Origin of the sequence: Streptomyces liliiviolaceus, assembly GCF_018070025.1 — a bacterium.
In the GTDB taxonomy this organism is placed as follows: domain Bacteria; phylum Actinomycetota; class Actinomycetes; order Streptomycetales; family Streptomycetaceae; genus Streptomyces; species Streptomyces liliiviolaceus.
Genome location: NZ_JAGPYQ010000001.1, coordinates 3379205 through 3436875 on the forward strand (window position 1 = coordinate 3379205; position 57671 = coordinate 3436875).

At 69.5% G+C, this 57671-nt stretch carries 48 protein-coding genes, 1 pseudogene and 2 CRISPR repeat arrays (1 of these 51 cut by a window edge); of the genes and pseudogenes, 12 read left to right on the plus strand and 37 right to left on the minus strand.

Annotated features, from left to right (window positions below):
* Positions 1-415 precede the first annotated feature (415 nt).
* The 9 genes from cas2e to J8N05_RS14805 all read right to left on the minus strand — a co-directional run bounded on the left by cas2e (position 416) and on the right by J8N05_RS14805 (position 14173).
* Positions 416-766: a type I-E CRISPR-associated endoribonuclease Cas2e gene (cas2e, locus tag J8N05_RS14765; protein ID WP_210883140.1), complete on the minus strand. Its 351-nt coding sequence runs from the start codon at positions 764-766 to the stop codon at positions 416-418.
* Positions 763-1722 carry a type I-E CRISPR-associated endonuclease Cas1e gene (gene cas1e / locus J8N05_RS14770; protein ID WP_210883141.1) on the minus strand — a complete coding sequence of 320 codons (960 nt, stop codon included), beginning with the start codon at positions 1720-1722 and terminating at the stop codon, positions 763-765. The genes cas2e and cas1e overlap by 4 nt, the downstream gene beginning before the upstream one ends.
* 4 nt (positions 1723-1726) lie before the next feature.
* Positions 1727-2488, minus strand: a complete 762-nt coding sequence (gene cas6e, locus J8N05_RS14775; protein WP_210883142.1) for a type I-E CRISPR-associated protein Cas6/Cse3/CasE — start codon at positions 2486-2488, stop codon at positions 1727-1729.
* Positions 2488-3240, minus strand: coding sequence for a type I-E CRISPR-associated protein Cas5/CasD (gene cas5e, locus J8N05_RS14780; protein WP_210883143.1), 753 nt, complete (start codon positions 3238-3240; stop codon positions 2488-2490). Before cas5e ends, cas6e begins: the two co-directional genes overlap by 1 nt.
* A complete protein-coding gene (cas7e, locus tag J8N05_RS14785) occupies positions 3237-4436 on the minus strand; it encodes a type I-E CRISPR-associated protein Cas7/Cse4/CasC (RefSeq protein ID WP_210883144.1) in 1200 nt (399 codons plus the stop codon). Before cas7e ends, cas5e begins: the two co-directional genes overlap by 4 nt.
* Positions 4433-5137, minus strand: a complete 705-nt coding sequence (casB, locus tag J8N05_RS14790) for a type I-E CRISPR-associated protein Cse2/CasB (RefSeq protein ID WP_210883145.1) — start codon at positions 5135-5137, stop codon at positions 4433-4435. The genes cas7e and casB overlap by 4 nt, the downstream gene beginning before the upstream one ends.
* Positions 5134-6867: a type I-E CRISPR-associated protein Cse1/CasA gene (casA, locus tag J8N05_RS14795; RefSeq protein WP_407699908.1), complete on the minus strand. Its 1734-nt coding sequence runs from the start codon at positions 6865-6867 to the stop codon at positions 5134-5136. The genes casB and casA overlap by 4 nt, the downstream gene beginning before the upstream one ends.
* On the minus strand, positions 6860-9781 hold the full coding sequence (gene cas3, locus J8N05_RS14800; RefSeq protein ID WP_210883146.1) for a CRISPR-associated helicase Cas3': 2922 nt from the start codon (positions 9779-9781) through the stop codon (positions 6860-6862). Before cas3 ends, casA begins: the two co-directional genes overlap by 8 nt.
* 251 nt (positions 9782-10032) lie before the next feature.
* Positions 10033-11648: a CRISPR direct-repeat array (repeat unit 29 nt; unit sequence CTGCTCCCCGCGCACGCGGGGATGGACCC).
* Positions 11649-12928: 1280 nt separating this feature from the next.
* Complete coding sequence (locus tag J8N05_RS14805) at positions 12929-14173, minus strand: tyrosine-type recombinase/integrase (protein WP_247706281.1); 1245 nt, start codon at positions 14171-14173, stop codon at positions 12929-12931.
* A gap of 190 nt (positions 14174-14363) precedes the next feature.
* Here J8N05_RS14805 and J8N05_RS14810 point away from each other — a divergent pair, with 190 nt between their 5' ends.
* A complete protein-coding gene (locus tag J8N05_RS14810) occupies positions 14364-14630 on the plus strand; it encodes a helix-turn-helix domain-containing protein (RefSeq protein ID WP_210883147.1) in 267 nt (88 codons plus the stop codon).
* An 87-nt stretch (positions 14631-14717) separates the two neighbouring features.
* Here the strand turns inward: J8N05_RS14810 and J8N05_RS14815 are convergent, their stop codons facing one another.
* The 12 genes and pseudogenes from J8N05_RS14815 to J8N05_RS14870 all read right to left on the minus strand — a co-directional run bounded on the left by J8N05_RS14815 (position 14718) and on the right by J8N05_RS14870 (position 29606).
* Positions 14718-17414, minus strand: a complete 2697-nt coding sequence (locus J8N05_RS14815; protein ID WP_210883148.1) for an HD domain-containing protein — start codon at positions 17412-17414, stop codon at positions 14718-14720.
* A gap of 9 nt (positions 17415-17423) precedes the next feature.
* Positions 17424-17906 (minus strand): hypothetical protein, encoded by a 483-nt coding sequence (locus tag J8N05_RS14820; RefSeq protein ID WP_210883149.1) that lies wholly within the window; start codon positions 17904-17906, stop codon positions 17424-17426.
* Between the two features lie 1592 nt (positions 17907-19498).
* A CRISPR array of direct repeats spans positions 19499-20686; the repeat unit is 29 nt; unit sequence CTGCTCCCCGCGCACGCGGGGATGGACCC.
* 384 nt (positions 20687-21070) lie between these two features.
* On the minus strand, positions 21071-21382 hold the full coding sequence (locus tag J8N05_RS14825; protein ID WP_210883151.1) for a hypothetical protein: 312 nt from the start codon (positions 21380-21382) through the stop codon (positions 21071-21073).
* 132 nt (positions 21383-21514) lie between these two features.
* Positions 21515-21691, minus strand: a complete 177-nt coding sequence (locus tag J8N05_RS14830) for a hypothetical protein (protein WP_210883153.1) — start codon at positions 21689-21691, stop codon at positions 21515-21517.
* Between the two features lie 641 nt (positions 21692-22332).
* The gene (locus J8N05_RS14835) at positions 22333-23130 is read right to left on the minus strand and encodes a ParA family protein (protein WP_247706282.1); all 798 of its coding nucleotides are present in this window, start codon (positions 23128-23130) and stop codon (positions 22333-22335) included.
* Positions 23131-23227: 97 nt separating this feature from the next.
* On the minus strand, positions 23228-23803 hold the full coding sequence (locus tag J8N05_RS14840) for a helix-turn-helix domain-containing protein (protein WP_210883155.1): 576 nt from the start codon (positions 23801-23803) through the stop codon (positions 23228-23230).
* Complete coding sequence (locus J8N05_RS14845) at positions 23800-25302, minus strand: helix-turn-helix domain-containing protein (protein WP_247706283.1); 1503 nt, start codon at positions 25300-25302, stop codon at positions 23800-23802. Before J8N05_RS14845 ends, J8N05_RS14840 begins: the two co-directional genes overlap by 4 nt.
* 491 nt (positions 25303-25793) lie before the next feature.
* Positions 25794-26243 carry a spore-associated protein gene (locus J8N05_RS14850; protein WP_210883157.1) on the minus strand — a complete coding sequence of 150 codons (450 nt, stop codon included), beginning with the start codon at positions 26241-26243 and terminating at the stop codon, positions 25794-25796.
* A 169-nt stretch (positions 26244-26412) separates the two neighbouring features.
* Positions 26413-27117, minus strand: coding sequence for a restriction endonuclease (locus J8N05_RS14855; RefSeq protein WP_210883159.1), 705 nt, complete (start codon positions 27115-27117; stop codon positions 26413-26415).
* A 190-nt stretch (positions 27118-27307) separates the two neighbouring features.
* Positions 27308-27946, minus strand: a pseudogene (locus tag J8N05_RS14860) (polysaccharide deacetylase family protein); the annotation flags it as partial.
* 35 nt (positions 27947-27981) lie between these two features.
* The gene (locus J8N05_RS14865; RefSeq protein ID WP_210883162.1) at positions 27982-28653 is read right to left on the minus strand and encodes a glycoside hydrolase family 11 protein; all 672 of its coding nucleotides are present in this window, start codon (positions 28651-28653) and stop codon (positions 27982-27984) included.
* A gap of 260 nt (positions 28654-28913) precedes the next feature.
* The gene (locus J8N05_RS14870) at positions 28914-29606 is read right to left on the minus strand and encodes a TetR/AcrR family transcriptional regulator (RefSeq protein WP_210883164.1); all 693 of its coding nucleotides are present in this window, start codon (positions 29604-29606) and stop codon (positions 28914-28916) included.
* Between the two features lie 113 nt (positions 29607-29719).
* Here J8N05_RS14870 and J8N05_RS14875 point away from each other — a divergent pair, with 113 nt between their 5' ends.
* A complete protein-coding gene (locus J8N05_RS14875; RefSeq protein WP_210883166.1) occupies positions 29720-30535 on the plus strand; it encodes an SDR family NAD(P)-dependent oxidoreductase in 816 nt (271 codons plus the stop codon).
* Between the two features lie 56 nt (positions 30536-30591).
* On the opposite strand, the gene J8N05_RS14880 is transcribed toward J8N05_RS14875, so the two are convergent.
* Positions 30592-31263: an enoyl-CoA hydratase-related protein gene (locus J8N05_RS14880; protein ID WP_210883168.1), complete on the minus strand. Its 672-nt coding sequence runs from the start codon at positions 31261-31263 to the stop codon at positions 30592-30594.
* Positions 31264-31552: 289 nt separating this feature from the next.
* Here J8N05_RS14880 and J8N05_RS14885 point away from each other — a divergent pair, with 289 nt between their 5' ends.
* Both J8N05_RS14885 and J8N05_RS14890 read left to right on the plus strand, forming a co-directional pair.
* Positions 31553-32992: an extracellular catalytic domain type 1 short-chain-length polyhydroxyalkanoate depolymerase gene (locus tag J8N05_RS14885; protein ID WP_210883171.1), complete on the plus strand. Its 1440-nt coding sequence runs from the start codon at positions 31553-31555 to the stop codon at positions 32990-32992.
* 6 nt (positions 32993-32998) lie between these two features.
* Positions 32999-34360: an SGNH/GDSL hydrolase family protein gene (locus J8N05_RS14890; protein WP_210883173.1), complete on the plus strand. Its 1362-nt coding sequence runs from the start codon at positions 32999-33001 to the stop codon at positions 34358-34360.
* Positions 34361-34369: 9 nt separating this feature from the next.
* Here J8N05_RS14890 and J8N05_RS14895 read toward each other — a convergent pair whose 3' ends face one another.
* A complete protein-coding gene (locus J8N05_RS14895; protein WP_210883174.1) occupies positions 34370-34915 on the minus strand; it encodes a MarR family winged helix-turn-helix transcriptional regulator in 546 nt (181 codons plus the stop codon).
* Positions 34916-35016: 101 nt separating this feature from the next.
* On the opposite strand from J8N05_RS14895, the gene J8N05_RS14900 reads away from it, so the two are divergent.
* Complete coding sequence (locus J8N05_RS14900) at positions 35017-35550, plus strand: YceI family protein (protein WP_210883175.1); 534 nt, start codon at positions 35017-35019, stop codon at positions 35548-35550.
* Between the two features lie 155 nt (positions 35551-35705).
* On the opposite strand, the gene J8N05_RS14905 is transcribed toward J8N05_RS14900, so the two are convergent.
* The 5 genes from J8N05_RS14905 to J8N05_RS14925 form a co-directional block, all read right to left on the minus strand.
* Positions 35706-36059: a MazG-like family protein gene (locus J8N05_RS14905; RefSeq protein ID WP_210883176.1), complete on the minus strand. Its 354-nt coding sequence runs from the start codon at positions 36057-36059 to the stop codon at positions 35706-35708.
* A gap of 5 nt (positions 36060-36064) precedes the next feature.
* Positions 36065-36625 (minus strand): DoxX family protein, encoded by a 561-nt coding sequence (locus J8N05_RS14910; RefSeq protein WP_210883177.1) that lies wholly within the window; start codon positions 36623-36625, stop codon positions 36065-36067.
* A gap of 195 nt (positions 36626-36820) precedes the next feature.
* Positions 36821-37513 carry an ABC transporter ATP-binding protein gene (locus J8N05_RS14915; protein ID WP_210883178.1) on the minus strand — a complete coding sequence of 231 codons (693 nt, stop codon included), beginning with the start codon at positions 37511-37513 and terminating at the stop codon, positions 36821-36823.
* 60 nt (positions 37514-37573) lie between these two features.
* The gene (locus J8N05_RS14920; protein WP_210883180.1) at positions 37574-39064 is read right to left on the minus strand and encodes an ABC transporter permease; all 1491 of its coding nucleotides are present in this window, start codon (positions 39062-39064) and stop codon (positions 37574-37576) included.
* A gap of 253 nt (positions 39065-39317) precedes the next feature.
* Positions 39318-40139: an SDR family oxidoreductase gene (locus J8N05_RS14925; protein WP_210883182.1), complete on the minus strand. Its 822-nt coding sequence runs from the start codon at positions 40137-40139 to the stop codon at positions 39318-39320.
* 145 nt (positions 40140-40284) lie between these two features.
* Here J8N05_RS14925 and J8N05_RS14930 point away from each other — a divergent pair, with 145 nt between their 5' ends.
* A complete protein-coding gene (locus J8N05_RS14930) occupies positions 40285-41931 on the plus strand; it encodes an alkaline phosphatase D family protein (RefSeq protein WP_210883184.1) in 1647 nt (548 codons plus the stop codon).
* A 138-nt stretch (positions 41932-42069) separates the two neighbouring features.
* Here the strand turns inward: J8N05_RS14930 and J8N05_RS14935 are convergent, their stop codons facing one another.
* Entirely contained in the window at positions 42070-43071 is a 1002-nt protein-coding gene (locus J8N05_RS14935; RefSeq protein ID WP_210883186.1) for a Gfo/Idh/MocA family protein, read from the minus strand.
* A 123-nt stretch (positions 43072-43194) separates the two neighbouring features.
* Here J8N05_RS14935 and J8N05_RS14940 point away from each other — a divergent pair, with 123 nt between their 5' ends.
* The 4 genes from J8N05_RS14940 to J8N05_RS14955 all read left to right on the plus strand — a co-directional run bounded on the left by J8N05_RS14940 (position 43195) and on the right by J8N05_RS14955 (position 47615).
* Positions 43195-44562, plus strand: a complete 1368-nt coding sequence (locus J8N05_RS14940; RefSeq protein WP_210883187.1) for a Bcr/CflA family multidrug efflux MFS transporter — start codon at positions 43195-43197, stop codon at positions 44560-44562.
* The gene (locus tag J8N05_RS14945; protein WP_247706284.1) at positions 44490-45692 is read left to right on the plus strand and encodes a serine hydrolase domain-containing protein; all 1203 of its coding nucleotides are present in this window, start codon (positions 44490-44492) and stop codon (positions 45690-45692) included. Before J8N05_RS14940 ends, J8N05_RS14945 begins: the two co-directional genes overlap by 73 nt.
* 69 nt (positions 45693-45761) lie before the next feature.
* Complete coding sequence (locus J8N05_RS14950) at positions 45762-46754, plus strand: small ribosomal subunit Rsm22 family protein (RefSeq protein WP_210883188.1); 993 nt, start codon at positions 45762-45764, stop codon at positions 46752-46754.
* 246 nt (positions 46755-47000) lie between these two features.
* Complete coding sequence (locus J8N05_RS14955) at positions 47001-47615, plus strand: TetR/AcrR family transcriptional regulator (protein WP_210883189.1); 615 nt, start codon at positions 47001-47003, stop codon at positions 47613-47615.
* Here the strand turns inward: J8N05_RS14955 and J8N05_RS14960 are convergent.
* Complete coding sequence (locus J8N05_RS14960) at positions 47594-48487, minus strand: glycerophosphodiester phosphodiesterase (protein WP_210883190.1); 894 nt, start codon at positions 48485-48487, stop codon at positions 47594-47596. The genes J8N05_RS14955 and J8N05_RS14960 overlap by 22 nt on opposite strands.
* Before the next feature lie 169 nt (positions 48488-48656).
* Between J8N05_RS14960 and J8N05_RS14965 the strand changes: the two genes are divergently transcribed.
* Positions 48657-49388, plus strand: a complete 732-nt coding sequence (locus J8N05_RS14965; protein ID WP_210883191.1) for a bifunctional DNA primase/polymerase — start codon at positions 48657-48659, stop codon at positions 49386-49388.
* Positions 49389-49562: 174 nt separating this feature from the next.
* Here J8N05_RS14965 and J8N05_RS14970 read toward each other — a convergent pair whose 3' ends face one another.
* The 7 genes from J8N05_RS14970 to J8N05_RS15000 form a co-directional block, all read right to left on the minus strand.
* On the minus strand, positions 49563-50585 hold the full coding sequence (locus J8N05_RS14970) for a hypothetical protein (RefSeq protein WP_210883192.1): 1023 nt from the start codon (positions 50583-50585) through the stop codon (positions 49563-49565).
* Between the two features lie 152 nt (positions 50586-50737).
* Complete coding sequence (efeU, locus tag J8N05_RS14975; protein WP_210883194.1) at positions 50738-51586, minus strand: iron uptake transporter permease EfeU; 849 nt, start codon at positions 51584-51586, stop codon at positions 50738-50740.
* Between the two features lie 3 nt (positions 51587-51589).
* Complete coding sequence (efeB, locus tag J8N05_RS14980) at positions 51590-52909, minus strand: iron uptake transporter deferrochelatase/peroxidase subunit (RefSeq protein WP_210883195.1); 1320 nt, start codon at positions 52907-52909, stop codon at positions 51590-51592.
* Between the two features lie 11 nt (positions 52910-52920).
* Positions 52921-54081, minus strand: coding sequence for an iron uptake system protein EfeO (efeO, locus tag J8N05_RS14985; RefSeq protein WP_210883196.1), 1161 nt, complete (start codon positions 54079-54081; stop codon positions 52921-52923).
* A gap of 209 nt (positions 54082-54290) precedes the next feature.
* Complete coding sequence (locus tag J8N05_RS14990) at positions 54291-55127, minus strand: heme ABC transporter ATP-binding protein (protein ID WP_210883197.1); 837 nt, start codon at positions 55125-55127, stop codon at positions 54291-54293.
* Positions 55124-56392: a FecCD family ABC transporter permease gene (locus tag J8N05_RS14995; RefSeq protein WP_407699909.1), complete on the minus strand. Its 1269-nt coding sequence runs from the start codon at positions 56390-56392 to the stop codon at positions 55124-55126. The genes J8N05_RS14990 and J8N05_RS14995 overlap by 4 nt, the downstream gene beginning before the upstream one ends.
* The gene (locus tag J8N05_RS15000) at positions 56389-57372 is read right to left on the minus strand and encodes a heme/hemin ABC transporter substrate-binding protein (protein ID WP_210883198.1); all 984 of its coding nucleotides are present in this window, start codon (positions 57370-57372) and stop codon (positions 56389-56391) included. The genes J8N05_RS14995 and J8N05_RS15000 overlap by 4 nt, the downstream gene beginning before the upstream one ends.
* Before the next feature lie 253 nt (positions 57373-57625).
* Between J8N05_RS15000 and J8N05_RS15005 the strand changes: the two genes are divergently transcribed.
* A protein-coding gene (locus J8N05_RS15005; RefSeq protein WP_210883199.1) for an HtaA domain-containing protein crosses the window boundary here: on the plus strand, positions 57626-57671 show its start. It continues 1430 nt past the right edge of the window; the window shows 46 of its 1476 coding nt (coding positions 1-46); the start codon lies at positions 57626-57628; its stop codon lies beyond the right edge, outside the window.

Here is a 57671-nt window from a genome sequence, read left to right on the forward strand (position 1 = left end):
CCGTTTGGACCCAGGTGCGGATCAATCTGAGGTGATCTCGAAAATTCCAAACGGCGCTGACAGGGGTGATTGGGGGCCTTGAAGCCGTCATGTAAATCCTCCAGCGCGCCGCCCAACTCGCTGATCTCGGGGACCGGCTCGGCACGCCAATGGGAATCCTGGGCGCGTGCTTTCTCCATCTCGTGGTAGAGGCCTGACAGGTACTTGAGAGTCTCGGAACTCCCTTCTGTCGGACATGTGTCGCCATGCATCCCGTACATGTCGTCCGGCATCAACGGAGGCAGGCGGCTGCCGCGGGGTCCATCCCCGCGTGCGTGGGGAGCCGGCTTCGTGACCTGCGTGTTTACCGTAGGCCAGCTCGGTTTCTGAGCGCTTTCACGAATCCAGCAATTTTCTTAAAAGGTATTATTCTCATCTATTTTTTGCCGAATCGGCGGCGCTTCGATGCTTTGCTCCAGCCGGGTGGGGGTTCGCTGTTCTGGGGTGGGGTGTTGTTGTTCGGGCGTCGGATGAGGGTGAGGCCTTCGTGGTCGGTGGGGTGCCAGGCGTGGTCGTGGGTGCGGAAGGTGAAGCCCTGTTCGTTGTTGGTGGTGTGGGCGAGTAGGGCGCGGCCTTGGCCGGCGTATTGCTGGACTTCGTTCCACAGGGCGTCGCGGATTCTTGCTGACGGGTTGCCGATGAAGACGCCTGCGGAGATTTCCAGGAGCCAGCGGGTCAGGAATCCGCGGAGGCCGGGCGGGCAGTTGGTGAGGACGATGACGGTCACCAGATGACTGCTTCGTCGGCGTCACCGTAGTTCCGTCCGGCGGCGACTTCGTGGCCGCCATCGGTCTGGAGCGTGACGCGGTCTTCGTCGCTGTGCCTGCTGCGGCTCGTGTCGTTCGGTAGGAGGAGGTGTTTGATGTCGTTGACGCAGCGGTTCAGCAGCCCGGTGTCGTTGATGCGGTCCCGTAGGGCGCGGCGGGTGCGGGGGCCGACGTCCTCGTCCGCTTCGGCCGCGATGTCGAAGGCGAGGGGAATGCCGGTCTCGGTTTTGTAGAGGTCGGCGATATCCAGGACGAAGGAGAGCTCGTGGCCGGAGTGGACGAAGCCGAGTCCGGGGCTGCAGCCCAGGGAGGTGACGACGGCGTGGGCGATGCCGTACATGCACTGGGCGGCGGCGGTGATGGCCTGGTTGACGGGGTCGCCGCTGGTGAAGTCGCCGGGGGTGTACTTCCTGCCTGACCAGCGGACGCCGGTGCGGGCGGCCTGGGTGCGGTAGCAGTCTTTGACGCGGTCGCCTTCACGGCCGAGCAGCTGTTGGCGGGTCAGGCCGTCCGGATCTTCGTCGGGGAAGCGCAGCCGGTACATGGCGCGGGCGACGGCGAGGCGGCTGCGCATGTTGGCCCACCTGGTGGCCTGGGCTTCGAGGAGAGCGGCGGAGCGGCTGAGCGCTCTGCCGCCGGCGTAGTAGCGGACGCCGTGTTCGCCGACCCAGACGACGCCTGCGCCGGTTTCGCCGAGGACGCTCATGGCCTGGTGGGTGATGCGGGTGCCGGGGCCGAGGAGGAGGGTGCCGATGGTGGCGGAGGGGATGTGGGTGGTGCCGTCGGCGTCTTCGGCGGTGATGGCGTTGGCGTCCCGGTGGATGGTGCAGCGTTCCAGGTAGATGAAGGAGAGACGTTCTGCGGTGCGGGTGAGGTGGCGTGGGGTGAGTGCGGTGCGTTTGCCGACGGTTGTCACGGGTTCACTCGGTCGTGGGCAGCGGGGCGAGGGTCATCAGGCCGCAGCCGTAGGCCTTCGCCTTGCCGAGGCCCTGCGTGAGGGTGCGGCGCAGTGCCTCGGCGTCGGTGACTTCGAGGCGGCCGTCGAAGGTGGCGGTCACCACCGTCACGCGGTGCCGTTGCGGGCCGGCTTCGTCGGATTTGAAGAAGGCCAGGGAGCGTGGCTCACGGACGGTCAGCTCGTGCCGGTCACCGTGGTGGATGTGGCCCTGGTGTGTCGTGCCGCCGGGCAGGAGCCGGTTCTCGTCGCTCTTCTCCACGACTCGGAAGCCTGAGCGTTCTTGGCGGTCGAGGAGCCATGCCTTCTGGTGGACGGGGGTGCGGTGGGCGGTGCGCTTGGTCGGTTCGCCGTCTTTGCGGCGAATGTGGTGGACCGGGTTGGCGGTGAGCCGGAACGCCCAGGTGCCGCCTTTGGTGAGGCGTTCGAGGAACGGGGCGTAGGGGCGGGTCTGCCAGCCGGGTGTGTCGGGGTCGAGGGCGGCGGCCGGCCAGCCGGCCTGTTCGACGAGGTGAGTCAGGTCGGGCCGCTCGGGGCTGACGATGTACAGGAAGACTTCGGCGCGCGCGTTGTGGTCAAGGCGCCACAGCACTCTGGGCCCGTCGGTTGTGGTCGGCAGCAGGCCAGGGAAGGACGACATGGCCGCGGCGTGCAGCGACTGGGGTGAGGAGAGCAGCCGGCGGGCGCCCGGGCGCCCGGTGTTCACGCGGAAACGGGTCAGATACATCAGGCGGTCTCCTCCTCCAGTCCACCGAGCGGGTCATGGTGCGGCACGGTGTGCCCGGACGCGGGCAGGCGGGTGGCCCGTGCCAGTGGGTTGGGGACGTTCACGATCGTGCTGAGCACGGTGCGCAGGGTATGCCGGCGGTGTTCGGCGGCGAAGCTGAGCGGCTGGTCACGCAGTACGTCCTCGTCCCCGTCGCGTTCGGCGCTGGTGGCCTCCCGCAGGATCACCAGTGTCACCGTGGGCTGGTCGCGGTGGCGTTTTTGGTGCCAGGCGGACGCCTGCCAGGGCTCGTTGCGCAGCGCCTGGTCGAGACTGATGTCGGGGTGGACGCCAAGTTCGACCGGGAGGGAGGGCGGGCAGGAACGCCGGCCGAGGTAGGGCGGGTAGACCGGCGCGCGCAGGGCTGTGTGGAGTGCGGTGAGGAGCGTGTGGTCGCCTTCGAGGGCGGCGACGAAGACGGCATCGGCGAGGTAGAAGCGTTCGGAGAGCGGCATGGACTTGCCGGTGACCGCGTGGTGGGCGGTCTGGAAGTCCCGTATGCGCGTGCCTGGCTGGTCGATGCGGACGCCGAAGCGCAGGGCGCTCAACGGTGCGAGCCCGGCGTCGTCGCCGCGTTGGAGACCTTGAGCGGCGGCCAGCATGCCGATCACCCCGCTCTTGGTCGGGGCCGCCTCGGTGGTGCGGCGGATGAAGCGGGCGGAGGCCCCCCAGGCTTGCAGGGGGCCGGCCAGCCGCAGGGTGAGCACGCTCATGCGGACTGTTCCATGCGGTCGGCGACCGCTTCGCCGACCGACTTGACGAGCGCGGTAAGACTGCCGGCTTCCGTGCCGATTCCTGCGAGCTTCTTGGTGTTCGGGCCGACGCGCAGCACCCAGGTCAGGGTCGACTCCCCGTCGCCGTAAGCCCGTTCGATGTCGGGGATGTAGTTGGCCAGGCGCGCGGATGCCTCCCGCAGATGTCCGCTTCCCTGTTCGGCGGATACGGGCTCTTCGAAGGCCGCGACGAAACTGATGGGGCGGGTGGTGCGGAGCTTGATGACGACCGCGTCGGGGAGGGTGTGGTTGCCGAAGGTGTTGATCTTCCCGGTGGGCAGGGAGGCGACGAAGCCGTGCAGGAACGCTTCGACCGCTCGGCGTACCGGGGTGATGCGGGGTTCGTCCGCGCGCAGTCCTTCGCCGAGGTTGGCGGCGAGCTGGTGGACGCCGAGCGCGGCGTAGCGGTAGAGGGTGGCGGAGTTGAAGTCGACGGTGCCAATCATTCCGGCTCCGGGTTCCGCGTCGGTGTTGCGGTCGTCGACGGCCGTGTAGTAGTCGGATTCGTTGTCCACCCGGTGCACGCTGATCGCGTGGGCGACCTGGACGGCTGCATCGACGTTGATGTCGGCGGAGTCGGCGACCATGCGGCCGAACAGGGCGATGTCGACGGAGTGACGGGTGTCGGCGATCTGCTTGGCGCGGGCCTTGTTGTCCTTGTCCTTCAGGAACTTCTTGATGTCGGCGGCGCCTTCGACGGCGAGCGCGGCGAGACCGTCGAGCTGCCGGGCGCTGAGGAACATCAGGTACTTGGACTGGGGCGCTGATTCTTCCGCTCCGTCTTTCTCCTCGCCGGCCTTCCGCTTGGGTACCTCGATCTTGGAGCCCGTTGCCCCTTGGATCATCTCGGCGGCGAGCAGGAGAGCCTCAGCATCCTTCAGTGACGGTTCCAGCGCGGTGATGCGGGTGGCGAGGACTTCGGCGACCTTCTTCGTGCGTACTCCCAGCTCGCTAGGGTCCAGGAGGTGCTCGTCGCCGAAGTATGAGCGGGTGGCACGCTTCCACGCCTGGCTGGAGACACGGGCTCGGGGCACCCCGCCGTACACGGCGGACTTCGGCGCGCCTGTGTCGTCGCGGTTCAGGTTGCTGGGAGGGACGGTCTGCAGGGCGTGCACATCGAGGAAGATGCGGTTCACGAGGCGTCCTTGTCGGTGGTGTCGTCGGAGAGGCGCGAAGCGTCGGACCCGCTGTCATCGAGGTCGGGGTCGGGCTCGTTGTCGGGGGCGCGGTAGGCGTGGAACGAGCGGCCCCAGGCGCGGCGTACGGCGTCTTGGCCGCCGGGCTGCTGCCAGCGGTAGAGCTGCTCGGCGAGCAGCGCGTAGTCGAGCGCGATGTCGTTGCCGCGCAGCAGGAGGACGAGGTCGCGCAGCCGCTGGGCGAGGGAGGGGAGATCCGGTGCGGTGCCGGCGCGGACCAGGCGTTTGCGGACCGGCTCGGCGATCTCGTCCTTCGGCATCAGTGCCCGCACGGCTGCGCCCAGGCCCGTTGGCTTGTCCCGGCGGTCGCGCTGGTGCATTGCCGTTCTGCGGGACTGCTGGTGCAGGGCCCACAGGGTGAGGGCGACATGGATGGCGTCCTCCGCGCGGGTCAGTTCGTCCTCGTTCAGGGGACGGCTGCCGTTGTGTGGTTTGTCGTGGAGCGGGCCGGTGTCGGCCAGGCCCCACAGGTCCGGTACCTGTTCGTACTTCTTGCCCGCTCCGCGGCGCAGCCTGGCCAATGCCGCCACCGCATGGGCCTGGTCCTTGAGATAGCCCTGTTGAAGCGGGGCGATGATCTCGCCGGTGATCTGTCCGACCCGTTGCCGGATGGTCGGCACGGTGGCGGTGTCGGTGGTCATGCGGGCTCCTTCGCAGCAGAGGAGTCAGAGCCGGGCGCGGGGTCGGAACCGGCTTCCCGGTCGGAGAACGGATGACTCAGGGCTTTGTTGAGACGACTGCGGAACCACTGGTCGGCGAGCGCGGAGTTCAGCCACAGGGAGCCCTTCTTCGCTGCGACGGTCCGGCCTTCCCACGCGGCCGCGCCCGCCTGCGCCAACTGCTGCTCGCCCAGCTGTGCGATCAGGCGATGCGCGTCCCGCTGCCAGACCTTGCGCCGCTCGTACGGGTCGTCGGCTTGGGCGAGGTCCTGGAGCCAGGTGCGGTAGGGGCCGTCGAGTACGGCGAAACCGAGATCGCGAGTGGTACCTCGGAGGGGGTCCGAGTCGATGCCTGCGGCGCGGGCCAGGTCGGTTGCGAGGTCACCGAGGGCGGTGACGGCGCCTTCCGCGTCGGAGACCGCGTCGATGGCCTGCTGCGCGTACGCGCGGTCTTGCTGGTGGAGGAGCCTGACCGCCAGGGCGAGACGGTCGTCAGCGATCTCGTCGATCACGGACTGCTGGGTGCCGTAGAGAGGGCCGATGATACGAGCCCGGATGAGGAAGCCGCGCGGCAGCTCTCCCTCGGTCACCAGCCGGGCCACCCATTCGAGGACACCCGGCCGCAGCCCCTGCGCGGCCTCGGAACCCTGAGCGCTGTCCGTGCGGTTGACGATCAAAGCAGCAAGCCCTCGCCATGCGGACCGTGCGGGGTCGTGCTCGCGCGGCAGGTAGACCAGTGACTCACCGCGTTTCTTCTCCTGCGCGGGACTGCGCCGCCATGCGGTCATCGGCTCGTGGGTGTGCATGTTGTGCGCGGTGAGCGGGTCACCGTAACCGAGGACGACGCCATGCGCTCCGTCCGCGTCGAAGTGGAGCCGCAGCCTCCGCGTCTGCCAGGTGTACAAGTCCCGCACCCCTGAGGGGTGCCGCGCTCCGGCGGTGCCGGGACCTGATGGTTCTCTGCGCCAGGCGGGGCGGTCATCGGGGTCGGACCGCAGGCCGGTGGTGTCCGCGGCGATCAGGTTCAGCAGCAGGGTTTCCCGCAGGGTGCTGCCTTCGGCGAAGACCCCGCCGAGCGTGCCGGCCCAGCCGACCCCCAGCGGATACACCTTGCCGCCCTTGGCGCGGTCGTCGCCGTCGACGCCGGTCTTGATGCCGGAGGTGTCGTAGGCGTGTGTGTGGACGATCCAGCGGGCGGCCTCGGCGAAGCCGAGACGGTCGACGGCCGGCTGACGGGAGCTGAAGAAGGGCTCGCCGTTCGGGACGTCGGCGACGATCCGGTTGAGGGAGAAGACTTCGTCCCGCGCCGTGCGCAGGCCCGCGACCTGGAAGAACGGTGTCACCGGGTGCAGCAGGTCGAACCGGTCGCGGTGCTGGGCAAGGTATGCGGGAACGGGTGCGAAGCAATCGTCATCGGCCCACAGGTCCGACCAGTGCTCGATGTCCCGCGGCCCGTCGAGAGCATCATGGGCGATGGCGAGAAGCAGGCGCAGGAGGGCGAACTCCTGCGTGGGCAGGTCCCCGACGATTCGGCGCAGTCCGTCGGCCTGGGCGAAGACCTCGTGCAGGGAGAGCTCAGTTTGGGTGCCGTCCAGTTGCTGGACCGGTATCCACGGCCGGGTGGTCAGATCGAACGACACCCGGGACGGCGCCTCGGACACCAACTCGTCTTCTACCGTGCGCGCGGTGCTCGCCGTGCTTGCTTCAGTCACTGCTCACCTCAAGGCCGTCCCGTTGGCTGTAGTGGAGTGAGAAGCCTGCCAGGCGGGTCTGACAATCGGCGTCGAGCGTGAGAATCAGCTGGCCGGCGAGCCAGGGGCTGTCCTTCGCCTGCCAGGCAGGCACGTAGAGTTTTTCGAGTTCTGTGATCGCCCGGTCCATCACGTCGCCGTACGAGAACTGGATGGGCAGCCGCAGCCCGCACCCGGCAGCTGCCCGGGCTGCCTTCGGCGACGGGACCCGGTCCAGGGGCAGTTCCAGCCCGCCCCTGCCCTTGTCCAGCCACGGCACCGTGGCCAACGACCCGTCCAAGTGGCGCTGTACGACGACGACTTCCAGGCTCTCCTTGCTGTCCCGGACCTGGGCCCTGCCCGCACGGGTGTCGTCCGCGTCACCCGCCCCGGCCGCGATCCAGCCGATGAGCGGCCGCCCTGGCCTTTGGACGTCGCCGAGGCGGAACACCTGGGCGCGCTCCGCCTGATCCGTGCGGTGCCGCTCCTGCTGCTCAAGCGCCTTCGTCATCGCCTCGGCCCAGCCCTCGGGGCCGATCAGCCCGCCCCCGTACGCTTCCTGCACCAGCGCGCTGATGTCGCGGGGCAGTTGCACCGGTCGGCGCGCACCCTCAAGGTGCGGCAGCAGCACGGCCGCCGAGCGCAGCAGCGCGTACGCCCCGTACACGGCGACCGAGCCCCGCACCGGCGTCGGCACCTCGCTACCCCAATCCACACCGGTCACCAGGCAGCGGGCCGCGCGCAATCCCTCGGGCCGGTGTTCCTGCTTCGCGCCCCGTTGGTGGCGGTGGAGGCGTCCCATGCGCTGGAGCAGCAGGTCGACCGGGCACAGGTCGGTGACGAGCAGGTCGAAGTCGACATCGAGGGACTGTTCAGCCACCTGGCTGGCGACCACGATGTGCTTGACCGGGCGACGGTCTCCCGCCTTCCCGGGCGGGCCGAAGCGGACCAGCAGGTCGGCATCCTTGGCCGCCCGGTCGACGTCGAGGAAGCACGAGTGCGCGACGGTCACCTGCTCGTCACCGAACCGCTCGCGCAGCACCCGGGCGGTGTCCAGGACCCGCCGGACGGTATTACGAACCACCAGGACACAGCCCCCGCCGTCGAGTTCGGCAGCCAGCCGGTCGGCCAGGACATCCAGATCGTCATCGAGAGGCTCGACGCGGACGGCACCACCTCGCGCGGAAGCCGCGGGGCGCTCCATCACGGGGGGCCGCCCGGCCGCAACGGCGGTCAGCAGGGGATAGGCGTCGGCCTGCGCCACTGCCTCGAACTCCGCGGCAACCGCGCCCGAGCTGGCCACGGTGACCGCTCCCGCGTATGCCTCCGCGAGCTGACGGCGCCGGGCCGCGGGCAGCGTCGCGGACAGCACCACCACCGGAACCCGGTAGGCACCCAGCCACGACAGCACCCGGTCCAGATAGACGCTCATGTACGTGTCGTACGCGTGCGCCTCGTCGATCACGACGACCTTGCCCGCGACCGCCAGATGGCGCAGCGCCAGGTGCCGGCTCTTCAGCCCGGCGAACAGCAGTTGATCGACGGTCCCCGCGACGAACGACGACAGCATCGCCTTCTTGCGACCCCGCAGCCACTCGTGCGCGACCAACTCCGCCGGCGCGGAACGCTTTTCGTGCCCCGGCCGCCACTCGGATATCTCGGCGTCCGTATCCACGGCGGTGATCTGCTGCCGGCTCTCCCGCATCAGACCGGCGTACTCGTCGTTGAGGGCAGCCTTGGAGTGCGCCAGCAGAACGGACAGCCGGGCGCCCTCCTCGAAGGGCAGCCGCTCCAGCCAGTCCAGCAGACGGGGAAACATCGCGTTGCCGGTAGCCATGGTCGGCAACGCGAGAAGCACACCGCCCGCGCCGGAGCGAGCCGCGAAAATCTCAGCAACGGCCAGCGCAGCCTCCGTCTTCCCCTCACCCATCGGCGCCTCGATCACCATCAGACCCGGCGCGGGCATCGAGCGGGCCAACCGGACCGCCGCCTCCTGCACAGGCCGGACCTCCGCCCCCGGCGGCAGATCGAAACGGGACGCGAAAACCTCCGCTACGTCCCCGGCCGGCTCGACGGGCCGCCAGGGCGGCGGCAGGCTCAGCCCCCGCCAGGCAGCGGCCATCCGCTCCTGGCCCGTACGGTGGATCTCCTGCGGAAAATACGGAAACAGCTCGGGATTGCTGGCAATCCAGTCGGCCACGATCACCAGAGCCGTCAGCAGCACCTGAACCGGCTGCGGCAACTTCACCGCCCCCCAGGCCTCCAGGCGCTCCCGTACGCCGTATTCGTCGGCGCACGCGTCGAGCAACTCGTCCTGCACCCGCTGCCACACCGCGCGGCTGGGGCCGGAGGTACGCAGCAGATGCGGGCGGTCATCCAGCTCCTTGATCTGCCCATGCTCCGGAGGCACCCCGTGATGGCCACCCGGCACGATGCCGAACTGCCCGGACTGCTTCCGCGTCCAGCCATAACGCTCTTCGAGCCACTCACCGAGCAGCACCTGCCCTGCCAGACTGTGCGGGGCCAGCTTGCGGTCGGCGCCGAACTGCCGCCGGGTGGGCATCTCCAGGCCCTCCCGACGCATCCGGTCGGCGAGCTGATCCACCTGACAGGCGAAAGCGGGAGTCGCCTTGCCGATGTCGTGAACGACCGCCAGCCACACCGCGAGAAGCCGGGCGTCCTCCTCCCCGCCGGGCAACGCCTCGGCCACCAGAGCCCGCACGTTCGAGGACACCCAGCGATCCCACAACAGCCCGGCCACGGAGCCGCTGTCCTCCATATGACACCACAGCGGCAACCAGCCCTCGGTATCCCGATCGTGCTTGGCCCACACGCCCCGCACCGGTCCCGACAACCGCCCGCTCAGCCCCGACCGGAGCTCCCCTCCACCCGTCATCCCTGATGCATACAGCCAAAGTGCAGGCCACAACCGGCATACGAGGAAAATCCATTGACCGAGGAAGCCATTCCTGCGCAATCAGCGTGCCCGCACACGACAAGCCGTACCATCCGCCGATGGCTCTTCCACCGGGTAGAGCCCGCTGCACACTAAGACCTCAACGGTCCTCCGTTATGACCTGTTTGTCCGAATCGATGAAACTGCTCGGAAACCGAGCGGAGCGACGGTAAAGTCCCAGGTCACGCAGCCTGCTCCCCGCGCACGCGGGGATGGACCCAGCTCCGGGTCCTGCATCGGCTCCAAGACGTTCTGCTCCCCGCGCACGCGGGGATGGACCCATCCGCCGCAGTAGGACGTGTTGTCCTACCTCACTGCTCCCCGCGCACGCGGGGATGGACCCATCCAGGGCGACGGCGGGAAGGACAAGCCGTCCTGCTCCCCGCGCACGCGGGGATGGACCCAACGAGCACGGCATCGCCGAAGCCAAAGCGATCTGCTCCCCGCGCACGCGGGGATGGACCCGCCCCGCTCGGCTCCTGGGCGCTCGGGGACCGCTGCTCCCCGCGCACGCGGGGATGGACCCTCGAATTCGATCAGACCGCAAGGAGCGCCGCACTGCTCCCCGCGCACGCGGGGATGGACCCCCCGCCAGGGCGACCAGGCACTTCGCGCACGTCTGCTCCCCGCGCACGCGGGGATGGACCCTCGGGCGCCGTGGCGTACGCGATGGGCCGGGACTGCTCCCCGCGCACGCGGGGATGGACCCAGTCGGGCCGGGTCTCCTGTGTGAGAGGAGACCTGCTCCCCGCGCACGCGGGGATGGACCCGGCACACGGGTGACCGGCGGGAGGCACAGCAGCTGCTCCCCGCGCACGCGGGGATGGACCCCGGTAGTCCTCGTGCGCGAACGCCTCGTCGATCTGCTCCCCGCGCACGCGGGGATGGACCCGCGCAGGTCCCCCACCCACCACGCCTCCTCGCCTGCTCCCCGCGCACGCGGGGATGGACCCGCACCGCCTTCACGGTGATCGCCTCAGCGAACCTGCTCCCCGCGCACGCGGGGATGGACCCGACGGCGACGACGTCGCCTACCCGGTATGGACCTGCTCCCCGCGCACGCGGGGATGGACCCTGCACCGCCCAGCCTCCGGCCAGGAACGGGTTCTGCTCCCCGCGCACGCGGGGATGGACCCGATTCGTTGCAGCTGTGTGCGGTGATCGCATGCTGCTCCCCGCGCACGCGGGGATGGACCCATCAGCCCCGTCCTCGATCACGAGACGGAGGTCTGCTCCCCGCGCACGCGGGGATGGACCGCACATGGGGATCGGGAAGGAACACGCCAAGTCCTGCTCCCCGCGCACGCGGGGATGGACCCATCTGGCCGGGCGCCACAAGCAGACCCGGTTCCTGCTCCCCGCGCACGCGGGGATGGACCCTGTGCTGCGTCGATCGCGGCGAAGTGGATGAACTGCTCCCCGCGCACGCGGGGATGGACCCCGGGCCGGGGTCATCGCGGCCACCGCTCCCGTCTGCTCCCCGCGTACGCGGGGATGGACCCGACGGGGCGGACGTCGTCCAGTTCCCCGAGGCCTGCTCCCCGCGCACGCGGGGATGGACCCATGACGGCGTCCGCGGCGAACACCAAGCAGTCCTGCTCCCCGTGCACGCGGGGATGGACCCTTCGCCTCGCGCCCGGGCGCGTGCTCGAAGTCCTGCTCCCCGTGCACGCGGGGATGGACCCGACACACCGCCAGCGGGGACCGCGGCGAAGAACTGCTGCCCGCGCACGCGGGGATGGACCCGGCGCGGTGCACGAGGGCTTGTGCATGTGCGACTGCTCCCTGCGCATGCGGGGATGGACCTGAGGCAGACATCACAGATTCTGACCAAGCCTTCCAGGGGCTGCGCAGCAAAGACATCCGCCCGCACCGCGTGGCCGGCCAACTCCGCATCACAGCGGGGGAGCTGAAGTACCTGCTCTTCGGGTTGATGATGACTTCCGTCGAAGGAGGCGGCGAGCGCTCCGGCAGCGACAGAGTCGACGGTGTCCTGAAGCTTGTCCGCCGAATACGTGCACTGAATTGCAGGCCGGCGCTCCTTCGCCGCCAGAAGGCTCCGCTCGCCAATCCTGCGACGCCTCACGCGGCGAAAACGCGAGCCCTCGGGTGATCGTGCCCGGGCGAACGCAAGCCCGATCAACGCAGTAGACGGCGGCGTGCCTGTACCGCCCCCGCGTTGCCAAATCCGGCCAGCACACGTGCTGAGAAGAGCCATGGGCTGGCGCCGTCCTCTGAAGGGAGGTCGCTGGGGGCACCTCGCGGCTCTCTGCCACATGCAGTCTCGTCGGATTATCCGGTCGCCACGGTTGGTCCGCGGGCGAGGACCCGCCGCGCTGCAGACCGAGGAGGAGTACAGGGGCATGGAGGTCGGGGACACGCCCCACGCAGGGTTGTGCCTCGACCTCCCTGGCGGATTCAGCGCAGAGCAATCCAGACCGTGAGACCAGAAGCCAGTACTGTGCTCACGGTCCGAATGAGCGCGACGGGAAAATGCTGGATCACCAGGTGCAGCCCGCCAACGCGGACATCCATGGCAGGTGGTGCGGACTGTTTCTTGGACATGGGCAGGTGCCCTTTCGCGGACGGGTCGAGGGTCCGGCCAAACCGTAGGCACAGATCACGCGATGGAGTCACGTAAGTGCTGCACCCGGGCTGTGGCTGCTCCGTAAGTCGCCTTACGGAGCAGACGGCGAACTCGTGGCGGCGGCCATCCGTCGGGGGCGAGGCAGATGTCGCGAGTGTCTGAGGCGAAGGAATATCGGTCACACACTGCGTCACCCCGAGCTGTCGTCCTGCCTACAGATTGCCTACCAGCCGATAACGCAGCGTCATGCCCGCGAAGGAGACTCGGGGGTTAACCCCATGTCCCCAGGGACGAGCCCTAGGGGAGGCAGTCCTGCCTGGGGATGACAACACGCGTAGACCGAACACGGAGTGGCCAGGTTCGCGCACTTCAGAGCAAGGGCTTGCCGCAAATGACGGCCGTATCCCGCCCCTCACATCCCACCATTCACATGCAAGATCCAACGGTCGGACATCTACCGGACGCGAGCGCAAAGGGCTTGGCCGGCCAGCTCTGCCAGTTCAGGCGAAAACGGAGCTGAACGCGGTGACTGTGACTTCCTCAGCGGCGACGGGAGGATGAGCGTAGGTGTCCCACGTCTCGGAGAACTCGGCGTGCCGGGAGAGAGCCTGCACGGTTTTCGGATCGTGCCTGCCACAGGCGCCGAGCGTGGTCGTGTAGAAGTGCTTCAAGTCCTGGAAGCGAGTGTCCGGGGGGAGTCCGGCTACCTCCAGGGCCTTCTTCCACTGACTGTGGAAGTCGCTGTTCAGGACGGGCCTGCCGAACCGGTTCGTCACCAGAAGGTCCTCGTCGGGCGGTTCGGTACATGCGCGTGCGGGGTGAGGCCGAACTGCGCCATGCGTCACTGGCTCTGGTCCGGTGAACTGCAGGACGTGGCGGTCCATTCGCTCCATGAGGAAGTGGTCCACTGGCAGAGTGGCGCGGCTGGCCTTGGTCTTGAGGGCAACGGCTTTGCCGTGCTGTCTCTGTTCCTGGATATGGAGCCGGCCCTCGTCCCGGTTGATGTGGCCGTGTCGCAGTCCGAGGGTTTCGCCCTGGCGCAGGCCCGCGCATGCGGCGAGCCAGATGAAGATTTCGTAGCGCGGCGCCACCAGCCGCATGGCTGCTGCGACTGCCGTGACTTGTGCCGGTGTGAGAGGGGCCCTGACGCGTGGAGTGATCTCGGGCAGGTCGATGCGCGCCACAATGTTGCGGGGGAGAGGAACGTCCTCGTCCAGCATGTAATGCACGAGGATTCGCCACGTCTTGAAGATCTGTACCACCGTGTACGCGGACCCGAGACTCGGCCGAGCGAGAAGGAAATCCACCAACGCTGCGGAATCCCGGCGACACAATGTCGCCGCGAGGCGCTGACCGGCGAACGGCAGGATGTGATTCCGCAGGTGACTGTCGTAGGTATTTGTCGTGTTGTCATTCTTGCTGCGCGTATGTCTTCGTTCAATAAACCGTCGGGCAAAAAAAGCAACCGGCAGATTCATCGGACCGGACTCCGGTGACGGATATTTCTCGGCGATCCTACGGGCGCAGTCCAAATGGTCCCGGCATTCCTCCCAGGAGGCGAACGAGTAACGGCGCGGCACGCCCGCGGAGTCCGTGTAGCGGGCTTGCCACTGGCGACCGCGGCCATGATCCGCAGACGGGTACGAAGGGCGCCGCTTCGTCCCGCAGTTGCACGGCGTTTCTCCGCGCTCCGGTTTCGGGTAGCTCTTGTGCCAGCGATCGAACGGCATGCTCAGGCCATCCATAGCGCTCAACTCCGCCTACTCGGGACCCCTCGGTGGCGCACGCCTGCATCTCCTGCGGCACTCGGAGGCGCCGTAGGGACGGATGATGGGGCGCCGCTCCGTTCCTGACTCGCGGATGCTGTCCGCTACTTTAAGTAGTTATGCACAGCTGTTCATGGTGTGCCTGAATGGGTGACGGTCGAGTCACCATGTGCCTCAACCCAAAACTCCGCCGGATCCCCGACTCCTCGCCATTGGTCTGCAAATCCGACGAATCCGAGAGGAGCTTGGCTACAGCCTGGAACATCTTGCAGACCGAAGCGGACTGAGCTTTCGCGGTCTCATCTACATCGAGCACGGCAAACGTAATCCCAGCGTGCTGACCCTTCTTGACATTGCGAAGGGACTTGCCGTGGAGCCGGGTCAACTCCTCAGTTCCGTGGGAGAAGATGAGAACGGCAAGCCCGAGACTCCGTGATGGGACACCGGAGTTCCTGCGGCGTGAAATTGGTTCTCGAACAACGGTGGCCGCACCGACAGTCGCACCGCTGCCCGTCGGCCATGCTTACTGTTGTCGTTCAGGGAGGGGGCGGGTCAGGAGGTAGCCCGAGACGGGGCCCAGATCCTCGTGCTCCAGGAAACGGGCGTCTGACCAGTCGCGTTGCTGGATGGGGGCGAGTAAGGACTCGATTGTGCACGACCACGCTTGGCATAGCGCTCGCAGGAAGAGTCCGTACAGGTCCCCCGACCAACGCCACCACTGCTTCTGCCAGGTGAGCGTGCGGTCATTGCGGGCCGACTCATAAGCGGGGTCGCGCGCCGCGACGTCTGGGAAGACGTCGGCCAAGGGCGGGGCAAGTACCGAGGTGAAGATGGCGAGCCAGTTGTCGGGCAGCCTGACTGTTTGCCCGGACACGAAGATGTAAGCCACTGGGGGGCGGCTCCGCAGGGCCAGAGGCGTACCGGCGGCCAAAAAGATCTCGGTTTTGCTTGCGGCCCAGTCGGCTATATCGTCTGGCGTCAGTACACCCTCTGATGTGAGGGCGAAGGCGATGTCGCCGGGGAGTTCATTGAACGCCTTCGTGAAGGTGTAGGCCAATTCAAGTTGCACCGGATCCCCGAACTCTCCGTTCTCACGCAGTCGCTGTTCCTGCCGTCGCATCCAGAGCCGGACCTGATCCTGGTCTGCGACGAGTTGCGCCTTGTCCCGGGAGGCGCGACTGGGTTGGCCGGCGAGATAGCCGGAGAAGGACACCGACGTGTCGGCGAGCAGGCCGTTCACTGTGACAGTGCCCTTGAAGGTGCGCCGTGTCGTGTGACGCAGGCTGTTCCAGAGCGTGGCGAGCCCGATCCGTTGTCCTTTGTCGTCCAGCAACTCGGTGGCTTGGCTGGTGAAGTCATCTCGTACCTGAAGACGCTGCTTTTCCTCCCCGGTGCGCCGGCTGACGGCTGAGGGCGGATAGAGACGGTCGAAGACTTCCTCCGGTGACCCCGCGGCCAGCGAGAACGGAGCGAGGATATCCGGGTCGTTGGAGCCGGGCTCCCAGGTGTGGATGGGCACTGAGTTCTCCAGGGCCAACCGACGGACGAGCTGGGTGAGCAGGTCATCGTCGGTCTTGTAGAGCAAACCCAGTACGTCGTTGGGACTCCTCTTGAGCGTGACACGGACAGTTGTCCCCTCCGGGACCCAGTCGTGCGAGGGCAGCGGTGTCAGGAGGGGGCGATGGGAGGGGCCCTCGAAGGAGAGGCGTCGGGCGTCCTGCGTGGAGGAGTCATAGCGGCGGGTGATCAGCTCGATGCGGTCACCTAGCAGGAAGACGGAGAAGAAGCCGATGCCGAACCGGCCGCTGGGCTGGAAACCGCCGTCGGCCAGCCCGGGGAGCTTATTGCGGATGTCGGCGGAGCTCCAACCGCTCCTGCCGAAGTCGAGGAGACCATGGATGAGGGTCTCCTCATCCATGCCCACGCCGTTATCGCGTATCTCGAAGCACCAAACGCCGTCAGCTTCGGTGAGTTTGACCTCAATGCGTCCGTCAGCGAAGCCGGGTTGCAAGGCGCGCCGGGCCTGGACCGCGTCCTGGGCGTTCTGCAGCAGTTCCCGGACGCCGACCTCGGGTTCGTCTCCGTACAGCTGTTCGCCACCCAGCCCCTTGACCAGTGCGGGAATGTCCGAGACCTTGATCGTCGCGTCGATGGGACGCCAGCCCTGTACGCGGAAGAGTTCGGCGAAGCGCTCGGGGGAGTCCACTCCGGCGACCGCACGAGCCGCGAATCGGTCCCGGCCGAGGTCGTGCAGGAGGGAGTCGACCGACCTCAATTCCCGGTCGACGCCGCGGAGATATTCGAGGGCCAGCCACCAAGAGGCGGCATCTCGCGGGGTAAACGGGCGCAACGAGGTGTACCGGACGCGGTCGCCCTCGCGACGTGGGCGACTGACGTGCTCCTGGAAGCGCCAGTGCTCGCGTGCCGTGCCCTGGGGATCACGTATGGAAAACAACAGAGTGGGAGCCCGGCGGCTGTCGACTTGGGTTGCGTCGGCCAGCCGGAGGACGCAGGCCAGCTTGAGTGGCTCGATGGTCCATTCACTTGGCTGCCAGGGCAACGAGCCAATTGTGTGGCGGAACTCGCCTGGCAGCCGGCTTACAGGCCACCAGTGACTGGCGGCGAGGTCGCCGATCAGGGGGCCATACACCTCGCGGAGTTGGACCTCTCCGATGAGGTGGATCTCGTTGCCGGTGCTGGAGGGCCAGGGCTGGTCCACCAGCCGCCGGGCCTGCTCCGCATGCGTTTGACGGATCGCGACTGCCCGGCACGCCTCGGCTATTTCCGCAGGCGGCGCGTCCAACTCGTGCTGCTCGGGCCAGCAGCCCCTCCGGTCGTAGTAGGCCACCGACACCAGATCGTGCCAGCGCTTGTCGCCCAGAGTCTCTTGCACGCTCGTCCCGTACGCTGCGGCTCCCATCGCCGCGTCGTGCAGGACAAAGGCGCAGGCCAGCACGTACGCCTCGGCGGGGTTGAGCGTCACCTCGCCCCCGCACACGAGATCGGCCGTTTCCCACAGGGCATCGACATGACTGATGTCGTGCACAGTGAAGTCGGGCATGCTGTGCTCGTTCTCCTTGAGGAGAACCGCGGCCATACGGCGCAGCTCGACATACGACGTACGGAGCCGTTCGCGCTGTTCGGCGTGGATGTCCCCGTCAGGACGTGCGGAGAGAGTTTCGCGCCACAGGGACGTGCTGGTGTAGCTGTGCTCGGGCACCGTGAACAGTCACCTCATAGCCGGCAGAAGGAGAAATGCGGCGAGCACCCACATGGCGATCACCGAGACGATGATGAAGAGCAGCACATAGGTCTCGTACCAGCGCAGGAAGTTGCCCGGACGCGGACGCTTACGGAATCCGGGACCGACCACCTCGTCGGTGATATCGCACTCCTCATTGCGGAAATCGAGCCAGGCCAGGGCTCCCACCAGGATGAGCGTGCTGGTGAAGGCGGCAACCACCGTGGCGAGGATCAGTAACCCGATGACCCCGCCTCGTGCGGTGGAGGCCGGCACGTCCCAGTTCCGGTAGCCGACGAAGAGAGCCAGTGCCGCACTGACAAGTGCCGTGGCCAGCGTTTGGTAGAGCGCCAAGAAGCGGTGCGCATTCTCGTTGACCGCGTTGATCTGCTGAAGGATGTACCGGTATCTTTCCAGCGCGAACTCGCGACGGACCGCGTCGGTCTCCGGCCCCGCTTCCCCCGATGCCATCCCGCCCCCGCCTGTGTGACCCCTCGTCAGAATAGATAACTTGCGTCTGCTTGGCATCCTGTGTGGCAGAGCTGACGAGGACCATGGCGGAGAGGCCACGAGATCCACGCCGGCGGCCGCAGACGCGAAGAGGCTCGGCAACGAGCCTGTAGCCGCCGGAGCAGCTCCCCTTGCGGCCTGGAATCGCGGCTTGAGACCGGCCGTTCTCCGGGCAAGCCGAGCGGCGACGCACTCGCAGCCGATACCATCCTCTGCCTGAATGCCCACACCCCTGCTGGTTGCCGTCTGCCGAGATGCCCTCCAGCTGGCTTGGCTCCGAAGTTTCGGTCGCAGCCAAACGAATGGTACGGACAGTGGAGCTGCTACAGGATCCTGGCGAACCGGCGGGCGAGAGTGCTTCTGTGGGGGCGGGGAACAGTTGCCGAGGACCAGAGGGATGGATCCATCCCCTGCATGCATGGGAACAGGACCGGCGGAACTTCTTGCGGGTCCGGTGAGCAGGTCTACTTCGACTGCCTCGGCAAACCGATCGGGGTTTCATCCCCGCAGGCGCGGGGAGTACGTGCAACTGACGCCCTGCCTGGGGCCATCCCCGCGCTATCGGGGAATGCGCGCATTCTCGAAATATCATCGAGTTATGGGAATCTGCATGGAGTCATGTTTTTCCTCTGTGTAAGCGGCCAATGGGTTAATCGCCCTCGTCCGGCCGGACGGTTAAGGACTGCCCCGACGCCCCCTCCACTTGCGAGTCCGGAATGCGCGGTAGGCGACGATGCCCCTGGAAGGTAGAGTCGGCTAGCCATGGCGGCGAATGCTGTACCTGTGCTCGCACGAACAGCCGTCAATGCCCAACAATCAGGTGTCTGGCCGGCAGGGAGCCTCTGTGTTTGATCGGCAAGGAAGTGAGTGCGTTCGGTGCTTTCCATGAATCAGATGATTACCTATAACTAACGCCCTGCCTGTTGAATATTTCAAATTGTTAGTCAATTGATTGCTTAGTCGGTAAATCTGAAAAATTCCGACCGAAGTGACACCTGTCGAGATAGATCACGGATGCTGCGGACGGCTCACCACTACATGGGCTGGGGTAGCCCTTGACCCGTGTCCCCGCGCTCGCGTTCTGGCGGGGCTATGCCCGCATGCGCCAAGAGCAGCCTGCGGGGGGCCGCCAGGCACCACATGAGCCGGGGTCCATCCCTGCGTGCATGGGGGGCGGAGTCTGAAGCGGGGTCGGCTCGCGCCCGAGGCGGGTCCATCCCCGTATTCGCGGGGAGTAGGGCGGTCTTGGCGGCGATGGGTTCGGTAGGGAGGGTGCATCCCCGCCCGCGTGGGGATCCGTCATCCCTGATGCATGCAGGCAAAGCGCAGGCCGCAACCGGCATATGAGGAAAAAGAATTGACCGAAGAGGCCATTCCTGCGCAATCGGCGTGGCCGCACACGACAAGCCGTATCATCCGCCGATGGCTCTGCCGCCGGCAGGGCTCGCTGCACCCTGCGACCTGAGTGAGCCTCCGTTATGTTCTTTTTGCCGGAATCGATGAAACTGCTCGGAAACCGAGCTGAACGACGTTAAAGTACCAGGTCACGCAGTCTGCTCCCCGCGCACGCGGGGATGGACCCAACTGGTCGGCGACGGCTTCATCGAGCAGGTGCTGCTCCCCGCGCACGCGGGGATGGACCCGCTGAACGCGTTGTTGCGTGAGCGTGCCGCTACTGCTCCCCGCGCACGCGGGGATGGACCCCCATGACCCAGCCCACACGACAGGCCGTCCTCCTGCTCCCCGCGCACGCGGGGATGGACCCCCGGAGATCCGAGCGCAGCTCCGGGCCCGGCGCTGCTCCCCGCGCACGCGGGGATGGACCCTACCGTGATGCATGTGCGAGTTACTGTGCAACCTGCTCCCCGCGCACGCGGGGATGGACCCTCGGCGTAGTCGTTCGTGCCGCCGTCGCGGTGCTGCTCCCCGCGCACGCGGGGATGGACCCGAGGTGCGCGGCTTTCTCGCGGCGCACACCGCCTGCTCCCCGCGCACGCGGGGATGGACCCGACAACACCGTCGACACCAGCCTGTGGCCCAACTGCTCCCCGCGCACGCGGGGATGGACCCTGCGCCCGGTACAGGCGGGCGTCTCGTACGACCTGCTCCCCGCGCACGCGGGGATGGACCCCACCGCCCATGAGTAACGCCCCCGCCCCCTACCTGCTCCCCGCGCACGCGGGGATGGACCCGCGACCGACACCGTCGACCCCGACGGGGCGGTCTGCTCCCCGCGCACGCGGGGATGGACCCCAGGGCGACGACGCCGTCACCCGCGGCGTGTGCTGCTCCCCGCGCACGCGGGGATGGACCCACCTGCGTGCGCCTGGTCACCACCCGCAACAACTGCTCCCCGCGCACGCGGGGATGGACCCATCGCCGCCGACGCGCTGGAGTCCGCGGAGTCCTGCTCCCCACGCACGCGGGGATGGACCCGCCTCGTCGACATCGGCGACCAGTTCGGCCGACTGCTCCCCGCGCACGCGGGGATGGACCCTTGCTCAGGGACGGCTTCAACGCGGCCAGGCGCTGCTCTCCGCGCATGCGGGGATGGACCCACCGACGAGGTCCTGAGCCGGGTGCCGGCGGACTGCTCCCTGCGCACGCAGGGATGGACCCGCGTCACCGCCCCGGCCGACCGCCGCCTTCAGCTGCTCCCCGCGCACGCGGGGATCGACCCAAGGCAGGCGGCGTGCAGACGAGCACCCTTAACTGCTCCCCGCACATGCAGAGATGCACCCGTGCCTGGGAAGTCGCGTACGAGCACCTCGCCTTGCCCCCCGCACATGTGGTGGCTGCGCCGTGCCTGCTCCTGGCGTACCGCCTACGCCCTCTGATCCCCTCGGCCGGACCTCGCCGAAGAACTGACGACCTGGGGAGTCCCTCCTCGCCTACACGATTCAGCCGCCTACTTCCAAGTGCGGGGTTCCATCACCTCTCGGCCCCTCGCGCCAAGTCGATGACCTCTGTGTATCTACTCACAAGCCCATGATGATCGTGCACCGACAGTAGAAGGCCGAAAAGACAATCACGCTCTGACAACAGGTCCTAGGAGCGAGAAGTGCTTCGGCGCCGACCGGGATGCGCTACTCCTGGAGGATCGGACCCTTGTGACAGTTGCTTGGTCATGGTGCCGTTGTTTCTGGTTGCGTGAGGTGGGGCGGGTAGCCCTTGGCCCGAAGGTAGGTGTCGAGGGCGAGGGCGACGATGTCGCCGTGGGGGATGCCGGAGTCGGCGTTGTAGCGGCGGATGCGTCGTTGGAGTTGCAGTGCGTCGGGTACGGCGTAGTTGAGTTGGCCTCGGTTGATGTGACGGCCGGTGAGGATCTCGTGCGTGTCTGGGTGGGGATCATTTGGGTATTCCGGGTGACTGTTTTGGGATTCCAGTAGGTCGGCGAGGTCGCGTAGTTGGCGGGAGTGGTGCGAGAGGTCGGGCATGGGATGCTCCGGTTCGGCCCACTAGTGGAATAGTGAGCCGCCTATTGGCCTAGTGGACTATTGGAATAGTCGGGCGACGGGTGGCCGTGAACGTGTGGTGTGTTCGCGGCCACCCGGGCGCCGCGTGGCGGGTCAGAACCCGCGGGTGGTGAGCCACTCGTCCAGGGCGACGGAGACGATGTCGCCGATGGGCAGGTGGTCGAGTTCGTTGTCCAGGGCGAAGCGTTTGATCCGCTTCTTCAGCTTCAACGCTGCGGGGACCGAGGAGTCCAGGCTCTCGCGGGTGATGATGCGCTGGTTGAGGACCACGGCGGCCTCGGGGATGTTTGTGGGTCGGCCGGGCCCGTGGGCCCAGGGTGTTCCCTCGCTTGCTGCTGGTTGTGCTCGCGCGTCCTGCTCATACGACAGGCCTCGAACGTCGTCCCGCACAGGAAACGTTGTGCTGGCCGCCGGGGGAAGCGCTGCTGAATGGACCGCGATCTCGGCAGCTTGTGCCGCCGCTGGGTCCGTCCGGGTGTGGTGGGACGCTCTGTTCCGCGGAGCGTGGTCGGCAGTCTGCGCTTGCTCCTGGCCCGCAACCGGAAGTCCGCCCGAACTCAGCCGTGCTTGCGAACTGCTGATGGCAGTGGCCGCCGGCTCGCGGGATACGGAGTTGTGCTCCGCGGCATGCGTGGGCGGCTGTGCGGCCGGTGTTGCGGAGGAGTGTCGTTCTGTAGACGCTGTGGTGGTGTGGCCTTCGGCTTGCGGGTTGTCAGAGATTGCGGAGGCCGAGGGGCGCACCTGTGACGTGTTGACCTGCGCGTCGTCTGCTGTTTGAGCGGCGGCTTGTTCCGCGGCGAACTGCTCGGGGGTGAGTTCGGCGGCCGGCGGGGGTGGAGACGGAGCCGTCTTCTTTGCCGTGGTGCCCAGGGCACGCCCTTTGGAGCGGGGCGGGGGCTTCATCCTGTCGGTCATGCTGCGTTGAGCTCCTTCATGAGTGCGGTGTACTCGCTGAGGTCGGTGGGGATTTCGCCGAAGGCCTCCATGTAGTGGACCCAGGCGTGGATGACGGTGTCGGCGAGCGGGAACGGTTCGTCGCGGTCCGGGCCGATGCCTTCGCCCTTCTCGGGCTGGAGCAGCTTGTCCTTGGCGGTGCGGGGGAGGCTGGTGCGGTCGTCGGCTTTGACCATCACGACGTGGGCGGTGATGTCGCGGGTGTTGCGGGCTGCGGCGCGCTCGGCTTCGTCGAAGGTGGCGACGAGTTTGCGGCGTTCGATCTTGGTGGGGGCGACCGGCACGATCAGCCGGTTCGCCTCGGTGACGGCCTCGTGGAACAGCTTGGCGCTGCCGCCGCCGACGTCGATGACGATCGCTGCGAACTCGGCGCGCTTGTCGCGGATGTATTCGGCGATGTCATCGAACGGGTAGCGCTCGATGACCAGGTTGCTGGGGATCTCGAAGCCGGCGGACGCCGCGACTTTGAACCAGTCGTAGGCGGACTGGCTGGTCGCGTCCGCGTCGAGCAGCAGGGTGGGCAGGCCCAGCACGATGGCGTAGTAGAGGGCGATGAACCAGGCGGAGGTGGTCTTGCCGGTGCCGCCCTTGAGCATGCCGATGACGATGACGAAGGCGTCCCAGACATCGGCCGTGGTTTTGGCCAGGGTCTTGTGACGGGTGAGTTCATTCACGTGCGTGATCTCCTGAAATGGAAGAGGCGATGCATTGCGGTGCGGGTCGACGCCGTCGACGCGTGGCGGCTTGCGCGACATGGAGGTGCGCGTGCCGTACGCCTGTAGCCGGGTTGGTGCGCGCGTGCGCTGGTGTCCTGGCCAGCGCTGGCGGCGACAGCGGCGGAACTCGGGCTGCTCATGAGCGCCGCCTGCGGTGGGGAGTCGGGCCGTGTCGGTGCGGGGGCCGCATCCGGGTCTTGGCCAGGCGCAGGAGCCGGTAGACCGTGGTGACGGAGTAATGGCACTCCTCGGCCAGTTCCGGCACGGAAGCCCCGGCCTCGTACTTCACCCGCAGGGACACGGCGAGCTTCTTGCGGGCTGGAGCGTCCGCAGCCGAGCGCATCCGCAGCGTCTGCTGTGTGGTGCGCGGGGTGCCGCCAGCCTCGATCAGCAGACAGCGTGCGGCACGTCGTGTTCCGGCTCCGGCTGCGGCCAGGTCGGTGAGGGTTGCGCCGTGCTTGTCGTAGAGGGTGCGCAGCCGGGTAGCCAGATTCCGCCGGGCCTGTGGGTCCTCACGCAGGCGGCGGGTCTGCCACGAGGTGCGCATCACCGTCCGGGCTTGCCGCAGGCGGTTGAGGACCGTGCCGTAGGAGAGGCCGCTCGTGGCGACGAGGTCGGCGACCGTGGCCCCGGCTTCGTACTGCTTCCGCAGCGCTTGAGGAGTGGGCTCGTCTTCCTGGGCAGCGGCAGGTGGTTGGGGTTGTGGGTTCATGCGGCGGACTCCCATTCGCTGAGGGCTTGGGCATGGGCTGCTGCCAGCTCGTCGTAACTGCGCTGGTCGGCTGGGGTGATGAGGATGAGGCGCCCGTCGGTGGCCACCCGCCAGTCCGCGGCGGGGCGTCCGGTCGTCGGGTCGAGGACGGAACCGTCGGGGGAGCACCAATGGGCCGGGATCTCGTCAGCCCGCGGTGCCGGGACCAGGACCGTGCGGCCGTCGCGCACGATCACCACGGCTCTGCTGCAGTGCTCCGTGAGCCGTTCCAGCGCCTGGCGATAGACCGCGCGTTCAGCCATGTGTAGGGCTTTGCGCTGGGCAGCCGTGCCCGCGGTGCCGTAAGCGTGGGCGAGGGCGTCCCAGCCCTGCGCGGGGAGCCCTTTTGGCCTCGGTTCTGATGCGTCAGGGGGCAGCCCAATGCCTTGCAGGGCCTGCGGTGTCAGAGCCCACGTCTGACCGTCCTGTCGGACCAGGCCGTGTAGGGCGAGGCGTCGCAGAGTGCGATAGGCAGTGGCACGGGAAACTGAGGATGAGCCGACCAGCTCTTCGACAGTCTGTCCGGAATACAGGTGCAGGGCGCCGATGATCATCAGTGCGGAGCTGCCGAGGCCGTGAAGGGTGAAGGCGTCGTGGCCCATCAGACGGCCGATGACGGTGGAGTCGATGTCGGCCGCCGCACCTGTCTCAGGGGTGGGCCACTCCTCAAGTGCCAGGTCGGGGGGGAACTGAGTGGTCCGGACACGAGACGTCGAAGAGGACATGCCGTAGGCGCGGTTGTCGAAGTCGAGGTACCAGGTCGAGCCTTCGCGGCCGTGGCCGACCCGCAGCCGGCGTAGCCATCCCCGCGGCTTGAGGACCAGTTCGTAGACGGCCCGCAGGGTCGTGCGGGAGATCCCGGCTTCCTCCGCGGTCTGCCGCTCGCTGGCATGGTGCAGGGGACCGCCCGCGATCTCGGCGAAGTTCAGATGCGCCCGCAGCACCCGCAGCGCGGTCCGCCCCCGCGTGCCGCGCCAGGGCGTCGTCTCGATGCGGTCGCGCAGCGCGGCGAGGACCTCGTACGCGTGGTGACGGGACTCGACCCTGGTGCTGTCGTGGACGGCGGCCGAAGCGCTGGCCCACACCCGGCGGAGGTAGTCCAGGGCGCGCGGCTGTCCGGAGCGCAGTGCGAGGTGGCGCGCGTGCCGCCCGCCCTCGTGCTCGGGGTGCAACAGCAGCCGTGTCAGCTCGTCGACGGTTCCGCCGGCACGCGCCACATGACAGGCGATCGCCGCGGTGATCCGATGCCCGTGCTCCGCCGCACCCTGACGGTCGCTGCGCAGGGCCAGGGTCCGGCCGTCGGAGCCGGTTCTGCTGTAGCTGCCGGCTGCGTAGCGGCCGGTGAGATCTCCGAGCAGGATCAGGTCAGCGGCGGAGCGGGGCAGTCGGTGAAGGCCCAGCCATTCCTGCGGGTGGGGAAGTCGTCGGTGTAGGTCTGTCCGGTGGGTGGTGTGTGGCACAGTGGAGTCGTCTCGCAAAGACGAGGACGCCACCTGCGCCTGCGAAAACCGCAGGTGATGTCCGGGACCGACCTCCAATCGGTGCCAGAGAAGCCTCCAGGATTGCCTTCCTGGAGGCTTCTGTATGCCTGGCTCCGACCCTGGAGGCAGGCGTCCCCACCGCAGCTCGACCGAAAGCGATTCCCGAGGGCTGCCCGAGAAAAGCAGCGCCTGCTCAACACCGCCCGACCTGCACCAACTCGGTTCTTGTCAGGGGCGATTGCCTCTGACGGGCTCCGAGTGGCTCCGGTCGAATCGGGGTCGAATCAGAGCGGTTTTCTCTGACTGCCTTCGAATGTCTCTGCAACCCGACCTAGCAGGTCACAACCGATCCAGCCCGCGAAAGCGCAGGCCAGAAAGGTGCGTCAGAAAAACCCGGCGTACAGCCCGACTCGTCTGCCCGCAGCGCCCTCCCCGGGCGCCCGGGAACGGCGGGGCAGCGGGCCGGCGGGTCAGCGGGTCGACGTGACCCGGTTTTCCTTCAGGGTGCCGCAGTTCGAGCCCGTGATCTGTACGAATACGTTGTTGATGCTGCCGCCCCAGTCGATGCAGTGGCCCTTGCCGTACACGTACGCCGGGCCCGCGTACGACGTGTACGCGCCGTCGTCGCCGGCGCCTTCCTGGGTTTCGGGGACGTAGACGTACGCGGACATGTTCACCGCGGTGCCCGGGTTGTTGCGGATGGTCGCCACACAGTTCTGGCCGTTCGCGGCGTTGTACGTCAGATAGACGGTGCCCTGGGTGCCGATGGCCGCCGAATTCACGGTCTTGTAGGAGCTTCCGCAGACCTTCTGCGGTGTGGTGTTGGGCGCGGCCGAGGCGGGCGCCGCCAGCGCGGTCGTGGTCCCCACCGCCAGGGCGGCGAACGCGGCAGCGGTCAGGACGGAACGGTTGAATCTCATGCTTCCCCCTTGTGGTCCATGAAATGTGGTTCATGAACTGTTGTGCGAGTTCTGTTGTACGAGTTCTGTGGTGCGTGGGATTCAGTGTCCGTGCCTGTGTTGACGTGCCGCAAAGCTTTCAATGATGGTCGAATAGTCCGGGTGCGGGGAGGACCGAACAGTGGCTCGGTCATTTGCCGTACGCCTGCCGCCAGCGCGCCCGGTGGCGGAAGTCTCCCTGGCCCCGACCGTTCACGCCCCATAAGGAGGCGAGCGGGACTCCGTTGTTCCAGAGCCCCAGGTGGTCCCGGTGCACGGCGAGGATTCCGTGCTCGACCGCGAACTCCTCGGAAGGGCGGCTGAATCGCGTGGTCGCCACGAAGACGGCCAGATCTGCGCGGAAGTGCACCTTGGCGCCCAGCAGATCGCGCAGTTCGCGGCTCGCGATCGTGCTGCTCGGTGTGTACCGCTTGCACTGGATCACCATGGTCCGGCCGTCCGGGAGCCGCCCGAGGACATCGGCGCCGTTGTCGTGCGAACCGCCCACCCGGCGGACCTCCGTACACCCGTCGCGGCGGCACAGACCGGCGACCAGTTCCTCGAACTCCGTGCCGGTCATGGCGTCCACCTCCGCGAGGGTCCGGCGGCCGGCCTCCACCTCGTCGTTCCGACGCCAGCGGCGGTCCTGCGCGCGCACGATCCGGTCCGTGCGCCACAGCCACCAGCCCACCGTCGCGATGCAGACGAAGAGCACGGCCGCCATGACGTACGGCCACACGGTCGACCAGGACAATGCGAGGAGGCCCAGCAGTACCACGCCGCCGATCACGGCCGCCTTCACCCGTGTACGTACCCGTGCACGTGTCTGTGCTTTCTGCCGCTTGCGAGCAGTCATCCCCGTACCCTCCTGACGTTCCGCCGTCCTGCCGTCCAGCCGTTCTGCCGTTCCGTTGGGCAGTCTGGGCAGTGCGTCGGTGGGCCGGAAGAGCGCGAGTCGGCCATGGTCCGAGCGTCCTTCGCGCCTCACTCGCCGGTGACGGCCGACGCCGGGCCGGTCGTCACCGACGAGCTCCGGCGGTGGGTCAGGGAGCCACCGCCTGACCGGTCTGCGGGGAGATCCGGCCGGCGCACAGGCCCCGGGCGGTCAGGCTCTGGGCGATGCGCGGGATCGCGGCGAGCGTGTTGGCCGGCCAGTCGTGCATGAGGATGACCTGGCCGTTGCCGAGCCGTCCGACGGCCTGCACGATCGCGTCCGTGCTCGCGTTGTTCCAGTCCTGCGAGTCCACGTTCCAGATGATCTCGGTCAGCCCGTACTTGGCCTCGACCGCCCGGACCGTCGCGTTGGTCTCGCCGTACGGCGGCCGGAACAGTTTCGGCGTACCGCCGCCCGCGGCCGCGATCGCCTGCCGGGTCCGCGAGATCTCCGAGTCGATCTGCGCCTGGCCGAGCTGGGTCAGATGCGGGTGGGTGTAGCTGTGGTTGCCGACCCACATGCCCGCGCCGACCTGGGCCTGCACCCGGGACGGGTTGGCTGCGGCGTAGTTGCCCTGGTTGAACATCGTGGCCCGCAGCCCGTTCTGTGTGAGCGCGCCGAGCAGGGCCGGTGTGCTGCCGGACGGGCCGTCGTCGAAGGTCAGCCCGACGTATCCGTTGCAGGCGGCGGCGTGCACCGGAGCGGCGCCGACGGTGAGCGTGCCCGCCGCCGTCAGCGCGACCGCGGCCACCGCCGTCGTCCAGGGGCGCGGCCGGGCGCCGGTGCTCACGCCGCCACCGTGATGCTGGAGCTGCCGCTGCTCTGGTAACCCTCGGTCGCGAGGATCATGTAGTACTTGAAGGTGCCGAGGGGCATCCCGGCCCGTGCCCAGGCGTCGAAGTGGTTGCCGCTGGTGATGCTGCCGCCGGTCCTCTTCGACTGCCGGACGCTCCAGTACTGGTTGAAGGTCTTGGTGCCCTCGACGGACGGGGCGTTGTACCGCGTCGTCTGGTAGATGTCGTACGTCCCGCCGTCGCTGGTGACCGTGCCCTTGTACGTGCCCGTGGGCCGGTACGTGCCCCAGTTGTCGACGATGTAGTACTCGACCAGCGGGCTCGCCGTCCAGCCGTAGAGCGTCAGGTAGGCGTTGCCGGACGGGCTGAAGGAGCCCGAGTAGGTCACCGTCCTGCGGCTGCCGTTGCTCCAGCCCTTGCCGGCGACGAAGTTCCCGGTGTTCCTCCAGGTGGTGCCGTAACTGCCGCCGGAGCCCAGGTTCATGGAGACCGTGCCCTGCGCGTCCGTCCAGAACGAGTAGTAGTACCCGTTGTTCGTGCCGGTCTGGTTCGTGGTGACGACCGTGTCGGCGTGGGCCGTGCCGGGCAGCGTGAGCGCGGTCGCGGCGCCCAGCAGCAGGGCGCAGGCCTGCCTGCGGTTCGGCTGTGCGGGGGTGAGGTTCATGTGCGGGTTCCCTCCGTCTTCCACGGGGCGGGTTTGGTCGAACAGTGTTGACCTGGACCCGTCAAGCGTCAACATTTTCGCCCATGATTACGAAACATTCGTGTCACGTGGGGTGGCGCAGGAGGGCTAATCACCTGGTGGGGATGGCCGGTTGGAGGGCTTGCCGTATCGGCCGCGTGATATTCGTTCGGAGGAGATCAAATAGGAGAGGTCGGTTCTTCGAATGTTTCGGAGCGCTTACGTAGTGAAGCGCCGCGAAATCATTCGGCGGTCGGGGGCGCCCCGGGCCCTTCCGTCCCCCAACCCGCCGCCCTCGCCGTGCCGATGAGCAGCGGCCAGAGCGCGGCGGCCATCGTCTCGGGTGTGCCGGGGCAGTCGCGGCGGAGCCAGTCGACGACCGTGCCGAGCACCGCGCCCGCCACGAACGCGGCGGCCGGATCGTGCGGGACGTCCGCCGGGTCCTCCGCCCGCTCCTTCGCCGGGTCCGCGTCGGTGGGCGCGGGCGCCGGCAGGGGGCGTACGGGAGTGCCGGTCTCCTCGGCCGGGACGCGGCGGACGTACGCCGCGACCGTCATCCGGTGCAGCAGGTGGTTGATGACACGGGCGCTGCCTTCGTCGCCCAGCAGGGCCCGGTAGAGCGGGGCGTGTGCGGCGACGTGCGCGAACAGCTCCGGCAACAGCTCGACCGTGGGGCTGCCCTCGGCGTTGAGCGGCGGAACGACCGTCGGGCTGGCCGCCACCAGCTCGTCGAAGACCGCCGTGCACGCGGCGGCGGCCAGATCGTGCACGTCGGTGTAGTGCTCGTAGAACGTCGACCGGTTGACGCTCGCGCGCTTCGTGATGTCGGAGACCGAGATCTGGCTGAGGTCGCGCTCGGCGATGAGTTCCCGCAGGGCGGTCTCCAGGGCGGCGCGGGAGCGGCGGGTGCGGGGGTCCATGGAGCGCGCGGGCATGGGTGCGAGCCTATCCTTTCCAGCACGTGTCGGATAACCGACACGTGCTGGATAGTGGGGGATCGGCTGAGCACGGGCCACGCGCCTGTGCCGACCTCCGGGGAGGACCGGCGATGAGCTCCACCACCAGCGCCACCAGCACCAGCACCGTCACCACGAGCATCACCAGCACCACTGGACTGTCGGGCAAGTCCGTCGTCGTGACCGGGGCCGGTTCCGGGATCGGCCGCGCCGCCGCTCTGAGATTCGCGGCCGAGGGCGCCCGCGTCGTCCTCGCCGACCTCGACGCCGACCGTACGAAAGCGGTCGCCGAGGAGATCTCCGGGGCCGGGGGCGCCGCCGTCGCCGTGATCGGGGACCTCGGGGATCAGCAGGTCGTCGACCAGGTCGTCGCCACCGCCGTGGACGCCTTCGGGGGCATCGACGTGCTGGTCAACAACGCGGGCGTCATGGACAGGATGTCGGCCGCCGCCGACACCGCCGACGAGGAGTGGGAGCGCGTCCTGCGGATCAATCTGACCGCGCCCTTCCTGCTCAGCCGGGCCGCGCTGCCCCACCTGCTCGCGAGCGGCGACGCGGCCATCGTGTTCACCGCCTCCGAGGCGTCACTGCGGGGCAGCGCCGCCGGTACCGCGTACACGGTCTCCAAGCACGGCGTGGTCGGCCTCACCAAGTCCCTCGCCGTCATGTACCGCGCCAAGGGGGTGCGGACGAACGCGATCGCCCCGGGCGGCACGGTGACGGGCATCCAGGTCGACGTGGACGCGGAGGCGCACGGGCCGTCCGTGCTCATGGGCCACCTGGGCGCCATGGGCCGTACGGCGACCGCGGACGAACAGGCCGCCGCCATCGTCTTCCTGGCCTCCGGCGCCGCGAGCAACATCAACGGGGTCGTCCTCCCGGTGGACAACGGCTGGTCCGCTGTCTAGGCCCTGTCGTCACATTCCCGCCTGCCGGGCGACGCCTAGGACGGGTTCAAGTCGGGTCAGCCGAGAGGGTTGTCCCTGGTGCGCAGGACGTCCAGGACGGGCGCGTACATACGGGACTTGATGGTGCCGAGGGTCGGTCCGGCCCTGCCCGCCTGCGCCGCGGCCAGTTCCACCGCCTTCGCGCGTACGGAGTCCTCGGCCACCGCGTGGTCGACGAGCCCGGCGTCGAGGGCGTCGCCGCCTCCGTAGCGGCGGGCGGTGAGCATGGCCTCGTGCGCGGTACGCGGGTGTAGCCGGGACTGGATCAGCGCGGACATGCCCGGGGTGAAGGGGATGTTGATCTCGGCCTCGGGCAGACACCAGTAGCCGCGGTCGGCCCGCATCACGCGGAAGTCGTGGGCCAGGGAGAACATCGCGCCGGCCGCGAAGGTGTGCCCCTGCAGGGCGGCCACGGTGATCACGGGCAGGGACAGCGTCCGCGCGAACAGCTCCTGGACGCCGACGACATAGTCGTCCTGCTGATCGGCGTGCGCGAACAGCCAGTCCAGGTCGAGGCCGTTGGAGTAGAACTTGCCGGTGGCGGCGGTCACCAGGGCGCGCGGCCCCTCCGCCTTCTCGACCTCGTCCAGTGCGGAGTTGACGGAGGCGAGCCAGTCGGGATGGAAACGGTTCTCGCCGTCTCCGAGGTCGAGAACGAAGACGTTGTCCTGGCGGTCGAGCGTCGGCATGGTGACTCCTCGCGGTAGCTACTTGTGAGTAACTTAATGCGTCAACCTAATGCGCGACGTACGGCTCGTGCAATGGATACGGCCGAGCGCCCCGTCGAAATCATTCGTCCCCGCTGGCCGGTTTCGGTCTCCACCCCGTCCCCGTGGGAGCGCTTCCATGGCAGGCGACAGCGCAGTCATGCGCATGCCATGCGGCTGGCCCCGTCGCGTGGCACCGCTCCACCGCGCCATGCCCGCGTTTCCCGCCCGCCTCCCGCATTCCCCCAGCCGTGATCCGGAAGGGACGGACATGTCCGCCACTGGACGCACCACCGTGCACAGCAGCGCCGTACGCACCAGCGCCGTACGCACCAGCGCCCTGCACGGCGACACCGCGCGCGGACGCCCGCGTTCGGGGCCCGCAGTGCTTTTCGCGGCACTGGTGTCCCTGCTCGCGACGACGCTCCTCGGCGCACCCGGCGCCGCCGCCCGCGAGCCGGTGGAGAAGTCACCCGTCGAGAAGGCGTCCGTCACGACGACGTCCGTCACGACGAGGGCCGCCGCCGCACCCACCGCCGCCCTCACCGAGGTCACCGGCTTCGGCAGCAACCCCAGCAACCTGCAGATGTACCTCTACGTACCGGACAGCGTCACCGCGAACCCCGCCGTGGTGGTGGCCGTCCACTACTGCACGGGCTCCGGCCCGGCGATGTACTCCGGCACCGAGTACGCCTCGCTGGCCGACCAGTACGGGTTCATCGTCGTGTACCCGTCCGTCACCCGCGCCAGCAAGTGCTTCGACGTCTCCTCGCCCCAGGCGCTGACCCGCGGCGGGGGCAGCGACCCGGTCGGCATCAAGTCGATGGTCGACTGGGTGACGCGCACCTACTCCGCCGACACCGACCGCGTCTTCGCCACCGGCATCTCCTCCGGCGCGATGATGACGAACGTCCTGCTCGGCGACTACCCGGACGTGTTCGCCGCGGGCGCCGCGTTCTCGGGCGTACCGTTCGGCTGCTTCGCCACCACGGACGGCTCCGAGTGGAACAGCGCCTGCTCCGGCGGCACCGTGCTCCACACCCCGCAGGAGTGGGGCGACCTGGTCCGTAACGCCTACCCCGGCTACACCGGCCCGAGGCCGCGTATGCAGGTGTGGCACGGCACCGAGGACGACGTGCTGCGCTACCCCAACTTCGGGGAGGAGATCGAGCAGTGGACGAACGTGCAGGGCGTCAGCCAGACCCCGGCGGCCACCGACTCGCCCCAGTCCGGCTGGACCCGTACCCGCTACGGAGCCACCGGTGACCAGGCCCCCGTCGAGGCCGTCAGCCTCCAGGGCGTCGGCCACAACCTGTACGCCTGGGGCATGGCGGCCCGTGTCCTCACCTTCTTCGGCCTGGACAGCTCGGGCCCCGGGCCCCAGCCCCAGCCGGGCGCCTGCAAGGTGACCGCCACGACCAGCGCCTGGAACACGGGGCTGACCGGCTCCGTGACGATCACCAACACCGGCACCTCCCGTATCGAGGGCTGGCAGTTGGGCTTCACCCTGCCGTCCGGGCAGGCCATCACCAATGGGTGGGGCGCCACGTACGCCCCGGCGAGCGGCGCGGTGACGGCCACGAACGCCTCGTACAACGGCACGATCGCGGCGAACGCGAGCGTCAGCATCGGCTATCAGGCGAGTCATACGGGGAACAGTTCGGCGCCGGCCGCCTTCACTCTCAACGGCACTGTGTGCAGCGGTAGTTGAGGGGATATGGGACCGGTTCGGCTCGTGCCGCCGTCGAGAGCGCACTCCTTCGTCCGTCTCGTCACCGTCTTCGTCCTCGTGCTGGCCCTCGCCGTGAGCGCGTCCGCCGTGGTGGCCCTGGTCGAGGGGGCGCGGAGTGCGGACCGTGGCGTCGCCGGGGCGGGGGCCCGGCACTGGGTCAACACCTGGACCGCGATGCCGCAGCTCACCGAGCCGGGCAACATGCCGCCCCCGCCGTTCACCGAGGAGCGGGCCGTCCTGGTCGACACGACCCTGCGGCAGACCGTGCGGGTCTCGACCGGCGGCGGGCGCCTCCGGCTGCGGTTCTCCAACGCGTTCGGTGGCACCGCGCTGCCCCTCACCGCCGTGAGCGTGGCCCTTCCGCTCGGCGGGCGGGCCGGGGTCAGCGCCGTCGAACCCGGCTCGCCGCGGCGCGTGACCTTCGCCGGACGCGCGTCGGCGACCGTGCCCGTCGGGGCCCAAGTCGTCTCCGACCCGCTGGACTTCGCGCTGGAACCGGGCTCCGTGCTGACCGTGACCGCCTACCTCGCCGAGGGGCAGCCGTCGACCGCGCTCACCTCGCACCCCGGGTCGCGGACCACCTCGTACCTCCAGAAAGCAGGTCACGCCGACCGCACCCGGGATCTCGACCTCCCGGGGGCGACCGCCGTCGACCACTGGTACCTCCTCAGTGACGTTGAGGTGCTTTCCGGCCCCGGTACGGCGGCGGTCGCCGTCCTCGGCGACTCGCTGACCGACGGGCGCGGCTCCACCACCAACGGCAACGACCGCTGGACCGACCGTCTGCTGGACCGGCTCCGCGCGCACCCTCCGACCGGCGGGGTCGCGGTGCTCAACCAGGCCGCCGGCGGCAACCGCGTCCTCGCCGACGGCCTCGGCCCCAACGTCCTCGCCCGTCTCGACCGGGACGTCCTGTCCCGCAGCGGAGTCTCCTGGCTGATCGTCTTCGAGGGGGTCAACGACCTCGGAACCGCCGCCGCCACACCCACCGCCCAGCGCAGCGTCACGACCGAACTGATCGCCGCGTACGAGCAGATCGTCGTCCGGGCGCACGCACAGGGCATCCGCGTGTACGGGGCCACGCTGACGCCGTTCGGCGGCAACACGATGTACGACGACCCCGACGGGCACCGTGAGGCGTCCCGGCAGGAGGTCAACTCCTGGATCCGTACGAGTGGACGGTTCGACGCGGTCGTCGACTTCGACCGGGCCGTCCGTGACCCGGAGGATCCGCGGCGCCTGCGGGCCGCGCTGCACGACGGGGACGGGCTGCATCTCAATCCTGAGGGGTACCGGACGCTGGCCGACGCGGTGCCGCTCCGGTTGTTCCGGACGCGAACCGGCTGACCGGCCGGGTCAGGCGGGCTTCTCCGCGGGGTCGGCGGGCAGGGGCAGGGGCGTCGGCGGGGGCAGGAGGTCGTGGAGCTGTGTGTACCGCTGGGCGCAGGCCGTCCGTGCGATGGCCTGCGAGACGGCGTCGGCCAGCGGGCCCGTCGACTCGCTCAGCAGGCGGCGGGCCTTGTCCGTGAGCGCCACCTCGATACCGCGCCGGTCGCCGCACGCGGAGTTCTTGGTGATCAGCCCCGCGTGCTGCAGACAGGCGACCTGGTACGTCAGCCGGGTCTTCGGGCGGCCCAGCAGTTCCGCGATGCGGGTCATCCGCAGGCTGGAGCCCGGCTGGTCGGCCAGCAGGCACAGCACCAGGAACTCGTCGTGCGAGACGCCCATGGCGTCCTTCACGCGCGAACGCAGCTGCTGCTCGATCGCGCCGGCCGCCGCCAGCAGGCGCATCCAGGAACGGAGTTCGGCGGGCAGCAGGCCGTTCTCCGTTGCGCCCTCGTCGATCTCGTCGTCCGGCGGGACGGATGCGGGCTGGTCGGCGGGGGTGGAGGAGGCGGCCATGGTGTCGCAGTCTACCGGTTGTCCATTTTTGGATGACCGGCTAGCGTGGGGTCATCCAAATTTGGACAACCGATGACAACCGATCAACCAGGAGAAGACCCATGACCGTCGCTGTGGAAACCGGCCTGTGGCAGCTCGACGCCGTTCGCTCAGCCGTCGCCATCAAGCACAAGACGATGTGGGGGCTGGTCACGGTGAAGGGCGCCTTCGGCGGAGTCTCCGGTGAGGGCGAGGTCGAGGCTGGCGGCAGCGCGCACGGCGCGATCACGGTGGAGGCCGGGTCGCTCGACACGAAGAACGCGAAGCGTGACGCGCATCTGCGGGGTGCGGACTTCTTCGATGCCGAGCGGCATCCGACGCTCGTCTTCGCCGTTCGTGACGCGGTGGTCCGGCCGGACGACAGTGTCGGGATCGAGGGGGAGCTGACCGTTCGGGGGGTCAGTCGGCCGCAGTCCGTCACTGCGACGGTCACCGAGTCGAGCGGCGACGTGGTGACGCTTGCCGCTGAGTTCACCGTGGATCGGGAGCAGTTCAATCTGGGGTGGAATCAGATGGGGATGATTCGGGGGCTTACCACTGTGACTGCGACGCTCCGGTTTACGCGGCGCGGGTCCGCCTCCGGCGAGGGGGTGTAGTTCGGCTGCGGGTGGGTGGGGGCTTGTCGCGCAGTTCCCCGCGCCCCTAAAGGCAAAGGACTGCGCCGTTCCCCGCGCCCCTAAAGGCAAAAGACAAAAGATTGCGCCGTTCCCCGCGCCCCTAAGGGCAAAGGACTGCGCCGTTCCCCGCGCCCCTAAAGGGGCTTCCCAGGGGTGGCCGTGTCGGATTCCTGGGAGCGGGCTGTTACGCGTGCCAAGTGGGTGGTGAAGATCTGCTGGGCGTCCGGCGAGAGTGTTCGTAGTGCTACTGCCGCTGTGATGATCACGTCGCAGAGTTCCGCGCGCACGTCGTCCCACGTGTGCGACACGCCCTTGCGGGGGTTCTGGCCGGTGGCGCCGATGACCGCCTCGGCGACCTCGCCCACCTCCTCCGAGAGCTTCAGCATCCGCAGGAGGAGGGTCTCCTGGGGCGGGCGGTCCGGCTGGGTGCGGGCCAGCCAGTCCTGGAGGTGCTCGATGGACTGCCAGAGATCACCGTCGTCGCTCATGACGGTCAGACTGCCACGCCCTCCTCGTCGAACAACTCGCCCTGCCCGTCGTCCTCCTGGCCTCGCAGCCGCGCGTACCGCGCTCCGATCACCGCCACGGCCGCCGCGGTCGTCACCGCGAGCGCGACCGGCACCATCCAGTTCCGGTCGACCGTGTGGCCCAGGGCGTGGTCCAGGGAGATCCGGCCGGGGCCCGCGACGGCCAGGCCCGCCGCCGTGAGGCCCAGGGAGGCCGCGTGCTCGTAGCCGCCGCTCTGCGCGAAGAAGCCGTTGGGCGCGTGCAGGGCGGCGGCTCCCGCCATCGCCCCGGCTGCGGCCGCTCCGGCCGCCGGGGTGGCGAGGCCCAGCGCGAGCAGCGTGCCGCCGCCCGTCTCCGCCAGGCCCGCCGCGGCGGCGCTGGCCCGGCCGGGCGCGTACCCCACGGACTCCATGAACTCGCCGGTCCCGGAGAGGCCGCCCCCGCCGAACCAGCCGAAGAGCTTCTGCGCCCCGTGCGCCGCCAGCACTCCGCCCGTACCGAGGCGGAGCAGCAGCAGTCCCAGATCGCGTCGGTCGAAACAGGTCACGGTTCCCGTCACTCCTCGCAGGTCACAGCATGGATGCGTCTGCTCACCGTCGCACCGGACCGCCGTCCTGGCCCTGGCCCGCGCCGCCGTTCGAGTGACCGGTGCGACCGGCCGCGACCGCCTCGACCGCGAGAGGCCGCCCACCGGCGAGGGTGAGCGGCCTCCCGCAACGCCGTACGGGGGCGGGCGGACCGGTCAGAGCGCGGGCTGCGGCTGCTGTTCGGTCAGCGCGATCCGGCCCTTCCTGATCGTCGCGAGCCGGGGTGCGCGCCGGGCGATCGACGAGTCGTGCGTGACCATGATGAACGTCAGCCCGTGCTCCCTCCACAGCCCTTCCAGCAGGGCCATGATGTCGTCGCGGGTGCCCTCGTCGAGGTTGCCCGTGGGTTCGTCGGCGAGCAGCACCTTCGGGTTCTTCACCAGCGCGCGGGCGATCGCGACGCGCTGCTGCTGACCGCCGGACAGCTCGCTCGGCGCATGGGTGAGGCGGTCACCGAGACCGACCGAACCCAGCGCCTCGGCGGCCTTCGCGCGCCGCTCCGACGGCTTGACCCCGAGCGGTACGAGCGCGGTCTCGACGTTCTCCTGCGCGGTGAGCGTGGGAATGAGGTTGAACGACTGGAAGATGATGCCGATCTTTTCGGCGCGCACCCGGGTCAGCCGGGCCTCGCTGATGGACGCGAGGTCCACGCCGTCCAGTTCGACGCTGCCGGAGGACGGGCGGTCCAGGCCGCCGATCATCTGCAGCAGGGTCGACTTGCCGCCGCCGGTGGGGCCCTGGATGACGAGCTGGTCGCCGTCCTCGATGGTGAGGTCGACGCCGCGCAGCGCCTCCACGGTCTCCTTGCCTCTCGTGTAGTTCTTGGTGACGCCGGTGAGCTTGTACATACGTCTTCTCCGTAACGAACGTGACGTGACGTGCCGTGCCGTGGTGTTGGGGGGCGGGGGTTACGACACGCTGCGCAGCGCGTCGGCCGGGCGCATCCGGGAGGCGCGCCAGCCGCCCATCGCGCCGGCGATCAGACCGCCCGCGACCGCGAGGCCCACGGCGAGCGCGATGGTGGTGACGGAGACCGGGGCGGACAGCGCGATGTCGAGGGTGCTCGACGCGCTCTGCCCGCCGGGGCCGCCACCGCCGCCCGGACCGCCGCCACCGGGGCCGCCGCCCTGGCCGCCGCCCGTGGCACCGAGTTCGGCGGTGAGGGTGGGGCTGATGGCCGTGACCGCGTACGCCGCCGCCAGACCGAGGGCGATACCGAGCGCTCCGCCGAGCAGGCCGTTGACGACCGACTCGCCGACGACCTGCCGGGTGACCTTGCGGCTCGGCCAGCCGAGCGCCTTCAGCGTGCCGAACTCCCGCACGCGGCGGCTGACCGCCGAGGAGGTGAGCAGCGCGGCGACGAGGAACGCGGCCACCAGCACCGCGATGGAGAGCCACTTGCCCACGCTGGTCGCGAGGTCGGAGGCGGTCGACAGCGAGCCGGAGACGGTGTCGGCGAGATCGGCCGAGGTCGTGACCGTCGTACCGTCGATGTTCTTCTGGATGGCCGCCTTGACCGCGTCGATGCGCTGGGAGTCGGACGCCTTCACATAGATCGTGGAGATCTTGTTCTTGGAGTCACCGAGTGTCTGGGCCTGCTTGAGCGGCAGGTAGACGTCGGTCGTCGACTCGCTGCTGTCCGGGGTCGCGATCCCGATGACCTTGTACTTGGTGCCGGAGATCTTGATGCTCTCGCCGACCGTGTACTTGTTCTCCTTGGCGTAGGACTTGCTGAGTACGGCGACCTTCGCGTTCGTCTGCGAGGCCGTGAACGACGTGCCCTTGCTGATCTTCGTGGTGGCGAGCGGGCCCAGATCCTGGTTCGTGACGTCGACACCGGAGACCGAGTACGAGTTCACGTCGAAGGAGGCGCCGCCGCCCTGCACCTGGGGCTGGCCGGTCGAACCGCCGCCGCCCGCGCCGCCGGGGCCGCCGCCCTGGCCCTGGGAGCCCTGCGAGGAGGTGTCGGTCTTCGCCTTGCCCTGGGTGAAACTGCCGTCGACCTTGGTGACGTTCAGGGTCAGCGCGCCCACCGCGCTCGCCACGTTCTTCTGCGCGGCGACCCTTTCGATGAGGGAGGACTTGAGCGTCTGACCGCCCTGAGTCGTCACGCGGTCCGAACTCTGTTCCTCGTCCTCGTCCGAGCCGGCGTCGAATTCGAAATTCGGCCTGCCCGTCTGCTTGCCGCCGGAGGAAGGGGCCTCCCTGGCCTTGGTCACCGTCATGTCGGTGCCGAGTCCGTACAGCGACTGAAGGACCTTGTCCTGTGCCTGTGACATGCCGGCCGACACCGAGTTGACGGTGATGACCAGCGCGATTCCGAGCGCCAGACCCATGGCGATGACCAGAGCCGACTTCTTGCGCCGGCTCAGCTCACGCTTGAGATAGATGCCAAACATCCCTGTCCCTAAGGTTCTTGGCGCCCGCTGTGGGCGCTGCCACAAGCTATGGACGAACCTTTGAGACACCCTGAGTAGGGAATGTGTAAGACCTGAGAATGCGCCCCAGGGAGTCAGAATCCCGTAAGACAGCTGATTCCGAGCCGATTGAGGGCCACTTCTCAGCTTCGCCCCCTACGGGCGCCCCTGAGGGCGCCCCAAAGGGGCGCGGGGAACTGCGCGCCCAGCCCCCACGGACCCGCACGGGCAGTCGCTACCCCCGCCCCACATAAGGCATGCCGCTCGCGAGAACCGTCGCGAACTGCACGTTAGCCTCCAGCGGCAACTCCGCCATATGGCGAACCGTCCGCGCCACATCCTCCACATCCATCACCGGCTCCGCGGCCACCTCCCCGTTCGCCTGCAGCGCCCCGGTCGTCATCCGCGAGGTCATGTCCGTCGCCGCGTTCCCGATGTCGATCTGCCCGCAGACGATCCGGTACGGCCGCCCGTCCAGCGACAGCGACTTCGTGAGGCCGGTCAGCGCGTGCTTCGTGGCCGTGTACGCCGCCGACCGCGGCCGGGGCGTGTGCGCCGAGATCGAGCCATTGTTGATGATCCGCCCGCCCTGCGGATCCTGCTCCTTCATCTGCCGGTAGGCCGCCTGCGCGCACAGGAACGCCCCGTCGAGATTCGTACCGACCACATGCCGCCAGGCGTCGTACGGCAGTTCCTCGAACGGCACGCCGCCGGGTCCGAACGTGCCGGCGTTGTTGAAGAGCAGGTCCAAGCGGCCGAAGCGGTTCCGCGTGGCGTCGAAGAGCGCGGCCACCTCCTCGGGCCGTGAGACGTCGGTGCGTACGCACAACGACGTGCTCTCTTTCCCGGCCGGCTGCCCGGCCGGCTCCCCGGCGGCCCCGGGCGGCGCGTCCGCGAGGGCCGCCCGCGCGAGCGCCGCCGTCTCCTCCAGCCGTTCCGCACGGCGGCCGGCGAGCGTCACCGACCAGCCGGTGCGCAGCAGTTCGACGGCCACGGCACGGCCGATTCCCGAGCCTGCGCCTGTCACGATCGCGATCTTCGTCCGATGGGCGTTCATGGCCCCGCAGCGTACGGGAGGCCGTGGTCGACGGTCCGCCATATGGAACTCATCCGTCCGACATCTGACTGTTGTGTACGTGACAGTCCGCCGTTGACTCTGACCACTCCAATTCCTCGTACAACAACCGTCAGGGGAGGGCCAGATGACATCCACCGGCCACCAGCAACCGTCGCAGCACGCCCCCGAACTCCGCGCCGCCGCCCGTCACCTCGGGCGCCGCCGGCTCTTCACCGTCACCGGCGCGGCCGCCGTCCTGGCGTTCGCCACCAACCTGCCGACCGCGGGGGTGGCGGGCGCCGCAGAGTTCGACGCGGCGAAGATCACCGACAACCCCTTCACCCTCGGTGTCGCCTCGGGCGACCCGCAGGCCGCCTCCGTGCTGCTGTGGACCCGCCTCGCCCCCACCCCGTACCAGGCGGACTCCGGACTGCCCCCGGAACGCGTCACCGTGCACTGGGAGCTGGCCCGCGACGAACGGTTCCGCCACGTCGTCAGACGCGGGGCGACCTTCGCCCACCCCGAGTTCCACCACTCCGTGCACGTCGAGGTCGGCCACCTCGACTCCGACCGGGTCTTCTACTACCGCTTCAGGACGGGCAGCTGGATCAGCGAGACCGGCCGGACCCGCACCGCGCCCTCGTCCCGCGCGCGCGTCGACGAGCTGCGGCTGGCCGCGGTCTCCTGCCAGGCGTACCACGACGGGTACTTCACCGCGTACGGCCATCTCGCCGAGGACGACGTCGACGTGGTCTTCCACGTCGGCGACTACCTCTACGAGTACGCGGTCGACTCCGTGGGCGGCGCCCGCAACTACACCGACCGCGTACTGCCCGACCTCTTCAACCACGAGACGATCACCCTGGAGGACTACCGCCTGCGGTACTCCCTCTACAAGACCGACCCCGATCTGCGGGCCGTGCACGCCGCCCACCCCTTCGTGGTCACCTGGGACGACCACGAGGTCGAGAACAACTACGCGGACGACATCCCCGAGAACTCCGTACCGCCGGAGGAGTTCCTGCTGCGCCGCGCCGCCGGATACCGCGCCTACTGGGAGAACCTGCCGCTGCGCCGCCCGCAGCGGCCCGAGGGCCCCGACATGCAGATGTACCGGCGGCTGAACTGGGGCCGGCTCGCGCAGTTCGACATCCTCGACACCCGTCAGTACCGCTCCGACCAGGCGTACGGGGACGGGGCGGACGTTCCCGGCCCCGAGTCGGACGATCCGGCGCGCACGATCACCGGGGCGGCGCAGGAGCGGTGGCTGCTGGACGGGTGGCAGGCCTCGCAGGCGCTGTGGAACGTCGTTCCGCAGCAGGTCATCTTCTCCCAGCGGAACTTCGACCTGACCGCGCCGTCCCGGGTGTCCATGGACGCGTGGGACGGCTACCGGGCCTCGCGGGGGCGGGTGCTGGCGGGGGCGAAGTCCGCCGGTGTCGACAACCTGATGGTGCTCACCGGGGACGTCCATGTCGGGTACGCCTTCGACATCAAGGACGACTTCGACGACCCCTCGTCCCGGACGCTCGGTACGGAGATCGTGACCACGTCGATCACCAGTGGGCGGGACGGGGTGGAGAAGCCCGCCAACTGGGAGACGTACATGGCGGCGAATCCGCATCTGAAGTTCTACAACGGGCGGCGGGGTTATACGACCGTGCGGTTGGGGCGGGAATCCGCTCGGGCCGACTTCAAGACCGTGCCGGCGGTCACTGTGCCGGGGGCTGCGATCAGTACGGCCGCGTCGTTCGTCACGGAGGTCGGTGACCAGGGGCTGAAGCCGGTGTAGCTCCGCTGGGGTGGGGCGGGGGACTGGCGGTCGTTCGTCGGCTGCGGGCCGGATGTGGCTGGTCGCGCAGTTCCCCGCGCCCCTTAAGGGCGAAAAGATTGCGCAGTTCCCCGCGCCCCTGATCGGGCCCGGCCCCTCCTAGAGGGATTCGCCGGGGTAGGTGACTCCTACCTCCGCCCTTACCGCGTCCAGGGTGCGCATGACCGCCAGGGTGCCGTCGAGGGGGACCAGGGGGGACTCCTTCTCGTCGGCTCGGAGGGCGCGCATGACCTCCGTCGCCTCGTGCTTGAGGCTGGCGCGGGTGCCGTCCGCCGCGTTCGCCGTGTACTCCTGCGGGTCGCGGCCGTCGCGGTGCAGGACGAAGCGGTCCGAGTGGAAGAAGCCGTGCGGGATGTCGATACGGCCCTCGGAGCCGGTGACCGACGCGGCCGTCGACGTGCCGCCGACCAGGGAGCAGTGCAGCGTGGCGAGCGCGCCGCTGTCGTACGAGAGGAGCATGCCCGTCTGGAGATCGACGTGTTCCTCCGAGAGCACCGCCTTCGCCGTCACACCGGAGGGCTCACCGAGCAGCAGATGCGCGAACGACACCGGATAGACGCCCAGGTCGAGCAGCGCGCCGCCGCCCTGCGCGGGATCGCGCAGCCGGTGGGTGGGAGGGAACGGGCCCGAGAGGCCGAAGTCGGCCTGCACCGTGCGGACCTCACCGATCGCCCCGTCGTCCACCAGCGCCTTGAGCTGGCGGATCAGCGGGTTGCAGTACATCCACATGGCCTCCATCAGGAAGCTGTCGTGCTGCTTCGCCAGACCGACCAGTTCCTCGGCCTCGCGCGCGTTCAGCGTGAACGCCTTCTCGCACAGCACGTTGCGTCCCGCCTCCAGACAGAGCCCGGCCGCCGCCCGGTGCGCCGAGTGCGGAGTCGCCACGTACACGACGTCGACGTCCTCGTCCGCCGCGAGGGACTCCCAGTCGCCGTACGCCCGCGCGATCCCGAACCGCTCCGCGAACCCCTTCGCCGACTCCTCGGTGCGCGACGCCACCGCCACCACCTCGGCATCGGGCAGATCGATCAGATCCGCGGTGAACGCCGCAGCGATCCCACCGGTCGCCAGCACACCCCAGCGCACGCGTTCCTCAGTCATGCCCGACCCCTCGCTCCGTGCCGTCGACGCCCGCGGCGCCCTCGACCGCTTCGACCATCTGTACGAGACCACCCGTACGAGCTGAGAGCATAGGTGGCGGATCACACGGAGAGGGAGGGGCGCATGCCCGAGCGCGGCCGTACGACGAGGGACCCGGACGTCCCTCGGACCCGCATACCCGGCGCGGCGGTGACCGAGGAGAGCGTGATCGCCGCCTCGGCGCCACCGGTACCGCCACCGGTCGCCCGCCGTTCCGTGGGGCTCCTGGTCACGCTCATCCTCGGCGGGCTCACGGCCGTACCGCCGCTGTCCATGGACATGTACCTCCCGGCCCTCCCGGACGTCACCGACGCGCTGCACGCCTCCGCCGCCACCGTGCAGCTGACGCTCACCGCGTGCCTCGCGGGGATGGCGCTCGGACAGCTGGTCGTCGGGCCGATGAGCGACAAGTGGGGCCGCAGACGGCCGCTGATCACCGGGCTCGTCGTCTACATCCTCGCCACCGCCGTCTGCGCGATCGCCCCCACCATCGAACTCCTCATCGCCTTCCGGCTGCTCCAGGGCCTCGCGGGCGCCGCCGGGATCGTGATCGCGCGGGCCGTCGTACGCGACCTGTACGACGGCGTGGACATGGCGCGGTTCTTCTCCACGCTCATGCTGATCTCCGGCGTCGCGCCGATCATCGCGCCGCTCATCGGCGGCCAGGTGCTGCGGATCACCGACTGGCGGGGCGTCTTCTACATCCTGACCGTCATCGGGATCGGGCTCACCGTCGTCGTCTGGCGGCTGCTGCCCGAGACGCTGCCGCCCGCCGAGCGCCATGACGGCGGCACCGTCGAGGCGCTGCGCACCATGCGCGGACTGCTCGCCGACCGCGTCTTCACCGGCTACATGCTCACCGGCGGCTTCGCGTTCGCGGCACTCTTCGCGTACATCTCCGCCTCGCCGTTCGTGGTCCAGGAGATCTACGGCGCCTCCCCGCAGACGTACAGCATCCTCTTCGGCGTCAACTCCGTCGGTCTGGTGATCGTCGGCCAGATCAACGGCAAGATCCTCGTCGGCCGGGTCAGCCTCGACAAGGTGCTCGCCGTCGGCCTCGCGATCATCACCGTCGCGTCGGCCGCGCTGCTCCTGATGTCCGTCGGGGCGTTCGGCGAGGTGGGCCTCGTCCCGATCGCCGTCGGCCTCTTCGTGCTCATGTCGGCGATGAGCCTGTGCATGCCCAACACCAACGCGCTCGCCCTCATGCGCACCCGGCACTCCGCGGGCTCCGCGTCCGCGCTGCTCGGCACGTCCTCGTTCCTCGTCGGCGCGGTCGCCACCCCCCTGGTGGGCGTCGCCGGCGAGCACACGGCCGTTCCGATGGCCGTCGTCCAGCTCGCGTGTTCACTGGTCGCCGTCGGCTGCTTCATGGCACTGTGCCGACCCTGGCGGAAACAACCGGACGCCATGGCGGGCAAGCGGGCGGGATCGAAGGGAGCGGGGAACTGAGCGCACCGAGACTGCGCCCCGGCACGGCGGAACGTGCCGGGCTCGACCCCGGGGAACTCGACACTCTGGTACGGGAGTTCCGCGCGATCACCGCCGGGGACCGGCCCTGGGCCGCGGGCGCCGTACTGGTCGCCGGACGCGGGCCCGTGATCGCCGTCGAGGAGGCGGCGGGCTGGGCGGTGCGTTACCTCGCGTACGACGAGGACACGGACGCCGGTGTGGAACTGCCGCGCGGCGAACGCGTGCCGATGACCGTCCGCACGCCCTTCGACCTGGCCTCCCTCACGAAGCTCTTCACCAGCGTCGCGGCCGTCCAGCAACTGGAGCGCGGCACGCTGGGCATCGACGCGCGCGTGGGGGCGTACCTGCCGGGCTTCGCCGCCGCCGCCGAGTACGGCATCACCGTGCGGCACCTGCTCACCCACACCTCCGGGCTGCGGCCCGAACTCCCGCTCTACGACTGCCGGGACGACCGGGCACGGTTCGCCCTGCTCCGCGCGGAGAAGCCGGTGACGGCACCCGGCGTCGCGTACGGCTACTCGGACCTCAACATGCTGCTGCTCCAGCAGGTCCTCGAACGGATCACCCGGCGCCCGCTCGACGCCCTCGTCCGGGACGGGATCACCCGGCCCCTCGGCATGACCGACACCGCCTTCGGCCCCTGCCCCGGCGCCGCCGCCACCGAGGACCAGCGGCGGCCCTGGGCCAAGGCCGACCGGGGCATGCTGCGGGGCACCGTCCACGACGAGAACGCGTGGGCGCTCGGCGGGGTCGCGGGGCACGCCGGCCTCTTCTCGACCGCCGCCGACCTCGCCGTCCTGTGCCGCACCCTCCTCGCGGGCGGCTCCTACGGCACCGCCCGCATCCTCGGCCCCGACTACGTCGAACTGCTCCTGTCCCCGCCCGGCCTCGGCTTCGCCCTCGACCAGCCGTCGTTCATGGGCGCCCTCGCCGGCCACGGAGCCGCGGGCCACACGGGCTTCACGGGTACGTCGCTGGTGATGGACCCCTCGACGGACACGTTCCTGGTGCTCCTGGCGAACACGGTCCATCCGCGCCGCCGGCCCGCGGACCACGGACCGCGCGCGGCGGCGGCCACCCGGCTGGCCAGGGCGGTGCGGGGAGCCTGAGCGCGTCACGGCCGGGGAGCGGCCTGGGCGTGGCCGGGGTGCGTCGCGCGGTGCTCGTAGACTTCCCTCGTGACCGCCCCCGTTTCCCCAGCTGAGACCCTGCGCACGGCCCTCGCGGGCCTGCTCGACGGACTGCCGCCCAAGGTGGCCGCGCAGGCCGTCGACCGGCTGATCGCGAACTACCGGGGCACCACCCCGACCGACGCCCCGATCCTGCGCGACCGCGCGGACGTCGCCGCGTACGCCGCGTACCGGATGCCCGCGACCTTCGAAGCCGTACGATCCGCGCTCGCCGCCTTCGCGGACGTGGCGCCCGAGTGGACGCCGGGCAGCCATGTCGACGTCGGCGGCGGCACGGGCGCGGCGACCTGGGCCGTGCACGCCACCTGGCCCGGAGAGCGGCCGGTGACCGTGCTCGACTGGGCCGAGCCCGCGCTCGTCCTCGGCCGTGAACTCGCCTCCGCCAGCCCGCAGTTGCGGTCCGCCGAGTGGCGTCGCTCGCGGATCGGCGCGGAACTCGCCCTGCCGGACGCCGACCTCGTCACCGTGTCGTACGTCCTCGGCGAACTGACCGAGGCGGGCCGCGGCGCCGTCGTCGACGCCGCGGTGGCCGCCGCGCGCGCCGTCGTGATCATCGAGCCGGGGACGCCGGACGGGTACGCGCGCGTCATCGCGGCGCGGGACCGGCTGATCGGCGCCGGGTTCTCCGTCGCGGCGCCCTGTCCGCACAGCGGTGCCTGTCCGATCGTGCCGGGGGAGGACTGGTGCCACTTCTCCGCCCGGGTGAGCCGGTCCTCGCTGCACCGGCAGGTCAAGGGGGGTTCGCTGGCGTACGAGGACGAGAAGTTCAGCTATGTCGCCGCGACGCGGTTCCCGGTGGCTCCGGTCGCCGGGCGGGTGGTGCGGCGGCCGCAGATCCGTAAGGGGCAGGTGTTGCTGGATCTGTGCGAGGTGGGGGGTGGGCTGGGGCGGTCCACCGTGACGAAGCGGCACGGGTTCCTCTACAAGGAGGCGCGGGACGCGGCGTGGGGGGACGGGTGGCCCCCGGCTGAGCCCCGGTAGGGGCGTTTTTCCTCGCCCCCGCCGCCCCTACCCGTCCCGTCACTGACTCGGGGGCCAGCCCCCGAACCCCCGGTCCTCAAACGCCGGACGGGCTGAAAGACATCTTTCAGCCCGTCCGGCGTTTGAGGACAAAGGGGGGAGAGGGGGCGCAGCCCCCATGTGTGGACGGGAACGGGTAGGGGCGGCGGGGGCGAGGAAAACCCGTGGCGAGACGGGGCGTCTTGTCGTGCTGGTAGGTTCGGGTGCATGGCTCCCGACTCCAACCGGCGCAGCGAGAAATCCCGCCGCGCGATCTACGCCGCCGCCCTCACCCTCGTCGCAGAGGTCGGCTACCCCAAAACCACCATCGAGGCCATCGCAGCCCGCGCGGGCGTCGGCAAGCAGACCATCTACCGGTGGTGGTCGTCGAAGGCCGAGGTCCTCATGGAGGCCTTCGTCGACCTGGGCGCCCAGGCGGCGGAGGCGGCCGGGGGCGGGGACTGGGCGGAAACGGACGGCATCCCCGACACCGGGGACCTGGAGGCCGACCTCAAGACCGTCCTGCGCGCCACCGTCGACGAGCTGAACGACCCGCGCTACGAGGCCCCGGCCCGCGCGCTCGCCGCGGAGGGCGTGGGCAACCCCGCCTTCGCGAAGGAGTTCGTCGCCACCCTGCTCCTGCCCTCGCTGGAACTGTACGTACGACGCCTGCGGGCGGCCCAGGACGCGGGCCAGGTGCGCGCGGACGTGGACCCGTACATCGCGCGCGACCTGGTCGTCTCGCCCCTTGCCCAGCGCTGGCTCCAGGGCACCGGACCGCTCGACCACGCCGTCGCGGACAAGCTGGTCGAGTACGCCCTCTACGGCATCGCCCCTCGCTGACCCTGACCCTGACCGTGCTGACCCTGACGCCGGCCCCAGGGCCGGACCCGTACCCGGGCCAGCCGTCCCGGGGCGTCCGTGATGATCCCGTCGCAGCCGAGCGCGAGGGCGCGGTCGCGCTGCGCCGGGGTCACCACCGTGTGCGCCCACACCCGGGGGATGCCGGACCGCACGGCCCGTACGAGATCGCGGTCGCGGGCCTTGTGGTCGACGTCCAGGACGTCCACGAACGGCCGCCACCGCGCGGGCCGGTCGGTACGCATCTGGTGCGCCGAACGCCACAGCTGCGAGAGCAGGCCCAGACGGTGGGAGCGCAGGGCCACGGCGGGATGGTTGGAGTTGACCAGCACCGAACGGGTCAGACCGCGTTCCCTGAGCATGGCCGCGATGGCCCGCAGACTCCGCGGGTCCTTCGCCTCCAGCATCAGCACCACCCGCCCGCCGAACCGGTCCAGCACCTCGGCGAGCGTCGGCGGCCGTTCCGAGCGCCAGCTCCCGGGGAGGGTGTCCTTGGGGCGCAGCCGTACCCCCTGCCAGTCCCGCCGGTCGAGCGCGTGCACCGGGCCGCCCATGTAGGTCGTGCGGTTCAGGGTGGCGTCGTGCATGACCACCATCGTCCCGTCGCGCAGTATCCGGGTGTCCAGGTCGAGCACCTGGGCCGTCCCGCGCTCGTACGCCGTCATGAGGCCCGTCATGCTGTTCTCCGGCACTTCGCGGGCGCCGCCGCGGTGCGCCGTGTAGACGACGCGGGGCAGCGCCGACACCGTCAGGGGGCCGGGGCCCCATTCCAGCGGGGTGATCGCCCCGCTCTGTCCCACGAGAGCCAGTGACGTGAGACCGGCGATACCCGTCAGCGCAGTCCGTGTGACCATGCCGACACCGTAGGCGGGCATATCGTGTCAAAGTACGCAATGACACTCGATCACTGCCCCGGGCGGGCATCACCCCACCTACCCCGGATGTGGGCTCCGGCCCCCCGGAGCGCAGGATGGTGGGAGCATGAGGCATGCTGTCCGCACAACAGCCAGGCGAGGGCAATATATGAGCGCAGAGATGGGCCGCCGCTCCGGCGGGCAGGGCAGGATCTCCCAGTGGTTGCGCGGTCGGCGCCCACGGACGGACGCCGCGGACGACTCCGCGAGCCGTGAGGAACTGCTGCTGGCCGCCGCCGGAGCCGGGCTGCCGCTCGCGCCCGCCGCCCATCCCTCCGCGTACCGATGTTCCTGTGACCGCGTCGGGTGTCCGACCCCCGCGCGCCACCCCGTTTCCTTCGCCTGGCAGACGCAGTCGACGACCGACCGGGCGCAGATCGAGCGGTGGGCCCGGCATCAGCCGCTCGCCAACTTCATCACCGCGACCGGCATGGTGCACGACGTGCTGGACGTGCCCGTGGAGGCCGGGCAGGAGGCGCTGGAGCGGCTGCTCGGCTCCGGGATCGAGGTCGGGCCGGTCGCGCTGTCCGGGGACGACCGGATGCTCTTCTTCACCGCGACGCGCGGTACGCCCGAGGACGAGGACGAGTGGTGGCCGTGCGAGCTGGACTGCCATCCCGAGACGATGGACGAGCATCCGGGGCTTCGGTGGCACTGCCGGGGGTCGTACGTGCTGGTGCCTCCGGCTCGGTTGCCGGGGGAGCTGGTGGTGCAGTGGGTGCGGGGGCCCGAGTATCCGTTGCCGGATCCGCTGTCCTTGCTGGAAGTGTTGACGGATGAATGTGCTCGGTATGCGGGGGTTGAGCGGGAGCAGGTTGCGGCGTGGCCTTTGCGGGGGTGACTTCGGTGGGGGCCGGTTTTTGTCTGCGGGTGAGTGGGGGCTGGTCGCGCAGTTCCCCGCGCCCCTAAAAGACAAAAGACTGCGCCGTTCCCCGCGCCCCTTGGGGGCTGCGCCCCCGAAAGACAAAAGATTGCGCCGTTCCCCGCGCCCCTGACTGGGCGGACCCAGTAAGAGCTATTCGCCCTTTGCCGCCGTCAAGCCCTGGATTCGGCTCAGGAATTTCACCTTCTGGTCCGATGCCGACTTCGGGGGGTCCAGGACCGCCTGGTTGGAGATGGATTCCAGGGTCAGGGACTGTTTGGGGTCGCCGGTCATCAGGGCCTTCACATCGGCGTTGGTGACGTTGATCGGGACGCCCGGGGCCGCCGTCTGCTTCTGGTAGTGGCGGGTGGTGAAGAAGACGAGGGCGCCGCCGTCCGTCGTGCGCAGGCCGACCGGGGCGTAGTCGCCGGACGTCAGCGGCTCGTCGATGTACTGCTGGGCGAGCCCCGGACGCTCCGCGCTCTTCGCCCGGTCGGCGCGCCACTTCGTGGTGTGGGCACCGTCCGCGAAGGCGCTGCCGCCGTCCTTGAGGTACGACGCGTACTGCTGGGGGAGCTTCCCGGGGGCGACCGCCAGATCCGCCGCGTTCGCCGTGACCGGCTCGGCCCAGCCGTCCTCGTTCTTCTTGAACGTCGGTATCGCCTCGGCGGGGGAGATCGTCAGATACGCGACCTGCCACACCTCGTTCGCGTCGCCGCGGGTGAACACCATCAGCCAACGGTCCTCGGCGCGGCCCTTGTTGGCCTTCGAGTCGGTGACGAACCAGCGCGGCCAGCCGGCCTTCTCCGGGATCGTGAACTCGGTGTCGGTCAGCTTGAGCGGCACATAGTTGGCGTTGCCGCCCGGCTGGTTCTTGCCGCCGGCCTTCAGCTTCGCCCCGTCGATGTCCCCGAGGGCGCCGGTGACCCGGTCCGCGTCCAGGGACGGGTCGTTGGCGCCGTTCGCCTTGTTGTAGGCGGTGGTGAAGTCCCGCAGCGCACGTGCGGCCTCGCTCTTCGTGGCCCCGGGAAGGATCTCCCGCTCCCCGTGCACGACCACGCACCCGCTCGCCGTCACCGACAGCACGGTCACGGAGGCCGCCGTCAGCGCGCCACGGCCGAGTCCGCGAGGCCTGCGCGGCCCAGGAGACCTACGAGGGCTGCGATCCCTGCTCATCGAGTCCCTTCACCTTCCCCGTCCCGAATCCCGGTTCGGGATCGCGGTTCGCGATCCCGATTCCCGATCCCGGTTTCCCGGAGGCGAACCCTACCGGGGCCGGGAAGCGCCCGGGCGGCGGGATGACGTACCGCGCCCTCCGCGCGCCGGTCTCACGCCTCTTCGCGCACCGGTGCGGGCGATTCGGCCCCGCTTCTGCCGGACCGCGAGGGCGCCAGGAAGAACGCCAGCGTCGGCACCAGATAGAGGACCCATACGACGACCTGGACGACGGTCGGGTCGGGCTGGAAGTTGAACACGCCCTTCAGGAGGGTGCCGTACCAGCTGTCCGGGGGGATGGTCTCGCTGATGTCGAAGGCCTTGTTCGTCAGGCCCGGCAGGAAGTCGGCCTCCTGGAGGTCGTGCACGCCGTACGCGAGGACGCCCGCGGCCACGACGACCAGCATGCCGCCGGTCCAGGTGAAGAACTTGGCGAGGTTGATGCGGACCGTGCCCCGGTAGAAGAGGTAGCCGAGCACGACCGCGGTGAGGATGCCCAGCAGCACGCCGATCAGCGGGCCCTGGGTGCCGTCGTTGGAGGCGCGCACGGACGCCCACACGAACAGGGCCGTCTCCAGGCCTTCGCGGCCGACGGCCAGGAACGCGGTGGCGACCAGCGCGGCCGTGCCCATCTGCAGGGCCGTGTCGAGGCGGCCGTGCAGCTCGCTCTTCAGGTGGCGGGCGGTGCGGCGCATCCAGAAGACCATCCACGTCACCAGGCCGACCGCGATGATCGACAGGGAGCCGCCGAGTGCCTCCTGCGCCTCGAACGTCAGCTCCTGGGAGCCGAATTCGAGCGCGAACCCGAAGCCGAGGGCGAGGACGACGGCGACCGCGATGCCGGTCCAGATGGGCTTCAGGGCGTCCCGGCGGTCGGTCTTGACCAGGTAGGCGATGAGGATGCAGACGACGAGGCTGGCCTCAAGTCCTTCGCGCAGGCCGATCAGATAGTTGCCGAACACGGCCTACGCCTCCTTGGGATCGTTCGTACCGCCGGGGGTCCCGGCGAACAGGGTGCGGCCCCACCAGTCGTCCTTGTCGCGGACGCCCGGCGGGATCGCGAACACCGCCGAACCCACGTGCTGGATGTACTCGTTGAGCGCGTCGGCAGCCAGGCTGCGCTGCACCGGGATGAAGCCCTTGCGCACATCGCGCTGGTAGGCGAGGAAGAACAGGCCCGCGTCCAGGCGGCCCAGCCCGTCCGTGCCGTCGGTGAAGGAGTAGCCGCGGCGCAGGAGCGTGGCCCCGGCGTTGGTGTCGGGGTGCGCGAGCCGCACATGCGCGTCGGGCAGCATGGCTTTGAGGAAGGGCTCGTCGCGTTCCTTCGCCTTGCCGACGGGGGCCCCTTCGCCCTTGTCGCGGCCGAAGATGTCCTCCTGCTCCTGGAGGGAGGTGCGGTCCCAGGTCTCGATGTTCATGCGGATGCGCCGGGCGACGAGGTAGGAACCCCCGGCCATCCAGGCCGCGTCCGCGTCCTTGGCGTCTTCCACCCACACGAACTTCTTCAGGCGGTCGGTCTCGGTGCCGGCGATGTTGCGGGTGCCGTCCTTGAACCCCATGAGGTTACGGGGGGTCTGGGCGTCCGGGGTCGTCGAGGAGGTCTTGCCGAAGCCGAGCTGCGACCAGCGGATGACGACCTTGCCGAAGCCGATCCTGGCCAGGTTGCGGATCGCGTGCACGGCGATCTGCGGGTCGTCCGCGCAGGCCTGGATGCACAGGTCGCCGCCGCTGCGGTTCCTGTCGAGGTTGTCGCCGGCGAACTTCGGCAGGTCGACGAGGGCTTCGGGCCGCAGGCCGGCGAGGTCGAACTTCTCGAAGAGGGAGGGGCCGAAGCCGATGGTGAGGGTCAGCCGTGACGGGGTGAGGCCCAGCGCCTCCCCGGTGTCGTCCGGTGGCGCCTCGGCGAGACCGCCGTACGCGCCCTCGCCGACCGCCCGCCCGGCGGTCATCCGCCGGGCCGCCTCGGTCCAGTCCTTCAGCAGCTGGACGAACGCGGCCCGGTCGGTCGTCTTCACGTCGAAGGCGGCGAAGTGCAGCCGGTCCTGCACCGGGGTGGCGATGCCTGCCTGGTGGATGCCGTGGAAGGCGATCGCGCCGCCCGCCCCGGAGGCGGCCGGTTCGGTGTCGTCGACCGAGCGGGCCACGGCCACCGCGCCGCCGGCCGCGGCGGCCCCCAGCGCGAGCCCGGCGCCGCCCCAGCCGATCAGCGCGCGCCGGGACGGGGCGGTCGCGGCGGTGGGTGCCGGGGACGCGGGCTGCCCGGAGTGGACAGGCGTGTCGGTCATGGCCGGTCCTCCTACTTCTTCGCGACGACGGCGGCGGCGAGCTTGGACAGCGGCTCCGCGAGCGCGTTCACCGCGTCCGAGAGTTCCTTCTGGTCCGCCTCGGAGACCTTGTCGTAGGAGGTGAAGTCGTACGAGGTCGTGTCCTTGCGGTAGGTGTCCAGGAGGGTGTCGAGCGCGGCGAACTGCTTGTCCAGCTCGGTGACCAGTGCCGCGTCGTTCTCCTGGGCCACCGGCTTCAGGAGCTCGTAGGACTTCTCGGCGCCTTCGACGTTCGCCTTGAAGTCGACCAGGTCGGTGTGCGAGTAGCGTTCCTCCTCGCCGGTGACCTTGCCGGTGGCGACCTCGTCAAGGAGTTCCTTGGCGCCGTTGGCCATCGAGGTCGGGGTGATCTCCGCCTTGCCGACGCGGTTCTGCCAGTCGGTGAGGTCCTCGATCAGCCGGCCGGCCAGCTCGGAGTCCCGGTCGGTGAGCTTCTTGTCCTTCCACAGGGAGCGCTCCAGGCGGTGCCAGCCCGTCCAGTCCTTCTCCGGGTCCTGGCCCTCCTCCAGGCCGTCCTCGCGCACGTCGACCTTCGGGTCGATGTCCCCGAACGACTCGGCGACCGGCTCGGTGCGCTCCCAGCCGATCCGCGAGGTGGCGTACGCCTTCTTCGCGGCCTCGATGTCGCCGGCCTTGACGGCGTCCGCGAACACCTTGGCCTTGGGCAGGGTCTCGTCGGCCTGCTCCTGCGCGTACTGCCGGTAGGAGGCGACGGCAGCGTCCAGGCGCGGGTCGCGCTTGGTCGCCTTGCCGCCGCCTGTGACGGTGACGTCCTGCCGGATGCCCCTGCCCTTCATGCCGGGCTTGCAGGCGATGCGGTAGTCGCCCGCCTTCACCTCGGCGGTGACCTTCTGCCGGGTGCCGGGGCCGATGTTCTCGCGCTCGGTGACGATCCGGTCGTCGGGGAACAGCAGATACACCTCGGTGACCTTGGAGCCCTTGTTGGTCACGTCGAGCTGGACGTGCCCGGCCGGGAACTCCTTCTTCGACACCTCGCACTTGCTGTCCGTGGCCGTCACCTCGACGACGTGGTCGTCGCTCGACGCATCGCTCTTCTCGGTGCAGCCCGTGACAGCGGCCAGCGCCGCCGCGGTCGCGGCAGCGGTGACGACGGAGAGTCGGACGGCTCGCATACAGGCTCCAAGAGGGTCACGGACCGGGGGAAACGGATCACAGGAAAAGCACAGCGGCCCCACAGCGGCTCAGTGAGGCTGCCCTAACTTATCTGAGGCTTACCTGACTGAAAGCCGCCCGTCCAGTGATTCAGCTCTCATGGACGGCGTACGAGCACGGCGCGGTCACGGAGGCGCTATCCACCCCCCACGAAACGGTCAAAGACGGGTCAAGAACCCCTGACAGGAGCCACCATGACCCCGCCCGTGCGCGGGTGGGGGAACACCTCCACCGGCTGTTTGTAGACGTCCGAAAGCAGTCGGTCGGTGAAGACCTCCGAGGGCGCCCCGTCGGCCACCGCGCGCCCGGCGCACAGGATCACCACCCGGTGCGCGTACGCGGCGGCGAGACCCAGATCGTGCAACACCACGACCACCGCGTCCCCTTCGTGCGCCCTTTCGCGGCAGATCCGCAGCACCAGCTCCTGGTGTCTGAGGTCCAGTGCGGCCGTCGGCTCGTCGAGCAGCAGCAGCCGGGCCCGCTGGGCGAGCACCCGGGCGAGCGCGACCCTGGCCCGCTCGCCGCCGCTGAGCGCGGAGAAGGGCCGGCCCGCGAACGCGGTGACCTCGGTCGCCCGCATGGCCGACGCCACCGCCGCGTCGTCCTCGGCCTCCTCGGGCCGGCCCGCCCAGGGTGCCCGCCCCATCCGTACGACCTCCTCGACGGGGAAGGGGAAGGAGAGCGAGGCGGACTGGGGGAGCACCGCCCGGCGCAGGGCCAGTTCGTGCGCCGACCACTCGGACACCGGGCGCCCGTGGACCCGTACGAGGCCCTCGGCCGCCGGGAGGTCGGCGGCCAGCGCGCCCAACAGAGTCGATTTACCTGCCCCGTTGGGGCCGACGAGCGCCAGCACCTCACCGGCGCGGGCCTCTACGTCCACGCCGGACAGCACCTCGCGGGCGCCGAGCCGGACATGCAGGGCCTCGGCCCCGGCGAGCACGTCACCGGCGGCCACGGGTCCGGGCGCCGCGATCCCCGTACGGAGCCATCCTCCGCGCCTCCTCATGCCCAGCCTCCCTGCCTGCGACGGGTCCTGCGCAACAGCCAGAAGAAGAACGGGCTGCCGAAGAGAGCGGTCAGCACACCGAGCGGCAGCTCGGCGGGCTCGGCGACGGTACGCGCTGCCAGGTCGCCCGCGAGCAGCACGACCGCACCGCCCAGCGCGCTGCCGGGAACGAGGAAGCGGTGGCCGGGACCCGCGACCATCCGCAGCAGATGCGGCACGACGAGGCCCACGAAGCCGATGACCCCGGAGACGCTGACGGCGGCGGCCGTCAGCAGCGCGACGACCAGGACCAGCACGATACGAAGCCGTTCGACGTCCACGCCCAGATGCCGGGCCGGGCGCTCGCCGAGCGCCAGCAGGTCCAGCTTGCGTGCGTACAACGGGGCGACGGCGAGTCCGGCCACCGCGCACGGCAGGACCGCCAGCACCTTCGGCCAGGTCGCCTGGGAGAGCGAGCCGAGCTGCCAGAAGGTGATCTGGTTCACCGCGGCGGTGTCGGCCAGGAAGATGAACAGGCCGATCAGCGCGCCCGCGAAGGCGTTCACCGCGATTCCGGTGAGGATCAGCGTCACGACCTCGGTACGGCCGCCCGAGCGGGACGTCGAGTACACGAGCAGCGCGGTGCCGAGACCCGCGACGAAGGCGAAGACCGGGATCGTCCAGGTGCCCAGGAAGCTCAGACCGAGCGAGATCGCGGCGACCGCGCCGACCGCCGCGCCCGACGAGACGCCGATGACGCTCGGTTCGGCGAGCGGATTGCCGAACACGCCCTGCATCAGCGCGCCCGCGCAGCCCAGCGAGGCGCCGACGAGGAGCGCGAGCACGATCCGCGGGAACCGCACGTTCCACAGCACGGACTCGGGGACACGGGCCAGTTCGCCACCGCCGAGACCCATGCGGTGCGCGACGGAGGACAGGACGTCCCCGGGCGGGATCTCGTACGCGCCGAGCCCGGCGGAGGCGAGGGTGAGAAGAAGGAGGAGGGCGGCCAGCCCGGCCGTGAGCAGCCAGGGCACGCTGCGGCGGGGACGCGTGACACCGCCGCGGGCGAAGGCGGCGGGGGTGTCGGGAGCCGGGGCTTCGAGAGCCGGAGCCTCGGCGGCCGGGCTTTCGGTGGCCGGAGCCTCGGGAGCCGGGCTTTCGGGGGCCGCAGGTCCGGGGGCCGGAGCTTCGGAGGAAGGAGTCTCGGAAGGGGAGGTCCCGGCAGGGGGAGCTTCGGCGGGGTTCTCGGGGGCCCGGGACGCGGCCTTGTCGGTCACGCTCACTTCTCGTCCCCGTACAGCTGGGCGACGATGGACTTCAGTACGGCGTCCGTGCGGGGCCCGTAGTTGAGGAGTACGCCGTCCTCGATGGAGACGACCCGGCGGTCCATCCCGGCGGGGGTCTGCGCGACGCCGGGAATCTTGACCAGGCCGTCGATGCCGCCGACGGACTCAAGTCCCTTGGACATGACGAGGATCGCGTCGGGGGCCGCCTGGGCGAGGGCCTCCGTGGTGATCGCGGTGAAGTCCTTCTTCAGGCCCGACTCCGCGCCCGCGTCCACCGCGCCCGCCGCTTCGAGCAGCGAGGTGGCCCCCGAGCCCTTGCCCCCGATCAGATAGACGGACGCGGAGCCGCGGAGGTAGAGGAAGGCGACCCGCGGCGCGTCGGTCTTCTTCGGAACGTCCGCGCGCACGGCGGCGATCCGGTCCTCGGAGCGCTTCGTGAGCTCCTTGCCGGCGGCCGGTACGCCGAGGGCGCGGGCCACCGCCTCGATGCGCGGGCCCACGTCGTCGAGGCCCTGGGCCGGGTCGACGACGAGGACGGGTATGCCCGCGTCGCGGATCTGGCCCATCGCCTCGGCCGGCCCGGTGGTGGCCTCGGCGAGCACCAGATCGGGCTTGAGGGACAGCACGCTCTCCGCGGAGACGTCGTGGTTGCGGGTGACCACCGGCAGCTTCTCCGCCTGAGCGAAGGTGGCGGTGATGTCACGGGCGACGACCCGGTCGCCGAGGCCGAGGGTGAAGACGATCTCGCTGAGACTGCCGGAGAGCGGCACGATGCGTTCGGCGTCCTCGACCGTGACGTCGTGGCCGTCGGCCGACCGCACGGTGACCGGGAGCCTGGGCTCCGACGTGTCCGAGAGGGGCTCGACCCGATCGGCGGCGGCGCGGGCCTTCCCGCCCGGCTCGGGTGTCCCCTCGCTGGAGGCGCACCCCGCCACCACAAGCACCGCAAGCAGCGCACCCGCCACTCGTACACGCATGCGTCCCACGGTCGTGTGGTTCCTTTCGATCGGCCGAATCGGCAACTGGGCCCTGCGCGGGCGGGGCTGCGCCCGTCAAGGGCGCGGGGAACTGCGCGACGAGCCACGACGAACCGTCAGTCGAAAAACAACCCGCGGTCCCCGTATGTCTCATCCCGTGCTTCCCGTCCCGGCAGGGCATAGCTTAGGTTAGCCTTACCTTTCCCGCCAGGACGCAGCCGTATCCGGCCAGATCCCCCGCCCCGGAGGACACATGCCAGCCCGCCCGCCCCTACGCACCTACGTACCCCTGCTCTGCG

Coding starts and splice junctions, on each gene's coding strand:
- efeO (WP_210883196.1), bottom strand. CDS start 54,081: ATGCGAGCCGTCCGACTCTCCGTCGTCACCGCTGCCGCGACCGCGGCG.
- J8N05_RS14825 (WP_210883151.1), bottom strand. CDS start 21,382: ATGCCCGACCTCTCGCACCACTCCCGCCAACTACGCGACCTCGCCGAC.
- J8N05_RS14915 (WP_210883178.1), bottom strand. CDS start 37,513: ATGTACAAGCTCACCGGCGTCACCAAGAACTACACGAGAGGCAAGGAG.
- J8N05_RS15000 (WP_210883198.1), bottom strand. CDS start 57,372: ATGCGTGTACGAGTGGCGGGTGCGCTGCTTGCGGTGCTTGTGGTGGCG.
- J8N05_RS14920 (WP_210883180.1), bottom strand. CDS start 39,064: ATGTTTGGCATCTATCTCAAGCGTGAGCTGAGCCGGCGCAAGAAGTCG.
- J8N05_RS14930 (WP_210883184.1), top strand. CDS start 40,285: ATGACATCCACCGGCCACCAGCAACCGTCGCAGCACGCCCCCGAACTC.
- J8N05_RS14805 (WP_247706281.1), bottom strand. CDS start 14,173: ATGGATGGCCTGAGCATGCCGTTCGATCGCTGGCACAAGAGCTACCCG.
- J8N05_RS14940 (WP_210883187.1), top strand. CDS start 43,195: ATGCCCGAGCGCGGCCGTACGACGAGGGACCCGGACGTCCCTCGGACC.
- J8N05_RS14835 (WP_247706282.1), bottom strand. CDS start 23,130: ATGTCGCGCAAGCCGCCACGCGTCGACGGCGTCGACCCGCACCGCAAT.
- J8N05_RS14900 (WP_210883175.1), top strand. CDS start 35,017: ATGACCGTCGCTGTGGAAACCGGCCTGTGGCAGCTCGACGCCGTTCGC.
- J8N05_RS14880 (WP_210883168.1), bottom strand. CDS start 31,263: ATGCCGACGCTCGACCGCCAGGACAACGTCTTCGTTCTCGACCTCGGA.
- J8N05_RS14875 (WP_210883166.1), top strand. CDS start 29,720: ATGAGCTCCACCACCAGCGCCACCAGCACCAGCACCGTCACCACGAGC.
- efeB (WP_210883195.1), bottom strand. CDS start 52,909: ATGACCGACACGCCTGTCCACTCCGGGCAGCCCGCGTCCCCGGCACCC.
- J8N05_RS14965 (WP_210883191.1), top strand. CDS start 48,657: ATGAGCGCAGAGATGGGCCGCCGCTCCGGCGGGCAGGGCAGGATCTCC.
- J8N05_RS14820 (WP_210883149.1), bottom strand. CDS start 17,906: ATGGCATCGGGGGAAGCGGGGCCGGAGACCGACGCGGTCCGTCGCGAG.
- J8N05_RS14870 (WP_210883164.1), bottom strand. CDS start 29,606: ATGCCCGCGCGCTCCATGGACCCCCGCACCCGCCGCTCCCGCGCCGCC.
- J8N05_RS14960 (WP_210883190.1), bottom strand. CDS start 48,487: ATGGTCACACGGACTGCGCTGACGGGTATCGCCGGTCTCACGTCACTG.
- J8N05_RS14970 (WP_210883192.1), bottom strand. CDS start 50,585: ATGAGCAGGGATCGCAGCCCTCGTAGGTCTCCTGGGCCGCGCAGGCCT.
- J8N05_RS14925 (WP_210883182.1), bottom strand. CDS start 40,139: ATGAACGCCCATCGGACGAAGATCGCGATCGTGACAGGCGCAGGCTCG.
- J8N05_RS14935 (WP_210883186.1), bottom strand. CDS start 43,071: ATGACTGAGGAACGCGTGCGCTGGGGTGTGCTGGCGACCGGTGGGATC.
- J8N05_RS14885 (WP_210883171.1), top strand. CDS start 31,553: ATGTCCGCCACTGGACGCACCACCGTGCACAGCAGCGCCGTACGCACC.
- J8N05_RS14905 (WP_210883176.1), bottom strand. CDS start 36,059: ATGAGCGACGACGGTGATCTCTGGCAGTCCATCGAGCACCTCCAGGAC.
- J8N05_RS14955 (WP_210883189.1), top strand. CDS start 47,001: ATGGCTCCCGACTCCAACCGGCGCAGCGAGAAATCCCGCCGCGCGATC.
- J8N05_RS14855 (WP_210883159.1), bottom strand. CDS start 27,117: ATGACTGCTCGCAAGCGGCAGAAAGCACAGACACGTGCACGGGTACGT.
- cas5e (WP_210883143.1), bottom strand. CDS start 3,240: ATGAGCGTGCTCACCCTGCGGCTGGCCGGCCCCCTGCAAGCCTGGGGG.
- J8N05_RS14890 (WP_210883173.1), top strand. CDS start 32,999: ATGGGACCGGTTCGGCTCGTGCCGCCGTCGAGAGCGCACTCCTTCGTC.
- cas6e (WP_210883142.1), bottom strand. CDS start 2,488: ATGTATCTGACCCGTTTCCGCGTGAACACCGGGCGCCCGGGCGCCCGC.
- J8N05_RS14990 (WP_210883197.1), bottom strand. CDS start 55,127: ATGAGGAGGCGCGGAGGATGGCTCCGTACGGGGATCGCGGCGCCCGGA.
- J8N05_RS14865 (WP_210883162.1), bottom strand. CDS start 28,653: ATGAACCTCACCCCCGCACAGCCGAACCGCAGGCAGGCCTGCGCCCTG.
- cas3 (WP_210883146.1), bottom strand. CDS start 9,781: ATGACGGGTGGAGGGGAGCTCCGGTCGGGGCTGAGCGGGCGGTTGTCG.
- casB (WP_210883145.1), bottom strand. CDS start 5,137: ATGACCACCGACACCGCCACCGTGCCGACCATCCGGCAACGGGTCGGA.
- J8N05_RS14850 (WP_210883157.1), bottom strand. CDS start 26,243: ATGAGATTCAACCGTTCCGTCCTGACCGCTGCCGCGTTCGCCGCCCTG.
- J8N05_RS14895 (WP_210883174.1), bottom strand. CDS start 34,915: ATGGCCGCCTCCTCCACCCCCGCCGACCAGCCCGCATCCGTCCCGCCG.
- J8N05_RS14840 (WP_210883155.1), bottom strand. CDS start 23,803: ATGAACCCACAACCCCAACCACCTGCCGCTGCCCAGGAAGACGAGCCC.